This window comes from Streptomyces sp. NPDC026062, assembly GCF_055568375.1.
In genome coordinates, this window is record NZ_JBVHOQ010000019.1 from 1 (window position 1) to 56,538 (window position 56,538).

50 protein-coding genes and 2 pseudogenes are annotated in these 56,538 nt (G+C 71.6%); 30 read left to right on the top strand and 22 right to left on the bottom strand.

The window, feature by feature from the left end; genetic code table 11:
* Positions 1–313 precede the first annotated feature (313 nt).
* From ACZ4LX_RS18825 to ACZ4LX_RS18840, 4 genes are all read right to left on the bottom strand, one after another.
* Positions 314–1,168 carry a dienelactone hydrolase family protein gene (locus ACZ4LX_RS18825; protein WP_467645688.1) on the bottom strand — a complete coding sequence of 285 codons (855 nt, stop codon included), beginning with the start codon at positions 1,166–1,168 and terminating at the stop codon, positions 314–316.
* Positions 1,169–1,441: 273 nt separating this feature from the next.
* On the bottom strand, positions 1,442–1,915 hold the full coding sequence (locus ACZ4LX_RS18830; RefSeq protein ID WP_467646165.1) for a hypothetical protein: 474 nt from the start codon (positions 1,913–1,915) through the stop codon (positions 1,442–1,444).
* Positions 1,916–2,066: 151 nt separating this feature from the next.
* A complete protein-coding gene (locus tag ACZ4LX_RS18835; RefSeq protein WP_467645692.1) occupies positions 2,067–2,681 on the bottom strand; it encodes a hypothetical protein in 615 nt (204 codons plus the stop codon).
* 4 nt (positions 2,682–2,685) lie between these two features.
* Entirely contained in the window at positions 2,686–2,949 is a 264-nt protein-coding gene (locus tag ACZ4LX_RS18840) for a DUF397 domain-containing protein (RefSeq protein ID WP_467645695.1), read from the bottom strand.
* A gap of 347 nt (positions 2,950–3,296) precedes the next feature.
* Between ACZ4LX_RS18840 and ACZ4LX_RS18845 the strand changes: the two genes are divergently transcribed.
* The 4 genes from ACZ4LX_RS18845 to ACZ4LX_RS18860 all read left to right on the top strand — a co-directional run bounded on the left by ACZ4LX_RS18845 (position 3,297) and on the right by ACZ4LX_RS18860 (position 5,794).
* A complete protein-coding gene (locus ACZ4LX_RS18845; protein ID WP_467645699.1) occupies positions 3,297–3,425 on the top strand; it encodes a hypothetical protein in 129 nt (42 codons plus the stop codon).
* 591 nt (positions 3,426–4,016) lie between these two features.
* Entirely contained in the window at positions 4,017–4,370 is a 354-nt protein-coding gene (locus ACZ4LX_RS18850; protein ID WP_467645702.1) for a hypothetical protein, read from the top strand.
* 93 nt (positions 4,371–4,463) lie between these two features.
* Positions 4,464–5,123, top strand: a complete 660-nt coding sequence (locus ACZ4LX_RS18855; RefSeq protein WP_467645709.1) for a TetR/AcrR family transcriptional regulator — start codon at positions 4,464–4,466, stop codon at positions 5,121–5,123.
* Between the two features lie 68 nt (positions 5,124–5,191).
* The gene (locus tag ACZ4LX_RS18860) at positions 5,192–5,794 is read left to right on the top strand and encodes a helix-turn-helix domain-containing protein (RefSeq protein ID WP_467646169.1); all 603 of its coding nucleotides are present in this window, start codon (positions 5,192–5,194) and stop codon (positions 5,792–5,794) included.
* A 480-nt stretch (positions 5,795–6,274) separates the two neighbouring features.
* On the opposite strand, the pseudogene ACZ4LX_RS18865 reads toward ACZ4LX_RS18860, so the two are convergent.
* Positions 6,275–7,241: pseudogene (locus ACZ4LX_RS18865) on the bottom strand (DUF5996 family protein).
* 198 nt (positions 7,242–7,439) lie between these two features.
* Between ACZ4LX_RS18865 and ACZ4LX_RS18870 the strand changes: the two are divergent.
* Complete coding sequence (locus ACZ4LX_RS18870) at positions 7,440–8,162, top strand: flavodoxin family protein (protein WP_467645712.1); 723 nt, start codon at positions 7,440–7,442, stop codon at positions 8,160–8,162.
* Between the two features lie 20 nt (positions 8,163–8,182).
* On the opposite strand, the gene ACZ4LX_RS18875 is transcribed toward ACZ4LX_RS18870, so the two are convergent.
* Positions 8,183–8,914, bottom strand: a complete 732-nt coding sequence (locus tag ACZ4LX_RS18875) for a GDSL-type esterase/lipase family protein (RefSeq protein ID WP_467645715.1) — start codon at positions 8,912–8,914, stop codon at positions 8,183–8,185.
* 59 nt (positions 8,915–8,973) lie between these two features.
* Between ACZ4LX_RS18875 and ACZ4LX_RS18880 the strand changes: the two genes are divergently transcribed.
* From ACZ4LX_RS18880 to ACZ4LX_RS18890, 3 genes are all read left to right on the top strand, one after another.
* Positions 8,974–9,987, top strand: coding sequence for a YncE family protein (locus ACZ4LX_RS18880; RefSeq protein ID WP_467645718.1), 1,014 nt, complete (start codon positions 8,974–8,976; stop codon positions 9,985–9,987).
* Positions 9,988–10,257: 270 nt separating this feature from the next.
* On the top strand, positions 10,258–10,911 hold the full coding sequence (locus tag ACZ4LX_RS18885) for a DUF6338 family protein (RefSeq protein WP_467645720.1): 654 nt from the start codon (positions 10,258–10,260) through the stop codon (positions 10,909–10,911).
* Positions 10,908–11,144: a hypothetical protein gene (locus ACZ4LX_RS18890; RefSeq protein WP_467645722.1), complete on the top strand. Its 237-nt coding sequence runs from the start codon at positions 10,908–10,910 to the stop codon at positions 11,142–11,144. The genes ACZ4LX_RS18885 and ACZ4LX_RS18890 overlap by 4 nt, the downstream gene beginning before the upstream one ends.
* 175 nt (positions 11,145–11,319) lie before the next feature.
* Here ACZ4LX_RS18890 and ACZ4LX_RS18895 read toward each other — a convergent pair whose 3' ends face one another.
* Together ACZ4LX_RS18895 and ACZ4LX_RS18900 are read right to left on the bottom strand one after the other, a co-directional pair.
* A complete protein-coding gene (locus ACZ4LX_RS18895) occupies positions 11,320–16,098 on the bottom strand; it encodes a CHAT domain-containing tetratricopeptide repeat protein (protein ID WP_467645725.1) in 4,779 nt (1,592 codons plus the stop codon).
* A 193-nt stretch (positions 16,099–16,291) separates the two neighbouring features.
* A complete protein-coding gene (locus tag ACZ4LX_RS18900; protein ID WP_467645729.1) occupies positions 16,292–16,687 on the bottom strand; it encodes a PPOX class F420-dependent oxidoreductase in 396 nt (131 codons plus the stop codon).
* 167 nt (positions 16,688–16,854) lie between these two features.
* On the opposite strand from ACZ4LX_RS18900, the gene ACZ4LX_RS18905 reads away from it, so the two are divergent.
* On the top strand, positions 16,855–17,364 hold the full coding sequence (locus ACZ4LX_RS18905; RefSeq protein WP_467645732.1) for a GNAT family N-acetyltransferase: 510 nt from the start codon (positions 16,855–16,857) through the stop codon (positions 17,362–17,364).
* Positions 17,365–17,598: 234 nt separating this feature from the next.
* Here the strand turns inward: ACZ4LX_RS18905 and serC are convergent, their stop codons facing one another.
* From serC to ACZ4LX_RS18940, 7 genes are all read right to left on the bottom strand, one after another.
* Positions 17,599–18,717 (bottom strand): phosphoserine transaminase, encoded by a 1,119-nt coding sequence (gene serC, locus ACZ4LX_RS18910; RefSeq protein ID WP_467645736.1) that lies wholly within the window; start codon positions 18,715–18,717, stop codon positions 17,599–17,601.
* 114 nt (positions 18,718–18,831) lie between these two features.
* Positions 18,832–20,079 carry a cytochrome P450 family protein gene (locus ACZ4LX_RS18915; protein WP_467645739.1) on the bottom strand — a complete coding sequence of 416 codons (1,248 nt, stop codon included), beginning with the start codon at positions 20,077–20,079 and terminating at the stop codon, positions 18,832–18,834.
* Positions 20,076–21,323: a cytochrome P450 gene (locus tag ACZ4LX_RS18920; RefSeq protein ID WP_467645742.1), complete on the bottom strand. Its 1,248-nt coding sequence runs from the start codon at positions 21,321–21,323 to the stop codon at positions 20,076–20,078. The genes ACZ4LX_RS18915 and ACZ4LX_RS18920 overlap by 4 nt, the downstream gene beginning before the upstream one ends.
* Positions 21,320–21,985, bottom strand: coding sequence for a GTP-binding protein (locus ACZ4LX_RS18925; protein ID WP_467645744.1), 666 nt, complete (start codon positions 21,983–21,985; stop codon positions 21,320–21,322). The genes ACZ4LX_RS18920 and ACZ4LX_RS18925 overlap by 4 nt, the downstream gene beginning before the upstream one ends.
* Positions 21,966–22,331 carry a DUF742 domain-containing protein gene (locus ACZ4LX_RS18930; protein WP_467645749.1) on the bottom strand — a complete coding sequence of 122 codons (366 nt, stop codon included), beginning with the start codon at positions 22,329–22,331 and terminating at the stop codon, positions 21,966–21,968. Before ACZ4LX_RS18930 ends, ACZ4LX_RS18925 begins: the two co-directional genes overlap by 20 nt.
* Positions 22,328–22,756, bottom strand: coding sequence for a roadblock/LC7 domain-containing protein (locus ACZ4LX_RS18935; RefSeq protein ID WP_467645754.1), 429 nt, complete (start codon positions 22,754–22,756; stop codon positions 22,328–22,330). The genes ACZ4LX_RS18930 and ACZ4LX_RS18935 overlap by 4 nt, the downstream gene beginning before the upstream one ends.
* Positions 22,753–24,318, bottom strand: coding sequence for a sensor histidine kinase (locus ACZ4LX_RS18940; protein WP_467645757.1), 1,566 nt, complete (start codon positions 24,316–24,318; stop codon positions 22,753–22,755). Before ACZ4LX_RS18940 ends, ACZ4LX_RS18935 begins: the two co-directional genes overlap by 4 nt.
* Before the next feature lie 324 nt (positions 24,319–24,642).
* On the opposite strand from ACZ4LX_RS18940, the gene ACZ4LX_RS18945 reads away from it, so the two are divergent.
* Positions 24,643–27,537, top strand: coding sequence for an FAD-binding and (Fe-S)-binding domain-containing protein (locus ACZ4LX_RS18945; protein WP_467645761.1), 2,895 nt, complete (start codon positions 24,643–24,645; stop codon positions 27,535–27,537).
* Between the two features lie 108 nt (positions 27,538–27,645).
* On the opposite strand, the gene ACZ4LX_RS18950 is transcribed toward ACZ4LX_RS18945, so the two are convergent.
* On the bottom strand, positions 27,646–28,572 hold the full coding sequence (locus ACZ4LX_RS18950; protein WP_467645764.1) for a LysR family transcriptional regulator: 927 nt from the start codon (positions 28,570–28,572) through the stop codon (positions 27,646–27,648).
* 206 nt (positions 28,573–28,778) lie between these two features.
* On the opposite strand from ACZ4LX_RS18950, the gene ACZ4LX_RS18955 reads away from it, so the two are divergent.
* The 13 genes from ACZ4LX_RS18955 (at position 28,779) to ACZ4LX_RS19015 (ending at position 43,648) form a co-directional block, all read left to right on the top strand.
* Entirely contained in the window at positions 28,779–29,723 is a 945-nt protein-coding gene (locus ACZ4LX_RS18955) for an EamA family transporter (RefSeq protein WP_467645771.1), read from the top strand.
* Between the two features lie 219 nt (positions 29,724–29,942).
* Complete coding sequence (locus tag ACZ4LX_RS18960; RefSeq protein WP_467645776.1) at positions 29,943–31,124, top strand: DUF3103 family protein; 1,182 nt, start codon at positions 29,943–29,945, stop codon at positions 31,122–31,124.
* Between the two features lie 308 nt (positions 31,125–31,432).
* Complete coding sequence (locus ACZ4LX_RS18965; protein ID WP_467645782.1) at positions 31,433–31,951, top strand: mycothiol transferase; 519 nt, start codon at positions 31,433–31,435, stop codon at positions 31,949–31,951.
* Between the two features lie 165 nt (positions 31,952–32,116).
* A complete protein-coding gene (locus ACZ4LX_RS18970; RefSeq protein WP_467645788.1) occupies positions 32,117–32,911 on the top strand; it encodes a TIGR03084 family metal-binding protein in 795 nt (264 codons plus the stop codon).
* Positions 32,908–34,614, top strand: coding sequence for an acyclic terpene utilization AtuA family protein (locus tag ACZ4LX_RS18975; protein WP_467645795.1), 1,707 nt, complete (start codon positions 32,908–32,910; stop codon positions 34,612–34,614). The genes ACZ4LX_RS18970 and ACZ4LX_RS18975 overlap by 4 nt, the downstream gene beginning before the upstream one ends.
* Positions 34,611–36,218, top strand: coding sequence for an acyl-CoA carboxylase subunit beta (locus ACZ4LX_RS18980; protein ID WP_467645799.1), 1,608 nt, complete (start codon positions 34,611–34,613; stop codon positions 36,216–36,218). Before ACZ4LX_RS18975 ends, ACZ4LX_RS18980 begins: the two co-directional genes overlap by 4 nt.
* A gap of 7 nt (positions 36,219–36,225) precedes the next feature.
* Complete coding sequence (locus tag ACZ4LX_RS18985; RefSeq protein ID WP_467645803.1) at positions 36,226–38,235, top strand: acetyl/propionyl/methylcrotonyl-CoA carboxylase subunit alpha; 2,010 nt, start codon at positions 36,226–36,228, stop codon at positions 38,233–38,235.
* A complete protein-coding gene (locus ACZ4LX_RS18990; RefSeq protein WP_467645808.1) occupies positions 38,232–39,392 on the top strand; it encodes an acyl-CoA dehydrogenase family protein in 1,161 nt (386 codons plus the stop codon). Before ACZ4LX_RS18985 ends, ACZ4LX_RS18990 begins: the two co-directional genes overlap by 4 nt.
* A gap of 228 nt (positions 39,393–39,620) precedes the next feature.
* Positions 39,621–41,195, top strand: a complete 1,575-nt coding sequence (locus ACZ4LX_RS18995) for a 4-coumarate--CoA ligase family protein (protein WP_467645812.1) — start codon at positions 39,621–39,623, stop codon at positions 41,193–41,195.
* A gap of 78 nt (positions 41,196–41,273) precedes the next feature.
* Positions 41,274–42,008, top strand: coding sequence for an enoyl-CoA hydratase family protein (locus tag ACZ4LX_RS19000; RefSeq protein WP_467645817.1), 735 nt, complete (start codon positions 41,274–41,276; stop codon positions 42,006–42,008).
* Entirely contained in the window at positions 41,996–42,574 is a 579-nt protein-coding gene (locus ACZ4LX_RS19005; RefSeq protein WP_467645823.1) for a TetR/AcrR family transcriptional regulator, read from the top strand. The genes ACZ4LX_RS19000 and ACZ4LX_RS19005 overlap by 13 nt, the downstream gene beginning before the upstream one ends.
* Positions 42,575–42,747: 173 nt before the next feature.
* Positions 42,748–43,002 (top strand): hypothetical protein, encoded by a 255-nt coding sequence (locus tag ACZ4LX_RS19010; protein ID WP_467645827.1) that lies wholly within the window; start codon positions 42,748–42,750, stop codon positions 43,000–43,002.
* A 103-nt stretch (positions 43,003–43,105) separates the two neighbouring features.
* Positions 43,106–43,648, top strand: a complete 543-nt coding sequence (locus tag ACZ4LX_RS19015) for a GNAT family N-acetyltransferase (protein WP_467645830.1) — start codon at positions 43,106–43,108, stop codon at positions 43,646–43,648.
* Positions 43,649–43,693: 45 nt separating this feature from the next.
* Here ACZ4LX_RS19015 and ACZ4LX_RS19020 read toward each other — a convergent pair.
* The 3 genes and pseudogenes from ACZ4LX_RS19020 to ACZ4LX_RS19030 form a co-directional block, all read right to left on the bottom strand.
* Positions 43,694–44,313, bottom strand: a pseudogene (locus tag ACZ4LX_RS19020) (RloB family protein).
* Positions 44,297–45,583, bottom strand: coding sequence for an AAA family ATPase (locus ACZ4LX_RS19025; protein WP_467645833.1), 1,287 nt, complete (start codon positions 45,581–45,583; stop codon positions 44,297–44,299). Before ACZ4LX_RS19025 ends, ACZ4LX_RS19020 begins: the two are co-directional and overlap by 17 nt.
* 118 nt (positions 45,584–45,701) lie before the next feature.
* Positions 45,702–46,685 carry a MarR family transcriptional regulator gene (locus ACZ4LX_RS19030; protein ID WP_467645836.1) on the bottom strand — a complete coding sequence of 328 codons (984 nt, stop codon included), beginning with the start codon at positions 46,683–46,685 and terminating at the stop codon, positions 45,702–45,704.
* 641 nt (positions 46,686–47,326) lie between these two features.
* On the opposite strand from ACZ4LX_RS19030, the gene ACZ4LX_RS19035 reads away from it, so the two are divergent.
* The 4 genes from ACZ4LX_RS19035 (at position 47,327) to ACZ4LX_RS19050 (ending at position 48,962) form a co-directional block, all read left to right on the top strand.
* Positions 47,327–47,434, top strand: coding sequence for a DUF397 domain-containing protein (locus tag ACZ4LX_RS19035; RefSeq protein WP_467645840.1), 108 nt, complete (start codon positions 47,327–47,329; stop codon positions 47,432–47,434).
* A 15-nt stretch (positions 47,435–47,449) separates the two neighbouring features.
* Positions 47,450–48,037 (top strand): hypothetical protein, encoded by a 588-nt coding sequence (locus tag ACZ4LX_RS19040; RefSeq protein ID WP_467645842.1) that lies wholly within the window; start codon positions 47,450–47,452, stop codon positions 48,035–48,037.
* A gap of 332 nt (positions 48,038–48,369) precedes the next feature.
* Positions 48,370–48,612 (top strand): hypothetical protein, encoded by a 243-nt coding sequence (locus tag ACZ4LX_RS19045; RefSeq protein WP_467645845.1) that lies wholly within the window; start codon positions 48,370–48,372, stop codon positions 48,610–48,612.
* Positions 48,609–48,962, top strand: coding sequence for a beta/gamma crystallin domain-containing protein (locus ACZ4LX_RS19050; RefSeq protein WP_467645847.1), 354 nt, complete (start codon positions 48,609–48,611; stop codon positions 48,960–48,962). Before ACZ4LX_RS19045 ends, ACZ4LX_RS19050 begins: the two co-directional genes overlap by 4 nt.
* Before the next feature lie 117 nt (positions 48,963–49,079).
* Here the strand turns inward: ACZ4LX_RS19050 and ACZ4LX_RS19055 are convergent, their stop codons facing one another.
* Complete coding sequence (locus ACZ4LX_RS19055) at positions 49,080–49,739, bottom strand: hypothetical protein (protein ID WP_467645850.1); 660 nt, start codon at positions 49,737–49,739, stop codon at positions 49,080–49,082.
* A gap of 514 nt (positions 49,740–50,253) precedes the next feature.
* Positions 50,254–51,363 carry a citrate synthase 2 gene (locus tag ACZ4LX_RS19060; RefSeq protein ID WP_467645854.1) on the bottom strand — a complete coding sequence of 370 codons (1,110 nt, stop codon included), beginning with the start codon at positions 51,361–51,363 and terminating at the stop codon, positions 50,254–50,256.
* A gap of 222 nt (positions 51,364–51,585) precedes the next feature.
* On the opposite strand from ACZ4LX_RS19060, the gene pdxH reads away from it, so the two are divergent.
* Both pdxH and ACZ4LX_RS19070 read left to right on the top strand, forming a co-directional pair.
* Positions 51,586–52,218 (top strand): pyridoxamine 5'-phosphate oxidase, encoded by a 633-nt coding sequence (gene pdxH / locus ACZ4LX_RS19065; protein ID WP_467646173.1) that lies wholly within the window; start codon positions 51,586–51,588, stop codon positions 52,216–52,218.
* A 486-nt stretch (positions 52,219–52,704) separates the two neighbouring features.
* Entirely contained in the window at positions 52,705–54,066 is a 1,362-nt protein-coding gene (locus tag ACZ4LX_RS19070) for a PAS domain-containing protein (protein ID WP_467645858.1), read from the top strand.
* A gap of 107 nt (positions 54,067–54,173) precedes the next feature.
* On the opposite strand, the gene ACZ4LX_RS19075 is transcribed toward ACZ4LX_RS19070, so the two are convergent.
* A complete protein-coding gene (locus ACZ4LX_RS19075) occupies positions 54,174–54,929 on the bottom strand; it encodes an SIS domain-containing protein (RefSeq protein WP_467645861.1) in 756 nt (251 codons plus the stop codon).
* Between the two features lie 206 nt (positions 54,930–55,135).
* Here ACZ4LX_RS19075 and ACZ4LX_RS19080 point away from each other — a divergent pair, with 206 nt between their 5' ends.
* Positions 55,136–55,828, top strand: coding sequence for a metal-dependent transcriptional regulator (locus ACZ4LX_RS19080; protein ID WP_467645864.1), 693 nt, complete (start codon positions 55,136–55,138; stop codon positions 55,826–55,828).
* Positions 55,829–56,538 lie beyond the last annotated feature (710 nt).

The following is a 56,538-nucleotide window of genomic DNA, read 5'->3' on the forward strand; positions in this document are numbered from 1 at the left end:
ATCTCCAGGCTCGAAAGAGGACTCAGCAGAGACGACGACCTCGCCCTTGCCTACCGCGACTGGCTCCAGACCGCTTGACAGCAATAGGAGCTTCAAGGGGGATCTGACAAGGGGGTCTCCAAAAGGGAGACCCAAGGGGGCCTCCAAGTGAGGCCTGGGGGCCGCTTCACGAGTCCCCACGACATGACCCGCGGCCGGGAAACGGTGTTGCCCGACGCCCGCTCATCGAGGAGACCGGTGCCTGTCGTACTCCTCAATGAGCGGTATCAGGCCGGCAGCACCTACCGATCCCTGCCGGCCCAACGGCCCGGTCTCACTTCAGGTGCCGGGTGAAGAACTGCGCCGCGGCGTCCCCGGCGAACTGCGGGACGCCGGTGTGCCCGCCCATGTTGGCGTTCAGCGTCTTCTCCTCGGAGCCGAAGGCGTCGAACAGGTCCAGGGCCGCCTGCCGGTCGTTTCCTTCGTCGTCCCACTGCAACAGGACGTGCAGGGGAACGCTGACCTGCCGGGCCTCAGCGAACATGATGCGCGGCACAAAACTGCCCGCGAACAGCACGGCGGCCTTGAGGCGGGGCTCGACCGCCGCCAGCCGTATGCCGATGGACATCACGCCCCCGGAGTACCCGACCGGGCCGCCGATCCCGGGCAGTGCGAGGAGAGCGTCCAGGGCGGCCTGCCATTCCGGGACCGCCGTGTCGACCAGCGGGAGAACAAGGGCATCGACGATCGCGTCGCTGACCGGCTCACCGGCCTCGATCACCCGGCGCATGTCGGCGCGGGCCTGCTCGACGGCGGGCAGGCGAGGCCGGTCGCCGCTCCCGGGGAGCTCGATCGTGGCTGCGGCGAAGCCATCCGCCACTGCCTGCCGGGCCCGGCCCACCAGCCGGGGGTACATCCTGCGCAGCCCGAGGGGAGGGTGGCCGAGCAGGATCAACGGCACCGAAGCGGAGACGGGTGCCGAATCCGGTGTGGACGTCGACGTGGACGCGGACGTCGACATGGACGCGGACGTGGACGTGGATGTGGATGTGGAGGCGAGCGCCGACGCCTGTTCGGATGGGGAGGACGACGCGGACGCAGGCGTCCACAGGATGCCGGGGATCTCGCCGAGGGTGAATTCGCATTCCAGGACGCCGCCGTCGAGGCGTTGTTCGGAAGTGACGTGCATGGCCGTGCCTTTCGGGAGTGCTCACAGACGGCGCTCCCGGGCGGTCTATCGCCCGACCATGGCTCCAGAGGGGAGCACCCATGTCGATACTGCGTTCACGGGTACCACCTCCTCGTTCTCCTGCACGGCCTCCAGGAGGCTAGCAGCGGCGGCCGCGGGGAACCAACGAGGTTTCTCGGCGGCTACGCAGCCGACCGGCCGACCCTTTCAGCCGGAGGTCAACCGGAGGTCAGCCGGAGGTCAGCCGGAGTTCGGCCGGAGATCAGCCGGAAGTCAGCCGGAGTTCAGACTGCCGTGCGCTGCGGCCATGAACGCGGCCTTGTGCGTTTCGAGGTGCTCATTCACCTCGGTGTCACCGATCTCGCGCCATACCGCCTGGTTGAGTGCGTGCCCGTAGGCCCGTACGAGTTCGTGCAGCCGCTGGTCGCACATCAGCATCACATTGCCCGACGCGGTCCACAGCGCGGTCATGACGGGCCCGGCGCCGGTCATCCAGCCGTTCTCGTCGTCACCCCACGGATCAGGGCGGCGGTACGCGACCTGCTCGGCCTGCTGCGCCCTCGCGACGAACTCCTTGAGCACGACGAGCTGTTCGGCCCGGCGGCTCTCCGTCGTCGCAGCCGCCTGCCTGTGCCGCTCGGTACGCTCGGCGGACCGCTGCGCGGCACGCTGGGCAACGGCCGTCAGCCCGCCGCCGAGCAGAACACCGGCGAGCGAAAGAACGGGCGCCCAGATCTCACCGGCCATCGCGGTGCCCCTCCAAGATCGCAAGCATGGCGTGTGTATGAGCATGAGCATGCTACGCAGCGCGTGGGCAGCCCGGAGGGAATTCGCTCACGCACCCCGACGCGACGGCCCGGCAGGGGCGAAGCCGGGCGGGCACGGGTGTGGGCGCCGGTCACTTCCGGGAAGGGAAGGCCTCGTCGAGCGTCGGGACCGTGAGATGGCCGGACGTCATCGCGTCCAGGATGTCGTCCACCCGCAGGTAGCGCCCCTGCTGGATGGCCGGCGTGATCTTTCCGATCTTGCCGGCCTCGCTGAGGTGGAACACGGTCCAGCGGTGCGCGAACGTGTCGAGGGGCTGCCCGTCACGCTGGATCTGCCGGGTCTGCGCGCTCGGGCTGCGGGTCCCGTCGATCTCCTGGTTGATGGTCTCCACCGCGTCGACTCCGAAGACCATGCCGCCGCCGCCCCGTTGATACATCACGAGCATTCGGGGGCGGGCAAGGGCCACATGTTTGCTGTCGAGCGGGCAGATGTAGGCGCGGTGCGTGGCGAGGTCGAGCATCGCCTGTTCGTTCGCCGGCACGATCACCGCGTGGCTGTGCAGGGAGCGGAACCAGTCGATCGCGGCTTCCTCGTTCCACACGAGCTTGTTGCGATTGCGGAATACGGGATCTGCGACCAGGCCTCTGTACGCCATCAGCTCGATGCTGCGCGGCGGTCGCCCCACCAGGGAGCCGAAGTCGGCCCTGGTCAGGACCTCGGGCAGTTCGTCGAACCAGGTCGTCATGGAGCTAAACCACCGTGTACTTGGGGAAGGCCGCCCAGGCGGCCGGGGAAAGGGTGAGCGCGGGAACGGTGAGGTCCTTGGAGCTGCGGACGTGGATGGCGCGGCGGCGGGGGACGATCTCGATACGGCCGTTGCTTCGGCCCCAGCCCTTCCCGGGAGAGCCCGGCCCGTTCGCGGTAGTGCCGCAACAACGCACCGAACACGTCGGCGTTGCCGCCCCCACGATCACTGATGCGCACCGCACTACCCCCAATGCACAACAGTGCACAGACGCCTTGTGTCCCTGGTCACGGTACGTGCGAGTGCCGACGCTTTCCTTGTGGAACAGGAAAATTCACCGGACCTGATGCCCTCCTGGATCCCCGCGACGGGCCACGCCCTCCGTCACACGGGCATCCACTTCGACGCCGTACGCGTCATCGGCATCCTGCGCAAGTAAGTCGCTTACGGGACCACGCAGTTCACGGACTTCCAGACAGATCCCATCGCCCGGTCACGGATCGGTGAGCGGAGCATGTGCTTTCCGCTGCCGCCCGGGAGCGCTCGCGGGTGCCGATGGCCGGTCGGGGCCGAGGTGTTGGTCCGGGAGGGGCGGCCTTCGTCGGGGCGCCCGCAATGGAGGGGCTGACGTGTCCGCTGGACTGGCGTTCGCTGCCCATCGTCCAAGTCCCGTTCGCAGGTGCGGAACTGATGTTCGATCTGCTGCTGAAGGTGGTCGACGACGAGATTCGTGCGGTACGGTGATTGCGTCATTACGCTCCGTGCGCCTCAGCGCATGGGGCGGCCCCCGGCGGTGCTACCAACACCGGACCGAGGGCCTTCACCCTGCGATGGATCAGAGGTCCACCGAGAATGCCTTGCCATGCTATCTCGCCGTCCTGTGGCTACGTAAAAGCGCCGCACGACATCGTGCGGCATCCGCGCCTCGCCAGTGACGCGAAGAGTCTGATCACCTACGTGCAGGGCCTGCCCGAGAAGTGGGCAGGTGAGCCCCTCAGTGCACATGCCAAGAGGCTCGGCATCAAGGGGCGTGCCTGCCAGAAGGCCAAGGGGCAGCTGAAGGAAAACGGTTTCGTTCACGAGTGGCGGCGGCAGAGTGATGGCGGGTTGCGGGTGACCGATCAGCTTCTTTCCGACGTGCCGCTGACGGACGGCGAGGCCCGGCGCATCCGGGGGAACAGGGCGGAATCGCCGCAGGTGGGACTGAGTGAACACGCTCCGACGGTCGGTCATCCGAGGGCTTGGTCCGCCGGTGGTCAACTACCGGTGGATGAAGGACATGAGAAGAACTCACCCCACCCGCCCTCCGAAGGGACCGCTCGGGCGGCGGAGTCCGTGGAACCGGCCTCGGTCAACTCCGGCCCTCAACTCGTCGAGACCGAAAGGGTCCTGCTCTCGCTCCGGCGCACACACCCCGGGCAGCGCGTCGCGGGCCGCGAGGTCCGTGCTCTGGCCGAGGCCGGCGCCGAGTGGCTGCGGCACGGCGTGAAGGCCTCCGACCTGTGGCCGGCGCTCGTCGGTGAGTTGCCCGCCGGAGGGGTGCGGTCCGCGGCCGGATTCCTGCGGTACCGGCTCGTACAGCAGAGGCCGGCGCGGCTGCCCGCCGAGGAACCGGCCGCCCCGTTCGCGGTGTCCTGGCGGGAGCGGTTCGTGGCGGTGCGGGCGGCGGAGGGAGCAGCGGCTGAGTGAGGCGTACGGCTGTTCGCCGTGTGGCGGTAGCACCGTGCACACGTAGGAGCGAGGACAGTGGGCCCGGGGGCCTGGACGGACCGAGGAGGACCGATGACGGATGCCGTGATGGAACTGTGGAACGGGTCGAAGGCGACGCGGGACCCCGCGAGGGCGCGTGCGCACATCATGACGGCCGGGCGGACCTTGTTCGCCGTGTACGGCTACGCCCGTACCACCGTGGAGGAGCTGTGCGCCGCCGCGCACGTGGAAGTGCGGGACTTCTACCGCGAGTTCGAATCGCGCGAGGCCCTGCTCACCGAGCTGTACGACGAGGTGGCGACCCGGGGCATGCGGGCGTCGGAGGCCGAGCTGGCGGGCGAGGGCATGGAGACCTGCCCGACCGAGGAGCGGGTCCGCAGGCTCTTCGACGCCTACGTTCGGGCCGTCACGCGTGACCCGGGCGAGGCGAGGGTGGCGTTCGTCGAGGTGCTCGGGGTGAGCCGTGAGATGGATGCCCACCTCACGATGTGGCGGTCGGTGTGGATCGCGTTCCTCACCCAGGAGTCCGAGCGCGCCAGGGGGAGGGGGCACGGAGTCGACGGCGACCTCGCCGTGGTGGTGAAGGTGCTGACCCGCTCCGTCGACGAACTCCTCGCACATCACGGCCGCCGACCGCGTCAGGTGCCGCCCTCCTTGCTGACCAGCGAGTTCACCCGGCTGACCATGGCGATGATCGGTCCGGTGGGCGGGGGAGACGACGTCTCCGGTTGACAACACCGCTTGCCGGGTCAGCAAATGGAGGTATGGCAGAAGACAAGGCGGGAGCAGAGGGCGGCGCGATGGGGGACGACGAGCTGTCGTCCGTCCTGACGGGCGTCGGCCCGCGATTGCGCGCGTTGCGGACCGAGCGGGGGACGACGCTGGCGCAGCTGAGCGAGACAACGGGGATCTCGCTGAGCACGCTGTCCCGGCTGGAGTCCGGCGGCCGCAAACCGACCCTTGAGCTGCTGCTCCCGCTGGCGAAGGCGTACGGGGTGCAGCTGGACGAGCTGGTGGGCGCTCCGGACACGGGGGACCCGCGTGTCACCTTCCGCCCGTTCAAGCGGCACGGCATGACGTTCGTGCCGCTGACCCGGCATCTCAGCGGGGTGAACGCGTACAAGCAGGTCATGCCGGGGGCGACGGGCACGGAGGGGCCGGTCGAGCAGCGGGTGCACGAGGGGTACGAGTGGTTGTACGTGCTCTCGGGGCGGCTGCGGCTGGTGCTGGGCGACCATGACCTGGTGCTGACGGCGGGGGAGGTGGCCGAGTTCGACACGCACACCCCGCACTGGTGGGGGGCGGCCGGGCCGGAGCCGGTGGAGTTCCTCAGCCTGTTCGGGCCGCAGGGGGAGCGGATGCATGTACGGGCGAAGCCGACGCGGGGTTCGGCCGACGCGTGAACGACGAGGGCCGGGCGTCGGATCGCGTCTCGGTGGTCTGCGGACTGCGTCGGCCCGTTGTTTCCTGCCGGGAGGTGTCACATTGGCGCACTCTCGTTCGCGGGGGAGGAGGGACCGCTCCGCCGGACGAGGGGCCGTGTTCACTGCGGCGGTGACGTGCTGACCAGTGGGTGGTGCTGGCAGCATCTGCCGGAGACGTTCGGGGGGTCGCCCGCGACGGCGCACCGCCGGTTCACAGCTTGGGCCGAGGCCGGCCTGCGGTGATGCTGGAAGTCAGGTCCTCGCGAGTCCGGTAGGTGTTCAGCACGACGGAGATCCCGGCCAACGCGAAGACCCTGGCCTGTGCCGGGCCTGGCTTGTGCCGGCGCCTCTGCCTGACCTGGCCTGTGCCGGGCCGGCTTGTGCCTGCCCTGGCCTCGGCGTGTGAGCGCTCCGGTGCCGGACCGTGCGCATGGCGTCCGGGGCGGGCCGACCGCCGGGTCAGGTTCCGGGCCGCCGATGTGCCGTGGCGGAGGCCTGGGGGTCGGTCACTCCTCCCGGGCAGAGCCGGTCGCTGTCCCAGCCCGCCAGGCGTGCACCGGCCGCATACGCGGAGTCGTAGAACCGGAGGATCTGGGCCCACGCGTCGGGTGCGGTGCGCACGTCGTCGTAGGGCAGCAGGGCGAGGTGCGAGCCGTTGCTCTCCGTCCACCGCGCGGCCGGCGGTTCCAGCGGCTGCCGCTGCAGTCCGTCGGGTTCGGGCGCCGTGTACGAGTGGAAGGCAGGTTCGGGGTAGGACCGTTCGTCACCGAACCAGAAACCGCTGCTGATCACCTCACGCGAGTACGCCTCACGGGTCACGGGTCACGGGATCAACGGACAGCCCCTGTGGCACGTGCCGGTCGGAGAACCGAGTGACGACAAGGTCAAAGGTGTGCCAGAAGTGGTGGACAGGGCTGGTCTTCCCGGAGTAGCCGGCCGCGTACTTCTCCAGAACCAGCATGACCTGGGTGAGGATCGTCCAGTAGCGGTTCACGGCCGCCGGATCGTACGTGGCGTGTTCGTCGTCTTCGGCGAACGGCCGGGCCGCGTCGGGCAGGTCGAAGGGGTACGGGTGCTCCGGAAGCACACTGATACCCAGGTGGCCCAGCGCGCCGGTGAACTCCCGGAAGAAGTCGCCGACCGACAGGCCCATCAGGGGGAACGACACCCGGCGCCCGTCGAGGGTCAGAACGCGGAGACGGTGGGCCGTGAAATCGAAGTCGACGGTGAACACGGTGCCGTCGTCGAGCGGGCCGCTGGGCCGGGTGGTGATGCCGCTCCCGGTCAGGTGGAAGGGAACGTTCCACCAGTGGTTGCGCCGGACGCCGGCTGCCAGCCGCACCTTCCCGACGATCTGGAGGAACCGGTGCAGCGTCTCCTTCGTCGGGGCCCAGGACTCCCTGGGCAGCGGGGGAAACAAATCCATCGGAGGCGCCTCCCAGAGTGCCGCCCCCGGCTCGGACGGCCGAGGACACGTGGTTCCACTCTCACGCCCAGTGCCTCGGGGTGCATCCGCTGGGCGGTGGGTGCCGGGGTGCGTACCGCGTTCGCCGCGTTGCGATGGCCCTTCACCGCCCGGCCTTCCAAGCTCATATCATCAGCCACCGCGAAGGGACCCCCACCCGTGCCGTCCACCATTCCGCCCCGTTACGACGACCTCAGCGCCCTCTACCTCAACTGCACCCTCAAACCGTCACCGGAGACGAGCAATACCGAGGGAGTGATCGACCGCAGCGCCGCGGTGATGCGCGCGGCCGGCGTGCGTACGCAGGTGATCCGCCCCGTCGACCGGGACCTCGCGGTCGGCGTCCAGCCCGACATGACCCAGCACGGTGCCGCCACCGACGCCTGGCCGGAGCTGCACGCCGAAGTGATGAACGCTGACATCCTGGTGCTCTGCGGACCGATCTGGCTCGGTGACAACAGCTCCGTGATGAAGCACGTCATCGAACGGCTCTACTCCAACTCGGCCGAACTCAACGACGCGGGCCAGTCCGCGTACTACGGGCGGGTCGGCGGCTGTCTGATCACCGGCAACGAGGACGGCCTCAAGCACTGCGCCATGAACATCCTCTACAGCCTCCAGCACATCGGCTACGCCATCCCCCCGCAGGCCGACGCGGGCTGGATCGGCGAGGCGGGCCCAGGACCCAGCTACCTCGACCCCGGCTCCGGCGGCCCCGAGAACGACTTCACCAACCGGAACACCACCTTCGCGGCCTGGAACCTCATGCACCTCGCCGCTCTCCTGAAACACGGCGGAGGCATTCCCGCGTACGGCAACCAGCGCCCCGAGTGGAACGCCGGCTGCCGCTTCGACGCACCCAACCCAGAGCACCGCAGCTGATCAGCACCGGCTCTGGGCGATCAAGCTGCCGTGCTCTCTCCGCCGGCCCCCCTCGCCTCGTGTGCCTGCCGTCCGCTGCGGTACGGGTGGCCGATGCCCCACGCCTGGTGCATCGCGTCGGCGTAGGCCGCCGCGAGTCTGTGTTCGCCCGAGGGGCCCGGGTGTGTGCCGTCGTACGTGTCCGTGTGGATGTCGTAGCCGGTCGGGTGCGAGGCCAGGAGGAGGGGGGAGGCCGGGGCGTCGAGGTCGGCCACCGTCTTGGCGAGGAGTTCGTTGAAGCGGGCGCACTCGGCGGCGAAGGGGGCGTCGGACTCGGCCCGGATGTTCGGTATGACGGGGAGCAGCACGCACTTGATGTGCGGGTTCGCCGTGCGGGCGGCGGTGAGGAAGGCGCGGGCGTTCAGCGCGGTCTGCTCGCTGTCCGTGTAGAAGCCGAGGTCTATCAGGCCGAGGGAGACGAGCAGGACGTCCGCCCGGTGCTCGGTGACCGTGTCCGCTATCACCGGCGCCATGTGCAGCCAGCCCTCGCCCCAGCCGGCCAGGTGGCGGCGGGCCTCGGCGGGGAAGCCGGGGGCGGCGTACGCGGTCGAGGCGGGCGTGCCCGTGTCGGTGTCGTACAGCTCGGTGCGCGGGCCGACGAGCGTGTGCGGGCCGTCGAAGGCCGCTTCGAGGTGCTGCCACATGCGGTAGCGCCATGTGAAGTCACCGGCGCGTCCGATGGTCATGGAATCGCCGACACACATGAAACGCATGGCGCCATCATGGCGGATCATGGCTCCGGCCTGCGACGTGACGATGGACACTTGTCCCCATGCGTTCGTATCGACTGACTGCCCTCGGGGTCGCCGCCGTGCTGCTGTCCCTCGCCGGGGCGGGGCCCGCCCTGGCCGACGACGGGGATGCCGACCGGAGCTTCACGATCGAGGATCCCCGGATCACCGAGTCCAGCGGCCTCGCCGCCAGCCGCGCCCATCCCGGGATCTACTGGACGCACAACGACAGCGACGACGGGCCGTACGTCTTCGCCGTCGACTCCCGCACCGGGAAGACCGTCGCGCGGATCACCATGCAGGGGGTGGGCGCGCCCCGGGACCTGGAGGCGATCTCGCTGGGGCCGGACGGGAATCTGTACGTCGGTGACATCGGCGACAACCTGAACGGCAGCTGGGACCACGTCTGGATCTACCGCTTCCCCGAGCCGAAGGAGCTCCGGGACGCGACCGTCCGGGCCACGCAGTTCGACGTGAAGTACGCCGACGGCCCGCGCAACGCGGAGGCGCTGATGGTCCACCCGAGGACCGGCCGCGTGTACATCGCGTCGAAGAACGAGAACGGCGGCGGGCTGTACGAAGGCCCCGCGAAGCTCACGACCGGCGGGGACAACGTGTTCCGGCGGGTCGGGGAGGTGCCGTGGGTGACGGACGGCGCGTTCTCGCCGGACGGCAAGGAGCTGGTGCTGCGTTCGTACTTCAGCGCGCGTGGTTACGCCTTCGCGAACGGGCGGCTCGGCAAGGACTACCCCGTCGAGTCGCCGCTGCTCGGGCAGTCCGAGTCGGTGACGTACACGGCGGACGGTTCGGCGCTCATGTACGGCTCCGAGGGGGAGCAGAGCGATGTGGTGCGGGTGGACCTGAAGAAGGCCGGGGGAGACGGGCCCGCTCGGGCGGGTGGCACGGCGCCGTCGTCCGCCGGTGCGGGCAGTGCCGGGAACGGGGACGGGAGCGGTGACGGGGTGCCGGTGAAGGGCAGCACGGTGACCGGGGGCATCGTGCTCGCGGCGTTCGCGCTGATCCTGTTCCTGGGCAGGCGGCGCCGGAAGGGGTGACCGGGAGGGGCGAGCGGAGGGGGCGTCCGGGAGGGGCGACCGGGCGGGGCGAGGGGCGCGGTGGCGCGCGGTCCTTGGTGCTGTCCGCCGGGCGGCGCACGGTCCCGGCTCCCGGTGCCGTTCCGCACGGCGGCGCACGCCCGGCGCGGGGCAAGGTCCTGTGAGCGCCGGTTTTCCACAGGCCGGGACATGGATCGGCCCGTTGCGTCATCCTGAGGCGGCAAGGTCACGGCCGGCGTACGGAGCAGAGCACGGGGGTGCGGTACAGCGATGGTTCCTGGAACAGTGCAGCAGTTGACCGTCCTGCTGATCCTCGTGCTGCCCGGTGTCTTCTATCAGGCCGTGCGGGAGCGACTGCGCGGCCCGCTCGCCGCCGAGCAGGAGCCGCAGAACCGCCTCGTGCGTGCCATTGCCGCAGGGGCCCTGCTCGACACCCTCTACGCGGTGGTCGCGGGGCCGTGGCTGGTGCGGCTGCTGTCCGGGGGCGGAGAGGGGCCCCTGGCCGGGGTGGTGCGGGAGCCCCGCCGGGCGGGGATCGCCGCGCTGCTCCTGATCGTCGCCGTGCCGTCCGCGCTGGCCTGGGCGGAGGCGGCGTGGCGAAGACGCCACGTCCGGGCGCAGTACGAGCCGACGCCGACCGCCTGGGACGCCATGTTCCACGACCGGGGATCGTGCTTCGTGCGCGTACGCCTCAAAAGCGGTCTGTGGGTGGGAGGTTGGCTGGGGTCGCGGTCGGCCGTCTCCGCGTATCCGCAGAGCGGGGACCTCTATCTGCAGGCTCAGTACCGGGTGGGATCCGACGGCAGGTTCCTGGGGAAGGTGCCCGGCACCGCGGGTGTGTACGTGCGGGCGGGCGACATAGAGGTACTGGAGATGCTGCACCCGCCGTCCGCGGGAGCGGCCGGAGAGGGTGGTGGTCGATGACGGGCGGTCAGGAGACGGGCGGTCAGGGGACGGGCGATCTTGAGGCGGGAGATCAGCGGACGGGTGACGATGCCGAACTGGCGGGCTTGGTAGCCGAGTTCGCCTTCCAGCGGATCTATCGGCCCACCGATGGCATGGCTGAGCCGGAGGAGATGCCGCAGGGGCCGTCGGGCTCGGCGATGGGGGATGCCGCGCCGCCTGCCCAGGCGCCCGGTGATCCCGAGGCCCCCTGAGTGGATTCGGGGGCGTTCCGGGGGCGCCTTGATCAACTCCGGCGTACGAGTGGTGGGCTCCGGCGTATGAGTGGTGCGGGTCCCGGCGTACGAGCGGTGCGGCTCCGGCGTGCGAGCGGTGCGGGTCCCGGCGTGCGAGCGGTGCCGGGTCGGCGTATGAGCGGTGCGGGTCCTTTCACGGGCCGGTGTGGATGTGTGCCGCCCAGAGGTGCGGGGCCTGTGCGTAGCGGTCGCGCAGGGCCCTGACCGGGTGGTGCAGGGCGGCGGCCGGGTCGATGGGGCGGCCCAGGGCGACGTCCTCGGCAAGCGCGGTGTAGACGGCCTCGGTGAGGTGGGTCGCCAGCTTGTCGGCGATGGGCCACAAGGTTCCGATCACATGCGGGTACCCGGCCAGTTGGAAGGACGAGGCCAGCTGGACCGCCTCGTCGGACAGCTTGATGCCGCCCCGGGACGCGGAGCAGGCGGACAGCATGGCGAGCTCCGGGGCGGCCGGTCGCCGGCCGGCGACATCGGACACGGTGAGCCGCCCGTCGTACAGGACGAGACCGCTCTGCGAGGGGTCGAGCAGCTCGCTGACCCCATGGCAGCTGAAGTGGACCCACGGGTGGGCTTCGAGCGCCCCGCCGACCGCTTCCACCGTGGCATCGGGCCCGGCCAGCAGCCGCCCCGCGGGGAAGAGCTCCGCGAGCAGTTCCGCCTCCCGTGCGACACCGGGCAGGGGCGTGGCCCCCGGTGTTTCGGGGAGGGCCACGACCAGCGGCGCCGGCCGGGAGGGGACACCGGGGACGAGGCCGGAGCGGGCCCTGACCAGGGCGCGCAGGGTCGGGGTGTACGAGGAGACGGCACGGTCCATGACCCAGGTGCCGGAATCCGGCCCGCCGCGCCCGGCCGCGTGCAGCGGCAGGAACGACAGCCAGCCGGTCGGGCACCACCACAGCCGGGTCCAGGCGGCCCCTTCCGCGGGTCCGGCGTCCAGCCCGAGGTGGGCCAGGACGGGCGCGGTGACCGTGTCCCAGAGCCAGCCGAGGGTTCCGGACAGGGTGCGCATCATGGCGACGGCTTCGTCGACACCGTTCTTCCCGTACACCGTCTCCATGCCGTCGATGAACTCCGCGGCCCGGGTCATGGTGGCGTCCAGGGTGAGGCCGGGCAGCGGGACCACGTCGATCCCGGCATCGGCCGTCACGATCAAGGCGTCGCAGCGGTAGTGGCTGATGTTGACGACCACGACGGGGCCCTCGGCGGCGGCCGTGACCAGTTCCGGTACGGACGGCGGGTGCAGGAAGTGCTCCAGGCCGGGCATTTCCCGTACCTCTGCGAGGAGTTGGTTCCAGCGGTGGGCCAGGGCGTGGCGGTCCTCGGCGGTCGCGGCCGTGTCGTAACCGTCCCGGGCCGGGGAGAGGGGGAGCGGGGCGCTCAACCGGTCGCGGATCTGCTCGAACTCGGCCGCGCGGGCGGGGTCGAGATCGCGCAGCCGTGACACGTCGGCCCGGTTCTCCAGGCCCTGGGCCAGCAGCACGCCCCGCCCCTGTTCGAGGAGGGCGAGGGCGCGGTCCGCGTCTCCCGCGTCGAGCGCCAGCGCGGCGGCGTCGCTCGCCAGGCCGTCGCTGCCGCGCAGCCGCGCTTCCTGGTCGGCACGGGCGAGGCTGCGCGGGGCTATTCCGGGCAGCAGGCCGACGCCGTACGCGTACCCTTCCAGGGCCTCTTGGCGGTCACCGGACCGCACCGACGCCAGCCCCCAGGCGCGGGCGGCCTGGAGCCGGGACGCGCTGTGGGCGACCGGATTCCGCGCGCAGCTGCGGGCGAGGCGGACCACCTCCGCGAGATCGACCTGTTCTCCCGCGGTCTCGCGGTCCAACTGCACCATGGCCAGCAGAAGCTGGGACAGATAGTGGTTCGGGTTGCCTTCGGGTGCGCAGGCGAGGGATTCCGCGGCGGCATCGGCCGCCCGGTTCAGTGCCTGCCGGGCCGTCGCCCCGGTGCGGTCCTCGGCCAGGCGGGCGACCGTGTGACAGGCCATCGTCAGTTTCTGCAGGGCGAAGGAGCGTGAGGGGTGCTGCCTGCCGAGCCGGCCCACCACCTCTTCGAGGACCTGCCTGGCCTCTTCGGCCGTGCGGGGGTCCTTGTCCGCGTCGGCCCTGGCGGCCAGCACGGTGCCCAGATTGACGGCGGCCAGCTCGCTGGCCACGACATCGCCACGCTCCACCGCCATCGCCGCGCGCAGGAGCGTGATCACCTCGTCGGTGGAGGACGTGTCGTCGGTGTACTCGTCCCAGCTGCGCAGTGCTTCGGCGAGGTTGTTCAGGTGCAGGGGGCGGTCCATGGCCGACGGCAGGCTCTCTCGCACCGCGCGGCGCAGCGCCGTCACCGCTTCGGCCATCCAGGCGCGGTTTCCCATGCGCCGGCCGCGGTCCATGAGCGCGCCGCCCAGGTTGGTGAGTGCCATGCTGACGCGCGCCCGGGAGGCGTGCGTCACGGCCTGGCGCAGCGTCTCGACCGCGGTGTCCATGAGCTGTTCGTCGCCGGTGTTACGTGCTTGGTTCCACTGCGTGTGGCCCAGGCTGCTGAGGATGACGGACCGGATTTCGGACGGTTCGGGCGGCTGGGTGGCCAGGGCGGCGCGGTACTGCCACATGGCCTCGTCGCTGTGGTGTGCGTCGCGGGTGTAGAGGTAGAGGGCCCCCAGGCTGTTCGCGAGGCCGAGCAGCGCCACGGTCGAAGGGGGCCCCGGCGCCATCACGAGCGCCTCCCGGTGCCATCGGACGGACTCCTCCAGCGGGGCGGGATCGGAGGCCAGCCGTGCGTGGTTGCGCAGGGCTTCGCCGAGGGCCGAGCGGCATTCGGGCCCGCCGTAGGTGTCCTCGTCGGAGGAGGCGACGGCTGTGCGCAGCACCTCGACGCCCTCCCGTAACGCCTCGGCGTCCGAGCAGAATTCGGCGACGGCCAGCAGGGCTTCGCCGAGGCACATGAGCAGGTACACATGGAGGAGGTCCTCCGCCGACGACAGGGCGACGGCTTCCCGGTGGGCGGCCACCGCTGCGGTGAACTGCCCGGGCTGACCGGTGCGCATGGCGATGCCGTGCAACGCGTGACCGGTGTTCGACCGGCACTGGGCCCTTTCGGCGCGGGAGAGCGGGGCATGCTCCGCCTCCTCCAGCAGGAGGCGCACCGCTTCCTCGTACAGATCGACGCCGCTCGTCGCGTCGGCCCGCCTCATGAGGACGTTCGCGTACTCCGCGTGGCAGTCCCAGTACATCGAGTCGTGCACGGGGAACAGGCCGAGTGCCTGGCGCATCTCGTCGGCGCCCTGACGCCAGGCGGCCTCGTCCGCGCCGGCGCGGTCGGTCAGTACTCCCCCGAGTCCGAAGCGGGTGACGGCTTCGAAGCCGTCGTCGGGGGACGGCAGGGCGAGGCACTCGCGGAAGCAGGCGACGGCCTCGTCGACGCTGCCGTCGCCGCCCGACACCTGGAGGCAGCGTCCCAGGTGCAGCAGGGTCTTGGCGCGTTCGGCCGAGCGGGCCGGAAGCTCCGCCACGAGGGCCCGAAGCATGGTGATCGCGTACGGGAGTTCTCCGGGATCCCCGGTTTCCCCGGTGGCCAGCACGTGCCGGATGGCGCGCTTGAACAGCAGGGCGGCGAATCCGTTGGCGTGGAGCACCCGTCGGGCGAGGTCGTCGGCCGGCACGCACTCCATGCCCCGGCGGGCCTGGGCGACGGCCTCCGTGAGGTCGTCCGCCCCGCCCGTCGTCGCGTGTCGCGCGTCCAGGACCTTGGACAGGGCCAAGTGGGCCTGGGCGCGCACGGGATGCCCGGCCGGTGCGCCTTCGAGGGCGTCGCGGGCGGCCTCGTAGGCCTCGTCCAGGGCGGCCGGGTCGGCGTTCTCCATGGCGTGTCCGGCGAGCAGCAGGCCGAGGTTGGTGAGGTACACGGTGCGTTCGAAGGAGTTGGGGGCCGTTTCCGCGGCCGAGCGGCAGGCGGCGATGCCCTCCTCGTACGGTCCGGCGTCGCCACCGTCCCCCGTGGCTCCCTGGAGGAGGGCGACGCCCAGGTCGGAGAGGACCGCTGCCCGGCTGGACAGTACGACGTCCGGCTCCGCGAGGGTGGTGCGCAGCAGCGCGATGCCCTCGGAGCGCAGCGCCGGATCGTCCAGGAGTTTGGCGGCGCCGCACAGCGCGGAACCGAGGGTGGCGCTGTGCTGGGGGCGATGGGGGTTGTTCCAGGTGGTGAGCTCCACCGCCTTGCGCAGTTCGGCGACTGCTTCCCGCATCCGGTCCTTGTCCGCGTTCGCCTCGGACCAGTGCCGGAGGGCGTACCCCAGGTTGCCGTGCCTGCGGGCCTGTTCGTCGCGGGCGCCGGGGGCGCAGACCACGGCGGCGCGGTGCGTGCGGACGGCTTCGGCGAGCACCGGCAGGCCCGCGCCGTCCTGGAATCCGTAGAAGAGGACGAGTCCCAGATCCGACAGACAGACGCCCTGCTCAAGGCTTCCCTCGCCGAAGGCGGTGGCGGCGTGCCGCAGCAGGGTCTCGGCGAGGGGCAGTGCCGCGGGATGGCGGCTCTGCTGGAACAGCAGTGTCAGCCCGAGGGCGGCGTAGTAGGCGAAGCCGGGCTCGGTCGCGGCGCCGGCCGGATCGCCGGACAGGGTGGCGAACAGCGGGTGCATCCCCTCGGGCGCCTGGCCCGGGTGGTGCTCCTCCAGTGCGAGGAACCGGAGGAGAGCGGAGCCGAGCGCCCCGGGGTCCTCCTCGTTGGCCGCGAGGTAGCGGCACCAGTCGGCGTAGCCGAGAGCCGTGGCCCCGAGGTCCCAGGCGTCGCCGTCGGGCAGGGCGAGTCCGTCACGCACCTCGGCGGCCGCCGCCGCGGCCTCCGCCCCGAGGAACCATTCCAGGGCGGCGGGATCGCTCTCCGTGCGCCGGGCCTGCTGGAGGATGCGGTGTGCGGCGCTCTCGGGCGTCATGCGGAGAGCCGCCGGTCCCGGACGGTCGTGCGGCGCCGACGGCCGCGCCGAACCGGGGCGGCCGGTGCCGTATCCCTGTCACATCGGGTCGTGTTCCCCTGCTGTGCCATCGCTCCCCCGTTGGCCGGTCTCGGTCTCAACCTACCGATTGACGGCCCGACTTGAGCCGGTTCGCAGGCCGGACCTCCGGCCATCAGGGTTCGAGTGGCCGGATCTCGTAGTGCAGGGTCCGGTCCCGCTTGATCCGGTGCGCGAGCGGGACGAGTACGCCCTGCACGACCGGGTGTTTGCGGGAGAGCATCCGGGCGGCGTGCGTGTTCTCCTTCGACCCGGCCTGGAGGAGGCGGGCGTGCGCGGTGATCTGCGGCCCCGTCGGCCGGCCGCGCAGGGTGCACGGTCCGACCTTCACGAGGGGGTGGTTGCGCATCCGCTCCACCTTCCACGCCGAGGAGAACGTACGGATGTAGGCGTGGTCGCCCTCGACGGCGATGTTCACGGGGGTGTCGGCATGCGTCCCGTCCTGCCGCCGCGTGCTGAGCAGGACGGCGTACTGCTTCACGAACGGCTTCAGCTCGGGGATCGTCTCCATGCCTTCCATGGTCCGCCGCCCCGGCGCCGTGTCATCCGCGCGGGCGGTGCGGAACGGGCGTTTCGAGGGCGGTGACGCATTCGGTACGGGCCGGGTGGCGGTTCCGGAACAAAGCGCGTCCTCCGGTACAGGCCGGGCAGCGGGTTCCAATATAGAATCCGTGTTCGATGACGACGAACCATGGGCCTCGGCCCTTCTCCACCGCCCGTCTCGACGCCGTGCCCCTGCGGGTGGCCCACGCGGACGAGATGGCGGCACTGCTGGACGATCCCGGCCTCCACACCTTCACCGGCGGCGCCCCGGAGACGGCCGGGGAACTGCGCGCCCGGTACGAACGGCAGACAGCCGGTTCACCGGACCCGGACGAGCTCTGGTGGAACTGGGTGCTGAGCGTCCGGGGCCAGGACTGCCTGGCGGGCTATGTACAGGCCACGGTCCGCGGGCCCCGGGCCGAGATCGCCTGGGTGATCGGGACGCCGTGGCAGGGGCGTTCGTACGCCAAGGAGGCGGCGCGGGGCCTCGTCGCGCACCTGGGGGACGGGGGAGCGGTCCGTACCGTCATCGCCCACATCCACCCCGATCACGCGGCGTCGGCCGCGGTGGCCGCGTCGGCCGGGCTGGTGCGGACCGGCGAATGGGAGGACGGGGAGGAGCGGTGGCGGCTCGGGGAGCGGTGAGCGCCGTGCCCTCGGACGCCGGACGGGACTGACCGATTCCGGCCGGCCCGCGGTGAGGAACGGGATCATGGGTGTGGCCGGTGCGTCGGCGTGCGGGCCGTCCGGGAGCGGGGCCGCGGTGATGACGCCTCCGGTGATCTCGGCGCGATGACCCGGAAGCTGTTCCGTGAGCGGAAAACGGCCCCGCGTACACACGGACGTGTGTACGCGGGGCCGTTTTCCGGGCTGTGGGCGTTACAGCTTCTCGATCACGTAGTCGATGCACGCCGTCAGCGCCTGGACGTCCGACGGGTCGATCGCCGGGAACATCGCCACGCGCAGCTGGTTGCGGCCCAGCTTGCGGTACGGCTCCGTGTCGACGATGCCGTTGGCGCGCAGCACCTTGGCGACCGCGGCGGCGTCGATCTCGTCCGCGAAGTCGATCGTGCCGATGACCTGCGAGCGCTTGGCCGCGTCCGTGACGAACGGGGTCGCGTACTTCGACTCCTCGGCCCAGCCGTACAGGTGGCCGGCGGAGGCGGCCGTGCGGCCGGTGGTGAAGTCCAGGCCGCCCTGGGAGTTCATCCAGTTCAGCTGCTCGTTCAGCAGGAACAGCGTGGCGAGCGCCGGGGTGTTGTACGTCTGGTTCTTCAGGGAGTTGTCGATCGCGGTGGGCAGCGAGAAGAACTCCGGGATGTGCCGGCCGGAGGCGTGGACGCGTGCGGCGCGCTCCAGGGCCGCCGGGGAGAAGACACCGATCCACAGGCCGCCGTCGGAGGCGAAGGACTTCTGCGGGGCGAAGTAGTAGACGTCCGTCTCGGCGATGTCGACGGGCAGGCCGCCCGCGCCGGAGGTGGCGTCCACCAGGACCAGGGAGCCCTCGTCGGCGCCCGCGACGCGCTTGACGGGCGCGGCGACACCGGTCGAGGTCTCGTTGTGGGTGAAGGCGTAGACGTCGACGCCCGCCTCGGCCTTCGGGTCCGGGTGGGTGCCCGGGTCGGAGGCGATGACGGTCGGGTCGGCCAGCCACGGGGCGAGCTTGGCGGCCTTCGCGAACTTCGAGGAGAACTCACCGAAGTTGAGGTGCTGGGACTTCGTCTCGATCAGACCGTGCGTCGCGACGTCCCAGAAGGCGGTGGAGCCGCCGTTGCCCAGGATCACCTCGTAGCCCTCGGGGAGCGAGAAGAGGTCGCGCACGCCGTCACGTACCGCGCCGACCAGGTTCTTCACGGGGGCCTGGCGGTGGGACGTACCGAGCAGAGACGTACCGGTGGCGGCCAGCGCGTCGAGCGCCTCCGTCCGCACCTTGGAAGGACCGGCGCCGAAGCGTCCGTCGGCGGGCTTGATGTCAGCGGGAATCTGGATGTCGGCCACGAGTCGGAGCGTAGCCGCTCGGTGCGGCGGCCACCGCCACCGTCCGTCGGGTGAGACGCGCGATCCGGTCCGTGGACCGGACCGCGCGGCGGGCCGCGGCTGCGGGGCGGCCGGTCAGCCCAGGGTCACCGGGAGTTCGAACAGGTCGTTCTGGGTCACGATCGGCTTGTTGCGCAGCTCGCTCACCGGGACGGCCAGGGCCAGGCCGGGGAAGCGTGCGTAGAGCGCGGGCAGGGCGACAGCCGCCTCCAGACGGGAGAGCGCGGCGCCGGGGCAGACGTGCGGGCCGTGGCCGAAGGAGATGTGGCGGTTGGGGGAGCGGGTGACGTCGAACTCCGTCGCCGTCGCGCCCCACTGCTGCTCGTCGCGGCTGAGCGCGGCGAACGAGGTCATGACGCCCTCGCCCTTGGGCAGGATCCGGTCGCCGACCTCGATGTCCTCGGTGGCGAACCGGATCAGGATGTGCGAGGTCGGCGGGGACCAGCGCAGCGTCTCCTCGATCACGCCGTCCCAGGTCGCCTCGCCCGCCAGCACCGCCCGGCGCTGCTCGGGGTGGCTCTGGAGCGCCACGACGGCGTTCACGATCAGGCTGATCGTGGTCTCGTGCCCGGCCGCGATGATCAGCTTCAGGGTGTTGAGGATCTCCCCGTCGGTGAGGTGGTCGCCGTCCTCGGACGCGGTGATCAGCGCGCCCGTCAGGTCGTCGGCGGGGGACTCCTTCTTCTCGTCGAGGATCCGTGAGAACAGGGTGTGGATGTCCGCCATCATCTGCGGCACCTCGGCGGGCGGCGTCAGGTTGGAGAAGAACTTGTCGAAGAGTTCCTTCATCCTGGGCAGATCGGCCGAGTCGATGCCCATGAGCTCGCTGATCACGTTCATCGGCAGCGGGTAGGCGAACTCGGCCTTCAGGTCGACCGTTTCGCCGGCCGGGCGCTCCGCCAGCCGGTCCAGCAGCTGTTCGGTGCGTGCCTCGATGCCGGCGCGCAGCCGCTCCACCCGGCGCACGGTGAGCGCCTGGGCGACCAGTCCGCGCAGCCGCCGGTGTTCGGCACCGTCCGCGGTGAGCATGGTGCGGCCCGGGTTGACGAGCCCGATCAGCGGCCAGTCCGGCGGGATCTCGCCGCGCTGCCAGGCGCCCCAGACGTTGATGTCCTTGACCAGGCGGCTGTCGGTGAGCAGCGCCTTCGCCTCGGCGTGGTGGGTGACGGTGTAGACGGGTACCCCGCCCGGCAGTTCGACGCGGACGAGGGGGCCCTGCGCGTACAGCCGGGCGCTCTCGCCCGCGAGGTCGGAGACGAGCGGGTCCAGGACGATGCGGTCCCCGGCGTCGGTTCCGGTCGGTTCGGTGGTGGGCGCGGTCATCTTTGGCCTCCAAGGGCGGGGGTGGGCGTGAAGCGCACCGGCAGGTCCGTCAGTCCGCGGAGCCACGGGGAGGGGCGCCGGGTCAGCCGGTCCTCGGGGACGGCCAGGTCGACGTCGGGGAGCCGGTCGAGGATGACCTCGATCGCGGTACGAGCGATGACCTCGGCGGTCTCCTGGGCCGGGAACGGGCAGCGGTGGTCGCCGTGGCTGAAGGAGAAGAAGGCGTTGTTGCCGCCCGTGAGCGTGGACCCGTCGGTACGGACCTGGGGGTCGGAGTTGGCGCCCGCCAGGCTGAGGACCAGCAGATCACCGGCCTTGATGTGACGGCCGCCGAGGTGCGTGTCGCGGCTCGCCCAGCGGCCCGCGATGTTCTGGCTGGGGGTGTCCTCCCAGAGCACCTCGTTCATGGCTTCGCCGACGCTGTGCCGGCCGCCGGAGAGCGAGGCGGCGAACCGGTCGTCGGTGAGCATCAGCCGCAGCGAGTTGCCGATCCAGTCCGCGGTCGGCTGGTGTCCGGCGGCCATCATCACCATCAGGTCCCGGGCGACGTCCTCTTCGGTGAAACCGCCGGTGTTGGCGAGCATCCGGGTGGCGACGTCGTCACCGGGTTCGGCGCGGCGCGCGGCCAGCAGTTCGTACATGGACGTGGCGATGTGCCGCTGGCCGGCCAGCGCGGTCGCCCCGCCGTTGATCATGTCGTTCATCGCGGTGACGAGGGCGGGGCCCTTGTCGTCGGGGAATCCGTAGAGCTTCGCCAGCACCCGTACGGGCAGCAGCATCGCGTACTCGGCGATCAGGTCGGTGGTGCCGACCGGGCTGAAGGCGTCGATGAGGTCGTCGGCGAACTCCTCGGTGCTCTTCTTGAGGTCGAACGGGCTGCCGGCCTCCAGCGCCTCGCTGATCATGGCCGCCCGCCGGCTGTGGCGTTCGCCGACGGTGTAGAGGATGGACGGCTGGTCCCGGCTGATCATCGGCATCAGCGGCCAGTCGTCCGGGATCGCGGACCACTGGTTCCACAGCTGGGAGTCACGGGTGAAGAGCACCGGATCCCCGGTGAGCTGGTGCAGTTCGCGGTAGCCGATGACGAGCCAGGCGGGGATGTCACCGGGCAGGACGATCGGGGCGACCGGACCGTGCTCGCGCCTGATCCTCCGGTACAGCTCGGCGGGGTCGCCCTGGAACCCGGGACCGTACAGGGGTATGGCACCGGAATCGGCGCCGGCCGCGTGGGGGCACTGGTTCACGTGGTGTGCTCCGGGGTGAGGGCGGGAAGGGCCTGGTCACCGTCGGCCGGGACGGCGGGCTCGCCGGTGTTCCCGGCGCGGGCGGCCGACAGCGCGTGCAGATGCTCGACCAGCGTGATCAGGACGTACTTGCTGGAGGACCGGTCCCGGGCGTCGCACTCCACGAGCGGTACGTCGTCCGAGAGGGCGAGCGCCTCGCGGATCTGCTGCTCGGTGTGGAGCGGGCCGCCGAAGTCGTTGCACGCCACGATGAACGGCGTGCCGTGGTGCTCCAGCCGGTCGATGGCGTACCAGGAGTCGGCCAGACGCCGGGTGTCGACGAGCACGACCGCGCCGAGCGTCCCGGAGAACAGCCGGTCCCACAGGAACCAGAAGCGCTCCTGTCCGGGTGCGCCGAAGAGGTACAGCACGGAGCGGGCGTCGAGGGAGATCCGGCCGAAGTCGAAGGCGACGGTGGTGGACGTCTTCGACCGCACCCCGTCGAGGTGGTCGACGGCCTCGCCCGCGCGGGTCATCGTCTCCTCCGTGTTGAGCGGACGGATCTCGCTCACGGATCGGACCATGGTGGTCTTGCCGACCCCGAAGCCGCCGACGACGACTATCTTCAGTCCGTTGTCGGCCGTGGCCTGCAGGGCGGCACGGTCAGAGGTTGCGGAGTCCAACGAGCACCTGTTCCAGGATGTCGGGGTCGGGGAGCCGGTCCGCGACACGTGCGGTACGGGGGTGGCGGGCGCTGATCCGGCCGGTGTCGAGCAGATCGCACAGCAGGATGCGCACGATGCTGACGGGCAGGTTCAGTCCGGCGGCGAGTTCGACGACCGCGGTGGGCCGTTCGCACATCCGCAGGATCGTGACGTGCTCCGACTGCATGCCGGGGGACGGCTCGCATTCGGAGACGACCAGCGTCACCAGGTCGAAGGCGGCCGAATCGGAGCGGCTGCGGCCACCGGTGAGGGTGTACAGCCGGTCCGGATCCTCGTCCCGGCCGGGGCGGGGGCGGGGCGTCATACGCTCGCGGTTTCGGAGGCCTCCGCGGACTCGCGCGGCGGGGCGACCAGATGCTCGCCCAGCTGCTCGACGAGTTCGCTCATGTTGTGGCCGACGAGGCCGACGTCGGCGCTCTCGGCGGCGACGACCGCGAGGTGGGCCCCCGCTCCCGCCTCCACGATGAACAGCACCCCGCCGTAGAACTCGGCCATCGCCGACCGTACGCCGCCGGTGCCGTCACCGAACTCGACGGACGCGCCGTGCGACAGGCTCTGGATCCCGGCCGAGATCGCGGCCAGCTGGTCCGCCTGGTCGACGGAGAGCTCGGGGGTACGGCACAGCTTGAGGCCGTCCCTGGACAGCACGAGGGCGTGGCGGGCGCCGGGGGTGCGCTCCAGGAGCCCCTCCAGCAGCCAGTTGAGCTTCTCGTCGGTGGTCGCGGTCATGGGGTGTTGCCTTCCGGGTGCGGGGAGTTGGGCCGTACGGCCTGGCGGAAGCTGCTGAAGCGGGCTGCCTGGGTCTTGGGGTCGGCGGTACGGGGCCGGGAGGCGGCGTCGTCGGCCGCCCCGGAGTCCGAGGGGTCGGGGGCGGCCGCCGCACGGGCACGGGACTCGGCCGCGGCCAGGGTGCGGCCGCGCGAGCGCTTGGGCAGACCGCTCTCACCGAACCGGGGGAGGCCGCCGGTGGTGTCCGAGCCGGAGTCGGAGCGCAGCGGATCCTGGGCGCGGGCGGCCTCGGAGGAGGTACTGGTGCGGTCGGCGCGGGAGGTCTCGGAGGAGGCGCCGGTGCGGTCGGCGCCGGAGGCGTGGACCGGCTCGGGCTCGCTCGCGCGAGGCGCGGGGATCGCGAGGGTCGCCGTGGCCGCGGCGGTCGAGGTGGCCGCGGAGGCCACCGAACCGGCGACGGGCTCGGGGGCCGGGGTGCGGGTGATGATCTCCTGCGGGAGCATCATCAGCGCGCCCGTGCCGCCGCGCGCGGAGGGGCGGAACGAGACGGTCAGTCCGTGCTTGCGGGCGAGGCGGCCGACGACGGCGAGGCCCAGGCGGGTGCCCGCGAGGCCGGTCAGGTCCTGGTCGACCGCGGATACGGCACGCTCGGCGCGGCGCAGCTGCACATCGCTCATGACCAGACCGCTGTCCTCGACGGTCAGCACGAGACCGGCCGGGACCTCCTCCACGTACACATGGACCTCGGCCGTGGGGGGCGAGAAGTTCGCGGCGTTGTCGAGGAGTTCGGCCAGGGCGTGCATGACGCCCTCGGCGGCGTGACCGGCGACGGCGACATCGCTGGTCGAGTGGAGGCGGACGCGCTGGTATCCGCTGATCCGGCCCATCGCGCCGCGCAGGATGGACTCCATCACGATCGGCTTCGCCCAGCGCCGCCCGGAGCGGGCGCCGGTCAGTACGGCGATGGAGTCGGCCAGCCGGCCGGCCTGGGCGGTGCGGTGGTCCAGGTGGAGCAGGTCGCCCAGGACGTCCTCGGCGGAGTGCCGGTGTTCCATGTCGCGCAGGTCGGCGAGCATGCTGGTGGCCAGGGCCTGCATCCGGCCCGCCGCGTTGGCGCAGGCGGCGACGGCGGCGGCGCGCTCGGTGTCACTGCGGGAGGCGCGGGCCTTGAGCCGGGCGTTGTCGGCGGTGAGCTGTTCGGCTCCGGCCGCCGCCTCCTTGACGACCCGGGCCGTCTCGGCAGCTGCCGCGGCCTTGATCCGGGCGGTCTCGGCGGTGAATCGCTGGGCGTCGGCGGCGGAGGCCGACACCATCCGTGAGGTTTCGGCGGTGAACCGGCCGCTCTCGGCCGCGAGCAACGCGCGCAGCCGCTGTGCGGTGCAGCGGGCGTGCACGGTGGTGGCGACGGCGACGGAGAGCAGCACGGCGGCGGCGCTCGCCCCCCAGGCCACTGCGGTTCTGGCTGATTCGGGAGCGACGGCGGTCGCCCACACGCACAGGGATCCGGTGAGGGCCACGGTGACCAGCAAGGCCAGTGCGGTCGGCCGGGTTGAGGGGCGCAAGCGGAGTCCTTGGGGGGCGGACGGTGACGGATGGGATGGTTCGGGCGGGTCGGGCAGGTCGTGACCGGGGTACTCAAAAGCGACAACTGGAGCAGATGATTCCCGGACAAGTCTGAGTCACTATATGAGAATTGACGATCTGTTTGGGAAGAACTTGTGGTGTTCTCTGTTCCGTTTGTGTTCGCGTGCCCGGCATATTCCGACGTATTGACGTAATCGGCTTGACGCGGCCCGCAGAAACGAGCGCCTGCGGACGAGCGGTTGAGCGGAGCCGCCGGGCGGGGCGGCCTGCCGGGGCGGCCGGAGCGGCGGCATCCTGGCCGGATGGCATCAGGCAACGTTCACCCGGGCGGCACCCCCACCGCCCCCGCCGCGCTCACCGCCCCCGCCGCGCTCACCGCCCCCGCCGCGCGGGCCGCGCTCGCCCGCGAACTGCGCGCGTCCGTACGGGGCGAGGTCGCGTTCGACACCACCTCACGGGCCCTGACGACGATGGACGCCTCCAACTACCGGCGGGTGCCCCTGGGCGTCGTCGCCCCGCGCGACGCCGACGACATCGCCGCCGCGCTCGCCGTCTGCCGCCTGCACGGGGTGCCCGTCGTGCCGCGCGGCGGCGGCACCTCCATCGCCGGGCAGGCCACCGGCACCGGAATCGTCCTCGACCTCACCCGCCACCTCCGGTCGGTCGTCGAACTCGACCCCGGCTCCCGAACCGCCGTCGTCCAGCCGGGCGTCGTCCTGGACGACCTGCGGGCCGCCGCCGCCCCGCACGGGCTCACCTTCGGCCCGGACCCCTCCACGCACAGCCGCTGCACCATCGGCGGCATGATCGGCAACAACTCCTGCGGCTCCCACTCCGTCGCCTGGGGCACCACCGCCGACAACGTCCACGGCCTCACCGTCGCCCGCTACGGCGGCGACACCCTCCGCCTGGAACGGGGCGCCGAAGGGCCCGCCGGGCTCCGCGAACTGGTCGCCGCCCACCTCGCCCTCCTGCGCACCGGATACCCCGAACTCCCGCGCCGCATCTCCGGATACGCCCTCGACGCCCTGCTGCCCGAGCGCGGACCCGACCCGGCCCGCGCGTTCTGCGGCAGCGAGGGCACGCTCGGCGTGGTGACGGAGGCGACGCTGCGCCTGGTCGAGGCCCCGGCCGCCCGCGCGCTCGCCGTCCTCGGCCACGCCGACGAGTCGGCCGCCGCCGAGGCAGCCCCCGGCCTTCTCCCGTACCACCCGCTGACCGTCGAGGGCATGGCCGCCGACCTCGTACGCGAACCGGCCGGACTGCCGCGCGGCGCCGCCTGGCTCTTCGTCGAGACGGGCGGCGCCACCCCGGCCGAGGCCCGGTCCCGGGCCGAGCGGATCGTGCGGGCGGCGGGCGGGGACGCCGTGGACGCCGCCGTCGTCACCGACCCGGCCGGACAGCGGGCCCTGTGGCGGATCCGGGAGGACGCGGCGGGGACCGCCACCCGGATGCCGGACGGAAGCGAGGCCTGGCCCGGCTGGGAGGACTGCGCGGTGCCGCCCGCCCGGCTCGGCCCCTACCTCCGCGACTTCCGCGCCCTGCTCGCCGAACACGGCCTGCGCGGCACCCCGTACGGCCACTTCGGCGACGGCTGCATCCATGTCCGTATCGACTTCGACCTGCTGACCGCCGACGGCGTGGCCCGGTTCCGCCGCTTCTCCGGCGACCTGGCCTCGCTCGTCGTCGCCCACGGCGGCTCGCTGTCCGGCGAACACGGTGACGGCCAGGCGCGCGCCGAGCTGCTGCCCCGCATGTACGGGGACGAACTCGTCTCCCTCTTCACCCGGTTCAAGGACCTGTGGGACCCCGACGGCGGCATGAACCCGGGCATCCTCGCCAGGCCCGCCCGCCTGGACGAGAACCTCCGCTTCGACGTCCTGCCGAGGAAGCCGGTCGACGTCGCCTTCGGATACCCGCACGACGGCGGCGACTTCACCGCGGCCGTCCGCCGGTGCGTCGGGGTCGCCAAGTGCCGTACGGAGCGGAGCTCCGGCCCGTCCGTGATGTGCCCCTCGTTCCGTGCGACCGGGGAGGAGGCCCACTCGACGCGCGGCCGGGCCCGGCTGCTCCACGAGATGCTGGCCGGCACCCCGGGCGGAGTGATCACGGACGGCTGGCGCTCGACGGAGGTACGGGACGCGCTCGACCTGTGCCTGTCCTGCAAGGGCTGCCGCACCGACTGCCCGGCGGGCGTCGACATGGCCACGTACAAGGCGGAGTTCCTGCACCACCACTACCGCCGACGGCCGCGCCCCGCCGCGCACTACACGATGGGACGGCTGCCGGAGTGGCTGCGCCTGGCAGCACCCTTCGCGGGCCCGCTCAACGCGCTGGCCCGGGTCCGGCCGCTCGCCGCCCTGGCCAGGCGTCTCGCGGGCATCGCGCCGGAACGCGGCATCCCGGTCCTGGCACGGGAGACGTTCACCCGCTGGCTCGGACGGCGCCCGGGTGCGGGGGAGCCTGTTCCCGCCGACGAGCCGACGGCCGTCCTGTGGCCCGACACGTTCACCGAACACCTCTCGCCCGAGGTGGGCCGGGCCGCGGTGAAGGTCCTGGAGGACGCCGGCCGACGGGTGGTACCGGCCGGACGCGGGGTGTGCTGCGGCCTCACCTACGTCTCCACGGGCCAGCTGGACCAGGCCCGTTCGGTGATGCGCCGCACTCTGGACCGCCTCGGTGCCCGGCTGGGCGAACCCGTCGTCGTCCTTGAACCCAGCTGTGCGGCCACCCTCCGCACGGATCTGCCCGAACTCCTCCCCGACGACCCGCGCGCGGCCCGCCTGGCCGCCTCCGTCCACACCTTGGCCCAGTATCTGGAGGCGCACGCCCCCGACTGGGAACCCCCGCGCCTGGACCGCCGGGTCACCGGCCAGACCCACTGCCACCAGCACGCGGTCCTGGGCGACATGGCGGACCGTCGGCTGCGTGAACGTGCCGGATTGAAGGGAGAGTTGGCGGGCGGCTGCTGCGGTCTGGCCGGAAACTTCGGCTTCGAGCGCGGCCACTGGGAGGTGTCGGTGGCCTGTGCGGAGGACCAGCTGCTTCCGGCGGTACGGGGGGCGGCGCCCGGCGCGGAGATCCTGGCGGACGGGTTCTCGTGCCGGACGCAGCTGGACCAGGTGGGCGGGGTGCGGGCGCGGCACCTGGCCGAGGTGCTGGCCGAGCGGCTGGAGCGGGGGCCACAGGAGTTGTAGGCGCCGCCACAGGAGCTGTAGGAGCCGCGGGGTCCGCAGGGGCCGTCTGCCCGCTCACCTTCGTCCCCTCCCGCACCTTCGTTGGCCGCTCGCCTGCGCCGTCCCGGTTCAGTCCCCGGCGTCCCGCGCCACGATCTCGCGGGCCAGCGCGACCAGGTCGGCGAGGGCGGGATGGCCGGGGGCGTCACGGCGGGCGAGCAGCACCGGAAGGGCCGGGGCGTCCACGAGCGGGCGGAAGGCGACCCCGGCGTGCGGGTGCATGCCGGCCGTGGAGGCGGCCGAGACCCCGGTGCCCCGGCCGGCCGCGATGGCGGTCAGCCAGTCGTCGGTGTTGGCCACGGTCAGGGTCGCGGCGGGCCGGGCGGACGGCGGCCACAGGGCGGGGGTGGTGGTGCCGGAGACGGTGTTCAGGACGACGGTGCCGGTCGCCAGGTCGGCGAGCCGGAGCGTGTCCCGGCCGGCGAGCGGGCCGTCGGCCGCCACCGCGGCCACCCGTTCCTCCTCGTACAGCACCTCGGTGATGAGGCCGGGCGCCTCGACGGGGCCGCGCAGCAGGGCGGCGTCGACCTCGCCCCGGGTCAGCCCGGCGGTGCGGTCGTCGATCCGGCGCAGCTCCAGCGGGGTCCGCGGATAGCGCTGCTGCCACTCGCGGAGCAGCGGGGTGGTGTGGCGGCCGAACGCGGACCAGGCGTGCCCGAGCCGCAGCGGCCGTCCGCGCAGTCCGCCGGGATCCACGGCCGCGTCGAACGCGGCGACCGCCTCGGCGGCCCGGTCGCGGAAGGCGACGCCCTCGGCGGTGAGGGCCAGATGGTGGGTGGAGCGGTCGACGAGCCGGGTGCCGAGATGGTGTTCGAGGGCGGCCAGGGTGCGGGACACGGCGGGCTGGGTGAGGCCGAGCCGGGAGGCGGCCCTGGTGATGCCCGACTCGTCCGCGATGGCGAGGAAGGTCCGCAGATGGCGGATCTCGACGGCGCGACCGGTGCTCCGGCCTGCGCTGTTGTCCCCGGCGGTCGCCATGCTCGGTCCGGTGCTCATGCGCGGGAAGCATAACGGGAGCGCAGTAGGCATTTCACGTGCCGCGCGCGGGTCCCTACGGTGAAGAGGAGCACCCGGAAGGGTGGGTGCAATATTGTCGATTCGACAGTTCATTGTGTTGTACTGTCGAGCGATTGAGCCCCCGCGACTCGCATGCATCGAACCCACACGACTCGCATGAGTGGAACCGGAAGGACAGGTCACAGGTGAACGACCAGGGCACGGCCGCGGAACCGGCAGCGGCAGTCGCCGTCCCCGAGGCGGTGACCGCGCTCGGTGACCGGCCCCGCGCCGGAGGGCGCCGGGCGGCGCTCGCACCGGTCGCGCTGGTGGTCGCGGGCGGGCTCTCCGTCCAGTTCGGCTCGGCGGTCGCCGTGCTGCTGATGCCGAAGGCCGGCGCGCTCGGCGTCGTCACGCTGCGGCTCGCCGCCGCCGCGCTCGTCCTCCTCGTCGTCTGCCGCCCGAAGCTGCGCGGCCACTCGCGCGCCGACTGGGGCACGGTGGTGGCCTTCGGCGTCGCCATGGGCGGGATGAACACGCTCTTCTACCAGGCCGCCGACCGCATCCCGCTGGGTGCCGCCGTGACCCTGGAAGTGCTGGGTCCGCTCGCCCTCTCCGTGTTCGCCTCGCGCCGCCTGGTCAACACGGTCTGGGCCGCACTCGCGCTGGGCGGTGTGCTGTTGCTGAGCGGCGGGGGCTTCGACCGGCTCGATCCGGCGGGTGCGGCGTACGCGCTGGGGGCCGGTGCCATGTGGGCGGCGTACATCATCTTCAGCGCCCGCACCGGCCGCCGCTTCCCGCAGGCGGACGGGCTGGCCCTGGCGATGGTCGTGGCGGCCGTCCTCTCGCTGCCGCTCGGCATCATCGAATCGGGCTCCAGGCTCCTGGTCCCGTCCACGATCGGGCTGGGCGCCGCCGTCGCGCTGCTGAGCTCGGTCCTCCCGTACACCCTCGAACTCATCGCCCTGCGGCGGCTGCCCGCGCCCACCTTCGCGATCCTGATGAGCCTGGAACCCGCGATCGCCGCCACGGCCGGCTTCCTCATCCTCGACCAGGCCCTCTCCACGACGGACGCCCTGGCCATCGCGCTGGTCATCGGGGCGAGCATGGGGGCGGTACGCAGTCAGGTGCGGGGCGCCGGGAAGCGGTGACGCCGTCCGGCGGGCGGGCCGGGAAGCGGTGACGCCGCTTCGGTGACGGGCCGGGCGCGAGCGAACGAACGGGGGCGTGCCGGCAGGGCAGTTGCCGCGAAAAGATCTTCTGCCGAGTGTTTGGGGATGCGTTGTCGTGTACATCCATTCAGATGGGTCTACCCGCATAGACAACGCCGTTCACCCCTGTAGTACTTCACTCATCAGCAGGAGATCGCCTTGGGTGCAACAACGCCGCTGCGCACCGCCCTCATCGGGGCCGTGCTGTCCGCGACTGCCCTGATACCCCTCCAGAGCAGCGCCTTCGCAGCGCAGAACGACGCCTCCCGCCCGGCCGTTCCCCCGGCCGCGTCGGTCGCCGGCATCGAGGACGCGACCGCGCGCGCTCTCGCCGGCTCCCTCACCGACTTCGGATGGCAGAGACAGGTCCGCGGCGCGGTGCTCTCCGCGGACTCGGTCGACCTGCCCGCACTGGCCGGCGCGTCGGCCACCTCCAGCGGCAGGCGCCTCGCGCCGGAGGTCGCCGCGGCCGACCGGGGCGTGGCCGCCGCCAAGGGGCTGGGCGGTGACATCGGTTCGCTGCTGCGGCTGAGCCTGGCGGACCCGTCCATGGAGGCCGCGCTCACCGGGGGCGCCGCGCCTTGGGTGGCCGCGGCCCCGTCCGACGACGCCGCGACGTTCACCGCGTACGACAGCCGGGGCACCGCCCATGAGCTTCCGGTCGACACGATCCCCGGCCGGCCCCTCTATCTGGTCGACATCGACGGTGCCAAGGCCGTCGCGGAGGGCCTGAAGGTCGTCGACGAGGCGCTGGCCGCGCGGGGGCTCGACGTCCCCGCCCCCGCCGCCGGGCTGAGCGCCGCCGGATCCGCCACCGGGGCACCGGCCGCCGCGACCGCCGCGGCGGCGACGGGCATCGACACCACGCTGATCAACTCGGTGCGGATCTCCGACGTGAAGGAGCCGGGGATCAAGGGTGACGCCGAGATCTTCACCCTGGTGACCGGCTTCGGCCAGGACGGAAAGCCGCGCGTCGACACCGTCGAGATGCCGTACCTGAACAAGGCGGCCACCACGTACTACCCGAACCAGGTCCTCGTGAACTGGTCGAACTACAAGTACGACATGGCCGACGCGGTCATGATGGAGGACGACGGCGACACCAACTACCAGTCGCTCGCCAAGGCCATCGTGACCGTGCTGCTGACGATCACCGACCAGGGCGTGTACATCCCGCTCGCCGACGCGGTCCTGGACGCCGTCCCCACCTCCTGGTGGACCGACGACCCCGACTACGTCGACTCCTGGTACACCCTGGCCAAGGCCACCAAGGGCACCCGCAACGGCGCGGCGGCCAACGGGTGGATGAACGTCTCGCCGTACCACGTGGCGGCGCTCTGACAACCCTCCCCGTGCCGTCGTCCTGACCTGACCGGCACCCACCGAGCCCACCCCCCACCCTGCCCGGGGCCGGCCCTTCCGGGTCCCGGCCCCGGGCACGGCCGTTCCCGAACGCTGTCCGCGGCGCCATCCGGCCGCGAGCGCAGAGGCGCACTCGGGGTGCCCGTGCCCCGCCGGCCGCGATCCCGGCCGCACATGCGGGGCGCCGACGCCCCGAACGTCCGAACCCGTGCGCAATGCGCGTGATGTGCCGTTCTCCCCGGGCGCCCGAACCTACGCTGGTGGCGACATCAGACCTGGAGGGAAACATGTCCGAACGCGACGATCTGCTGGCGCTCGCGGCCGACCAGCGCACGAATTTCCTCTACACCGTCGCGCGGCTCGACGATACGCGGGCCCGTGCCCGCACGACCGTCAGCGAGCTGACGCTCGGCGGCCTGCTGAAGCACCTCGGGCTCGTGCAGCGCAGCTGGCTGGACGTGGTCGACGGCACCGCCCCGGCCGAGGTGGACTGGGCGGATCTCGACCCCGACGGCAACCGCATGACCGCCAACGAGACGCTGCCCGAACTGCTGGAGGCCTTTCACACCGCGGCCGACGCGTACGACCGTACGGTGCGTGAGGAGGCCGACCTCGACCGTGAGGTCACCCTGCCGGCGTACCCGTGGTCACCGCCGGAACCCGTCGTCTGGACGGTCCGCCACGTCCTGTGGCACATCTTCCGCGAGATTGCCCACCACAGCGGCCACGCCGACATCATCCGCGAGGAGCTGGACGGCTCCAGCACCACGGCGAAGATGGCCGAGGCGGCGTCGAAGGGGCGGTAGCCCGGTAGCCGAAGGGTCGGTAGCCCAAGACGCGGGAGCCGCCCCGGAGCCGCATGATCGGAGGCCGGAAACGTACGTTCAGAAAATCATGCAAGCGCGCTTGCTTGTTTTCTGTCCCCCTGGCAGGCTCCGGGGCACACCGCCACGCCCCGAGGGGAGCGCACCGTGTCCGATGCCTCAGCCGTGCTCGACGATCTGCACAGTGAGAGCGCGGAACTCGACCTGATCGTCGCCGGGTTGAACGCCGGGCAATGGGCGGGGGCGACCCCCGCCGACGGCTGGACCATCGCCCATCAGGTGGCCCATCTCAGCTGGACCGACGAGGTCGCCCTGCTCTCCGTCACGGAGCCCGAGCGCTTCGGTGACGAGGTCGCCAGGGCGATGGAGGACCCCGAGGGCTTCGTGGACCGGGCGGCCGGCGAGGTCGTCGCGGCGTTTGCCCCGGACGCGCTGCTCGTCCGCTGGCGCACCGGCCGCGAGCGGCTCCAGGAGGCGTTGCGCGCGGCGCCCGCGGGGACCCGGTTCCCCTGGTACGGGCCGCCGATGAGCGTGGCCTCCATGGCGACCGGGCGGCTCATGGAGACGTGGGCCCACGGCCAGGACGTCGCCGACGCCCTCGGGGTCACCCGCACCCCCACCGCCCGGCTCCGGCACGTCGCGCGGATCGGGGTCCGGGCCCGCGACTACGCCTTCCTCGTACGGGGGATCCAGGCGCCCGAAGAGGAGTTCCGCGTCGAACTGGAAAGCCCGGACGGTGAGTTGATCGCCTACGGCCCCGAGGGCGCCGCTCAGCGCGTCACCGGCCCGCTGCACGACTTCTGCCTGCTCGTCACCCAGCGTGCCCACCGCGACGACCTCGCCGTCCGGGCCGAGGGCGCCGACGCCGGCACCTGGCTGGACATCGCGCAGTCCTTCGCCGGACCCGCGGGGGCGGGACGCGCCCCGAAGGCGGGCCGATGACCGCGCCCCTGCGGATCGGCAACGCCTCCGGCTTCTACGGCGACCGCTTCGACGCCATGCGCGAGATGCTCACCGGCGGCCCCCTCGACGTCCTCACCGGCGACTACCTCGCCGAGCTGACCATGCTCATCCTCGGCCGCAGCCGGCTCAAGGACCCGGCGCGCGGCTACGCCACCACCTTCCTGCGCCAGCTGGAGGAGGGGCTAGGGCTCGCCCACGAGCGCGGGGTGAAGATCGTCACCAATGCGGGCGGCCTCAATCCGGCCGGACTGGCGGACGCCGTAAGGGAGTTGGCCGCGAAGACCGGAGTGCCGGTGCGCGTCGCCCATGTCGAGGGTGACGGCCTCCCGGTGCCCGACGGCTTCCTCACGGCCAACGCCTACCTCGGCGGCGCGGGCATCGCCGCCTGTCTGCGGGCCGGTGCCGATGTCGTCGTCACGGGCCGGGTCACCGACGCCGCCCTCGTCACCGGGCCCGCCGCCGCCCACTTCGGCTGGGGGCCCGAGGACCACGACGCGCTCGCCGGAGCCGTCGTCGCCGGGCATGTGCTGGAGTGCGGCACCCAGGCCACCGGCGGGAACTACTCGTTCTTCCGGGGTCACGACATCCGCCGCCCCGGCTTCCCCGTCGCCGAGATCCACGCCGACGGGACGAGCGTCATCACCAAGCACGACGGTACGGGCGGCGTCGTCGACATCGGTACGGTCACCGCCCAGCTGCTGTACGAGACCGGCGGCGCCCGATACGCGGGCCCCGATGTCACCGCCCGGCTCGACACCGTACGACTGGCGCAGGACGGACCCGACCGGGTCCGTCTCTCCGGGGTGCGCGGCGAGGCCCCGCCGCCCACGCTCAAGGCCGGACTCACCCGGCTCGGCGGCTGGCGGAACGAGGTCGTCCTCGTGCTCACCGGTCTCGACATCGAGGAAAAGGCGCAGCTCGTCCGCGACCAGATCGCCGACGCCTTCGACCGCGCCGGACGGCAGCCGGACGAGGTGCGGTGGGAGCTCGTCCGTACCGACCGGGCCGATGCGGCCACGGAGGAGACCGCGAGCGCGCTGCTGCGGCTCGTCGTCCGCGACCAGGACCCCGAGGCCGTGGGACGCGCCCTGTCCGGCGCCGCGATCGAGCTGGCGCTCGGCAGCTACCCGGGTTTCCACGTCACCGCCCCGCCCGGAAAGGGCGCGCCCTACGGGGTGTTCGAGGCGCGGCACCTGCCGGCGGGGGACGTGGAACAGGTGGCCGTGCTGCCCGGCGGACAGCGTGAGGCGCAGCGGCCCGCCGTCCGCACACAGGCCCTCGCGGAGGTCGAACAGCCGCCGCTGCCAACGCCGTTGGACGCGGGGCCGACCCGGAGGGTGCCCCTCGGGCTGGTCGCGGGCGCCCGCAGCGGCGACAAGGGCGGCGACGCGAACATCGGGGTGTGGGTCCGCGACGACGAGGCCTGGCGGTGGCTGGCCCACGAGCTGACCGCCGAGCGGCTGCGGGAACTCCTCCCGGAGACCGCCGGCCTCACCGTCGTACGCCATGTCCTGCCGAACCTGCGCGCCCTGAACTTCACCGTCCACGGGCTCCTCGGTGAAGGTGTCGCCGCCCAGCACCGCTTCGATCCGCAGGCCAAGGCCGTGGGGGAGTGGCTGCGCTCGCGGCGGCTGGAGATACCCGTGGCCCTGCTGGACAGCTCACCGGAGGTGCACGCATGACCGTCCTGCCCACCGGGCTCGACACCGCGAGCCCCGAGTACGCGGAGAACCGCGCCGCCATGCTCGACAGGCTCGCCGAGCTGGACGCCGCTCACACCGGGGCGCTGGGAGGCGGCGGCGAGAAGTACGTCGAGCGGCACCGCTCGCGCGGCAAGCTCCTGGCCCGTGAGCGGATCGAGCTGCTGATCGACCGGGACACCCCGTTCCTGGAGCTGTCACCGCTCGCCGCCTGGGGCAGCGAGGCCGCCGGGTACACGGTCGGCGCCTCGCTCGTCACCGGGATCGGGGTGGTGGAAGGAGTCGAGTGCCTGATCACCGCCAACGACCCGACCGTACGCGGCGGCGCCTCCAACCCCTGGACGCTGAAGAAGGCCCTGCGCGCCAACGAGATCGCCTTCGCCAACCGGCTGCCCTGCATCAGCCTGGTGGAGTCCGGAGGGGCCGATCTGCCCTCCCAGAAGGAGATCTTCATCCCTGGCGGGGCACTGTTCCGTGACCTCACCCGGCTCTCCGCCGCCGGCATCCCGACCGTGGCCGTCGTCTTCGGCAACTCCACCGCCGGAGGCGCGTACGTCCCCGGGATGTCCGACCACACCGTCATGATCAAGGAGCGCTCCAAGGTCTTCCTCGGCGGCCCGCCCCTGGTGAAGATGGCCACCGGCGAGGAGAGCGACGACGAGTCGCTGGGCGGTGCCGAGATGCACGCCCGCACGTCCGGCCTCGCCGATCACTTCGCCCTCGACGAACAGGACGCCCTGCGCCGGGCCCGCCGTATCGTCGCCCGCCTCAACTGGCGCAAGGCGCACGCCGATCCGGGCCCGGCCGAGCCGCCGAAGTACGACGAGGACGAGCTGATCGGCATCGTCCCCGGCGACCTGAAGATCCCCTTCGACCCGCGCGAGGTCATCGCCCGGCTGGTCGACGGCTCGGACTTCGACGCGTTCAAACCGCTGTACGGGACGAGCCTGGTCACCGGCTGGGCGCGGCTGCACGGCTACCCCGTCGGCATCCTCGCCAACGCGCAGGGCGTGCTGTTCAGCGAGGAGTCGCAGAAGGCCGCCCAGTTCATCCAGCTCGCCAACCAGCGCGACATCCCGCTCCTCTTCCTGCACAACACCACCGGCTACATGGTCGGCAGGGAGTACGAGCAGGGCGGCATCATCAAGCACGGCGCGATGATGATCAACGCGGTCTCGAACTCGAAGGTCCCGCACCTGTCCGTACTGATGGGCGCCTCCTACGGCGCCGGTCACTACGGCATGTGCGGACGGGCCTACGATCCGCGTTTCCTGTTCGCCTGGCCCGGCAGCAAGTCCGCCGTCATGGGGCCGCAGCAGCTGGCCGGAGTGCTCTCCATCGTCGCCCGCGCATCGGCCGCCGCCAAGGGCCGGCCGTACGACGACGAGGCGGACGCCGGGCTGCGCGCCCTGGTCGAGCAGCAGATCGAGGCCGAGTCCCTGCCGATGTTCCTGTCCGGCCGGCTGTACGACGACGGGGTCATCGACCCGCGCGACACCAGGACCGTCCTCGGGATGTGTCTGTCCGCCATCCACACCGCACCGGTCGAGGGCGCCCGGGGCGGCTTCGGCGTCTTCCGGATGTGAGCTGAAAATGATCACTACTCTGCTGGTCGCCAACCGGGGCGAGATCGCCTGCCGGATCTTCCGCACCTGCCGCGCGCTCGGCATCGCGACCGTCGCCGTGTACTCCGACGCGGACGCCGACGCCCTGCACGTACGGGAGGCCGACACCGCCGTACGGCTGCCGGGGTCCGCACCCTCCGACACGTATCTGCGCGGCGGTCTCGTCGTCGCCGCCGCTCTCGCGGCGGGCGCCGACGCCGTCCATCCCGGGTACGGCTTCCTCTCCGAGAACGCCGGATTCGCCGCCGCGGTGCAGGACGCCGGACTCGTCTGGGTCGGCCCGCCGGTCAAGGCCATCGAGCTGATGGCGTCCAAGACCCGCGCCAAGGAGCTGATGGCCGCCGCCGGGGTTCCGCTGCTCGCCCCCGTCGACCCGGCGGCGGCCCGGACCGAGGACCTGCCGTTGCTGCTCAAGGCCGCGGCGGGCGGCGGCGGGCGCGGTATGCGGATCGTACGAGAACTGAGTGCGCTTCCCGGCGAGTTGACGGCAGCGGCTGCGGAGGCGCTGTCCGCCTTCGGGGACGGTGAGGTCTTCGCCGAACCGTACGTGGAGCGCGGCCGGCACGTCGAGGTGCAGATCATGGCCGACGAGCACGACGGTGTCTGGGCGCTCGGCACCCGCGACTGTTCGCTCCAGCGCCGCCACCAGAAGGTCATCGAGGAGGCCCCCGCGCCCGGCCTCGACGACGGACTGCGGGAGGGGCTGCACGCCGCCGCCACGGCCGCCGCGCGCGCCGTCGGCTACCGGGGCGCCGGCACCGTCGAATTCCTGGTCGCCGCCGACGGACGTCCGTACTTCCTGGAGATGAACACCCGTCTCCAGGTCGAACACCCGGTCACCGAGGCCGTGTTCGGGCTCGACCTCGTCGCCCTGCAACTGCGGATCGCGGAGGGCGAGCCCCTGCCCTCCTCCGTACCGCCGCAGCCCACCGGGCATGCCGTCGAGGCCCGGCTCTACGCCGAGGACCCGGCCCGCGACTGGCAGCCGCAGACCGGAGCACTGCTCGCGCTCGATGTGCCGGACGAGCCCGGACTGCGCCTGGACACCGGATACGCCGGTGGTGACACCATCGGCGTGCACTACGACCCGATGCTCGCCAAGGTCATCGCGCACGCCCCCACCCGCACCGAGGCCGTACGCCTGCTCGCCCGCGCCCTGGAACGCGCCCGCGTCCACGGCCCCGTCACCAACCGCGACCTCCTCGTACGCTCCCTGCGCCACCCGGACTTCGCCGCCGCCCGCCTCGACACCGGCTTCTACGACCGCCATCTGCCCGCCCTGACCGCCGCCCCCGACGAGACCGGCCAACGGCGGGCGGCCACCGCCGCCGCCCTCGCCGAAGCCACCCGGCACACCACGGCCGGCGGCGTCTCCCGCTTCGGCGCCTGGCGCAACATCCCCTCGCAGCCCCAGCTCAGGCGCTACCGCGGCGAACCGGACGGCCGCGAACACGACATCACCTACCGCAACACGCGCGAAGGCCTCTCCCTCGGACCGGGCACGGGAGCCCCTGAACCGGTCACCCGTGTCGTGGCGGCCCGCCCCGACCGCGTCACCCTCGAAACGGGCGGTGTCACCCGGCACTTCACGGTCGCCGCCCACGGCGACCGGGTGTACGTGGACACCGCCACCGGCTCGTACACGTTCACCGCGCTGCCCCGCTTCACCGATCCCGCCGCACGCACCGAACCCGGCTCCCTGCTCGCCCCGATGCCCGGCACCGTCGTGCGCGTCGCGGACGGCCTCGCGGCCGGGGCCACCGTCGAGGCCGGGCAGCCGCTGATCTGGCTGGAGGCGATGAAGATGGAGCACCGCATCCTCGCCCCCGCCTCCGGCACCCTCACCGCCCTGCACGCCGCACCCGGCCTCCAGGTCGAGGTCGGCGCACTGCTCGCCGTCGTACAGGACGCGGCCGCACACGACGCCGTCGTACAGGAAGCCGTCGCGCAAGACGCACAGGAGGAACCGACCGCATGAGCACCGTCCTCGAAACCGAAGAGCACCAGGCACTGCGCGCCGCCGTCGCCGCACTCGGGAAGCGGTACGGCAGGGAGTACTCCACCGCCTGCGCCCACAACGGCGAACACCCGAAGGAGCTGTGGTCCGAGGCCGGCAAGCTCGGCTACCTCGGCGTGAACCTGCCCGAGGAGTACGGCGGCGGAGGCGCGGGCATGGCCGAACTCTCCATCGTGCTGGAGGAACTGGGGGCCGCGGGCTCCCCGCTCCTCATGATGGTCGTCTCGCCCGCCATCTGCGGCACCGTGATAGCCCGCTTCGGCACCGACGACCAGAAGCGGCAGTGGCTCCCCGGCCTCGCCGACGGCAGCCTCACCATGGCCTTCGGCATCACCGAGCCCGACGCCGGTTCCAACTCCCACCGCATCACCACCACCGCCCGCCAGGACGGCGAGGAGTGGGTCCTCACCGGGCGCAAGGTCTTCGTCTCCGGCGTCGACATCGCCGACGCGACGCTCATCGTCGGACGCACCGAGGACGCCAGGACCGGCAAGCTGAAGCCCTGCCTGTTCATCGTGCCGCGCGAGGCCCCCGGCTTCCGGCGCTCCCACATCGAGATGGAACTCCAGGCGGCGGAGAAGCAGTTCGAACTCGTCCTCGACGACGTACGCCTGCCCGCCGACGCACTCGTCGGCGACCAGGACGCCGGACTCCTCCAGCTCTTCGCCGGGCTCAACCCCGAACGCATCATGACCGCCGCCTTCGGTATCGGCATGGGCCGCTACGCCCTGGCGCGCGCCGTCGAGTACGCGAAGACCCGCCAGGTGTGGAAGGAGCCCATCGGCGCCCACCAGGCCATCGCGCACCCGCTCGCCCAGGCCCACATCGAGCTCGAACTGGCCCGCCTGATGATGCAGAAGGCCGCCCGGCTCTACGACGACGGCGACGACACCGGCGCGGGCGAGGCCGCCAACATGGCGAAGTACGCGGCGGGAGAGGCCTGCGTCAAGGCCGTCGACCAGGCCGTGCACACCCTCGGCGGCAACGGACTCACCCGCGAGTACGGCCTCGGGTCGCTGATCACGGCGTCCCGGGTGGCACGGATCGCGCCGGTCAGCCGGGAAATGATCCTCAACTACGTCTCCCACCAGTCCCTGGGACTCCCCAAGTCGTACTGACGGATCCGAGAATCGGCGCAGATTCTGTCCGGGCCCTTCCCGTCCCCGCGCAGATTCCGTCCGGGACCCTGCGGTCCCCGCGCAGAGTCCGGCCGGGACCTTCCCGGCCCGGCGCCCAGCGGCGATGCTGACCCTCTCCACCACCGAACGGCCCCTCGGCACCCCGCCCCTCCCGCTGTTCCGGCGCGGGGTGCCGGACAGGCCGTACCCGCGTCGAAGGGAACCGCCATGGTGTTCCACAGCGAGTACGAAGACGTCCCGGCCCTCGAAGCACCGATCCATGAAACGGTCCTCGGCGGCGCCGCGGCCTTCGGTGACACCGTCGCCCTGGTCGACGGCACCAACGGCATGAGCGTCACCTACGCCCAGCTCGACACCTTCCACCGCCGCATCGCCGCCCACCTCGCCGAGGCGGGGGTACGCAAGGGCGATGTCCTCGCCCTGCACAGCCCCAACACGATCGCCTACCCGGCCGTCTTCTACGGGGCCACGCGTGCCGGAGCCTGTGTCACCACCGTGCACCCGCTGGCCACGGCCGAGGAGTTCGCCAAACAGCTGGCGGACAGCGGCGCCCGCTGGATCGTCACCCTCTCCCTCTTCCTGGACGTGGCCCGGGAGGCGGCCGAGCGCGTCGGCTCCATCCGGGAGATCTTCGTCTGCGACCAGGCCGAGGGCCACACCTCGGTGCTCGACATGCTGGGCTCCACCGCCCCGGAACCCGAGATCGCATGCGGTCCCGAGGACGTCGCCGCCCTCCCGTACTCCTCGGGGACCACCGGCGCCCCCAAGGGCGTCATGCTCACCCACCGCTCCATCGGGACCAATCTGGAGCAGCTGCGCCCCTTCATCCCCATGAAGACCGGCCACAGCATCCTGGCCGTGCTCCCCTTCTTCCACATCTACGGGCTGACCGCCCTGATGAACGCCCCACTGCGCTTCGGGGCCACCGTCGTCGTGCTGCCCCGCTTCGACCTGGACCAGTTCCTCGGAGTGATCCAGGAACACCGCATCGCCGGGCTGTACGTGGCCCCGCCGATCGTCCTGGCCCTCGCCAAGCACCCGGCGGTCGGCGACTACGACCTGTCCTCGCTGGAGTACGTCGTCAGCGCCGCCGCCCCCCTGGACGCCGAACTCGCCGCCGCCTGCTCCGCCCGCATCGGCGTACCGCCCGTCCGGCAGGCGTACGGCATGACGGAACTCTCGCCCGGCACCCATGTCGTGCCCCTCGACGCCGAGAACCCGCCGCCCGGGTCCGTGGGGAAGCTGCTGCCCAGCACCGAGATGCGGATCGTGTCCATCGAGGACCCCGGGCGGGACCTCGGCATCGACACGGACGGCGAGATCCTCATCCGCGGCCCGCAGACGATGAAGGGCTACCTCGGCCGCCCCGAGGAAACCGAGGCCATGATCGACAGCGAGGGCTGGGTCCACACCGGCGACATCGGACGTGTCGACGCGGACGGCTGGCTGTTCGTCGTCGACCGGGTGAAGGAACTCATCAAGTACAAGGGCTACCAGGTCGCCCCCGCCGAACTCGAAGCGCTCCTCCTCACCCACGTGTCGATCGCCGACGCCGCCGTCATCGGGGTGTACGACGCCGACGGCAACGAGATCCCGAAGGCGTTCCTCGTACGGCAGCCGGCCGCCCAGGACCTCACCGCGGACGACGTCCTGGCGTTCGTCGCCGGACATGTCGCCCCGTACAAGAAGATCCGCCGCGTCGAATTCGTCGACGCCGTACCGCGCGCCGCGTCCGGCAAGATTCTGCGCCGCGAACTGCGGGACAGGGAGAAGCAGTCATGACTCCTGTCCCGCCCGTCCACGTCCGGGAAAAGCAGCCATGACCCTTGCCGCGCCCGCCTACGACAGGGAGAAGCAGCCATGACCCTCGCTCCGCCTGTCCACGACCGGGGCGTCACCACCCTGACGCTCGACTCCCCGGCCAACCGCAACGCCCTGAGCGCACCGCTGGTGGCGGGGCTGACCGAGGCCCTGGACGCCTGCGCGGCGGACGGTGCCGTACGGGCGGTGGTCCTCACCCACACCGGGAACACGTTCTGCGCGGGCGCCGACCTCAGGGCACCGGCCGACCCGCACGCCTTCGTCGCGCTCATGCGGCAGATCATCACGCTGCCCAAACCGGTCGTCGCCCGGGTCACGGGCCACGTCCGGGCCGGCGGTCTCGGGCTGCTCGGCGCCTGTGACATCTCGGTGGCGGGCCCCGAGTCCTCCTTCGCCCTCACCGAATCGCGGCTCGGCCTCGCCCCCGCCGTGATCTCCCTGCCCCTGCTGCCCCGCCTGGACCCCCGCGCGGCGGCGCGCTACTACCTCACCGGCGAACGCTTCGACGCGACGGAGGCAGCCAGGACCGGCCTGGTCACGGTTGCGGCCGAGGACGTGGACAAGGCGCTCGTGCCGGTACTCGACGGGCTGCGCAGGGCCTCGCCCCAGGGGCTGGCGGCATCGAAGGAGCTGGTCACGGCTAGGGTGCGGGAGACTTTCGACCAGTACGCCGAAGACCTCATCGCCCGCTCTGCGGAACTCTTCGCCTCCGACGAGGCACGGGAGGGGATGACGGCCTTCCTGGAACGACGGGATCCCGCATGGCGGCTCTGACCCCACCCAAGCAGGACCGCAGCCGCGCCACCCGGCAGAGGCTCCTCGAAGCGGCGGTCTCCTGCCTCGCCGAACACGGCTGGGCGGGCTCCACCGTCTCCGTCGTCGCGATGCGCGCCGGCGTCTCGCGCGGCGCCGCCCAGCACCACTTCCCCACCCGCGAGGACCTGTTCACCGGAGCCGTCGAATACGTCGCCGAGGAACGCTCCGCCGCCCTGCGCGCCCTCCCCGGCGAGGACCGCGCCGTCGTCGTCGCCGCCCTGGTCGACCTCTACACGGGCCCGCTGTTCCGCGCCGCCCTGCAACTCTGGGTCGCCGCCTCCAACGAGGAACAGCTCCGCCCCCGCGTCACCGAACTCGAAGCCCGGGTGGGCCGCGAGACCCACCGCATCGCGGTCGCCCTCCTGAACGCCGACGAATCCCGCCCCGGTGTGAGGGAAACGGTCCAGGGCCTCCTCGACATGGCCCGCGGCCTGGGCCTCGCCAACGTCCTCACCGACGACACCGCGCGCCGCCGGAGGGTCGTCGCGCAGTGGGCGGTCCTGCTGGACGAGGCGCTGGGGTGAGGAGGCGGGGTGAGGCGCGGGGACGGATCCGGTCCTGCGTCGTCCCGGCTTCGTCCCGTGTCCTGGTGGCTGATTGGCGGGGGTGACGTCGCTCGCGATGCGTGGCACTGTCGTCTCCTCCGCTTCGCCGTCGGTTCAGGGGGTCAACGATGAGCGTCATCTACTTAGTTGCCGTGATCTTCGCGTTCGTGTGGTGGCTGGTCGCACGGGTGCCCCGTCCCACACCCGCAGCCGGCAAGTCATGGGGGTTGGGCGTTCTGGCCGTTTCCGCCCTCATCGTTTTCGTCACCTACATGCTCAGTGCCGACATCGAGGTGTCGGACAGCTACAGCGGCCCGTCGCCCCAGAAGGCTCTGACGCTCATCGCGCTGATCGCTGTCGCACCCGGTGCCGTCGCGGCCTTCGTGCGGTACGGGAAGACCGGGTAGACCCCGGCCGGGAGGGCCCAGAAGCGCCGAGGGGGCGTTCGCGGGCCGTTGAGGACCGTGGATATCCTTCCTCGTCCTGAACCGGCCCAGGAGGTCCCGCGCCATGAGTACCACCGCATCGCCCTTCCCCGAACGCATCGAGCTCACGGGCGAGGGCCTCGTCCTGCGCGACTGGACGGAGGCGGACCTGGCCGCGATGCCGGAGCTCTTCGACCACCCCGATGTCGCGCACTGGACGCCGATCGTCTCCCCGTTCGACGACGCTGCCGCCCGCACCCGGCTGGACAGGGCCCGTCAGCTGCGCGTGGAGGGCACGACCATCCTGCTCGCCATCACCACCGACGGCGGCGCGGCCCTGGGCGAGGTGATGCTGCGGCGCGCCCCCGAGGGCACGGAGATCGGTTACGCGGTCGGCCCCGCACACCGGGGCCAGGGCCTGGCCGCGCGGGCGGTGCGGGTGATGGCCGCGTACGCCTTCGAGGAACTGGGCGTCGAGCGGGTGATCCTGGAGCTGGAGGCCGAGAACACGTCCAGCGTCGCGGTGGCGAGGAAGACGGGCTTCAGCCTCCTCGACGTACCCCTGATCGAGGGCGAGGAGAAGGGACGGCCGTTCGTCCTCCAGACGTGGGGGCTGAACCGTCCCTGACGCGAGGATGCCGGACGGGTGACTCCGGGCGGCGGGTGGGGGCGCCTACTCGGGCCCTCCGATGGCACGAGCGAGTCTCCACATGCCTGTGGAGGGATTGACCCCCTGTTCCTTGCCCTCCGGGGCAAGCTTCTTCGCCCGGCGGACCGCCTCGCGCCAGCCGCTTGCGTAGTGACGGAAGTCCAGACCGGTCTTGGAGTAGCTGCCCGGAGCGTGCTTGTTCAGCAGGGGAACCAGCTGGTTGTACGAGGGTGCGTGCTTGCGGTGATCCGTGAAGTGCAGGAGCAGCCACACTTCGAAGCAAGGGTTGGACAGAGCGACGCCGATGCCGCTGCGGTCGGCCTCACGCAGGGCCTGGTCGATGTCGGTGAAACATCGACATCCAGGACGCACCACGCCTCGTCGTAGGCGTCGCCGGCCTCCTGGAGCAGCCTCGTCGTGTGCGCGACGACTTGAGAGGGGGCCCGGGGATGCTTCACGATCCTGACCGATACGGCAGGGTTCCGGACAGCGCTCTTGAGGCCCTGGACGTAGTCGTGTTCGGTCACCTCGGCGCCGCAGACGACCAATAAGCGCAGGCGCGGGGAACGAAGTCCGGTCTTCCTTCCGAGCTGTGACTCACGGGACGGACGCTTGCGTCCGTCCGGCTTAGCTTGCCGTGCCATGCCGTACTCCCCGTGTCGCCAGGGCCTTGGCGAAACTCTCGTCGATGAAGGGCACTCCGCCGTAGCTGCCGCCCAGATAGCGGCGCTCGTGGTTCTCTCCGGTGCGTGGTTTGAACTCGGACAGGGAGAACAGCCTCGTCTCGCCGTGCTGGTCCTTCTCCACGAACCACACCTGATCCCGCTTGAGGATGTCCTCGCCGTCGGCACGGCCGAGCAAGCTGGCGTCGTGGGAGGTGAAGACGAGTTGTGCGCCGCGAGGGTTGGTGGCCGGTTCCTGGAAGAGCTTGATGAGCTGGGTGGTGAGCAGCGGGTGCAGGCTGGAGTCGATCTCATCGACGATGAAGGTGCCGCCCCGACTCAGCACGGACAGGAATCGCGGGGCCTGTTCCAGCAGCGCCCGGGTGCCTGCGGACTCCTCGTGGAGCTCCATGCGGACGACGCCGGTCCGCCCTCGATGGCCGATCCACGGGCGCACGGCCTCGCGGGGTCCGGATTCCTCCAGCCTGGCGAGCTCACGCCGGGGCACCCGACCGTCGTACAGACGGCGCAGCGCCTCCTCGTCCATGACCTGCACCTCCGTCCCGTACTCCTCGATCCCGAGGTCGGCCGAGCGCAGGAGGGCCAGGAGGCCGGGAGTGTCCCAGGCCGACCCCGGCTCTCCGGGAGCAGCCCCCCGTGAGGACCCGCCGCCCCCGCTGAATCTCAGGCTTGTGGCGAACCAGTCGTAGACAGGACGGAAGTCCTTCTGCCTGGAGCGCGCGGCCATTGTCAGGAAGAGGACATTCGGTTCGGTGATGTTCTCGACCAGTTCCAGCTCACGTCTGGCCTGCGAGTCGCCCGGACTCACTTCTCCCTCGGCACGCTCGAAGATCTTGCGCTTCTTGCCGTGCGGGTAGCTGTACAGCCATTCGTCGAGCACGCGCTCGTCGTCGACGCTGAAGCCGTAGGTGTGGCGAACCCCGTCCAACACCAGATCCACCACGTACCAGGACGGCTCCTCGGCTGCGGCGGCGTCCAGACGGAACACGCTGCGGGTGATGCCGTCGCCGGGCTCCGCGTCACGATGCGAGTTCAGGACCATCCCCGCCATGTACTCCAGCGCGCCGATGAGGTTCGACTTGCCGGCCGCGTTGGCTCCGAACAGTCCGGCCACGGGGACGGCGGCCCAGTCCGTGCCCGGAGGGCGGTCCGCATCATAGGCGGGATAGAGCTGGAGCTCCTGTTCCTCGCGGACGGAGCGATGATTCGACACTCTGAAGTTCAGCAGCATGCGTGTGCCCTCCGCCCCGCGATTTTCTGGGTATGTGCGCAAGTGAATCGTGCAATACGGGCACTGGCAACCTTGCCTCAGGATCATGGGGCGCCGTGGCCGCTCGGAGGTATCCGGCTCAGGGGGTTTTGAGGAGGTCGCGGAGTCCGGCGACGAGTGTGGTGACGTCGCGTTCGGCGGGGGGTGCCACCGTGGTCTCCGTGTGGGTCTTGGGCTGGCGGCAGGGGCGGCAGAGGCCGTCGGGGAGTGCTGCGGCGGGGCCGGGGGCGCCGCAGTCGGTGCATTCCATCATCACGCGCGGGGTGGGGGTTCCGGCCGGGGGCGGGGTGGGTGTGGTGGGCAGGGCGGGCGGGAGTTTGTCGATGAGGCGTCGGCGGACGAAGCCGATGGGTGAGTCGACGTGGGCGGGCAGTCCGGCGGTGAGGGCGCTGGTGAGGTAGTCGGCGTTCACGCCGTGGGCGAACCAGCGTTCGGCGAGTTCCTGGAGGGCCGTGCAGTCGTCGGCGGAGAGCGTGAGCCGTGTGTCGAGGTGGCCGAGCCGGGCGAGCGCCAGATACGCGGGCGAGGAAGCCTCCGGCACCGGCACCGGCACCGGTTCGGGGGCGGCACGCGGTACGGGGACCGCCACGGGGATCGGCTTGGGCTCGGGGACCACGGGCCCGGATACGGGCGCGGGCATCGAGGTGGGTACCGGCTGGGGTGTTCCCAGCGTGAGATGGGCGGCCCACCACTCGCTGTCCTGGGCGGTGCGGGACCAGAAGGTGCGGAACACCCATCGCGTCTCGTCGCCGACACCGATCGCGCATCGCACGCGGCGCAGGTGCCCGGCCACCGACAGGGCGGTCAGGGCGGAGGCGATGGCCTGCTGGCCGTAGAGCGGGATCTGTTTGGCGAGGCATTTCACGCTCATCGACGCGCCCTCGGGAAGGTGGTCGATGAACCCCGCGATGTACCGCTCGCGCACGGGCAGCAGAGCGAAGTCATCAGGATGAGGAGGGAGTTGGTCCGGGGTGGAGCGCTTGCCGTAGCCGGGCTGGGCCATCGGGTACGGGGCCGCCACTGCGGGCGCGGGCAGGGCGGGACTAAAATCCTGGGAAGCCACGGGATCGCCTTTTCGATCTTGGGGTCAGACCCCGGCTCGGTGCTGATTACACCGGTCGGGGTCGCTTTGTTCTCGCACCGTAGACAGTCGCGACGCTCTGTCGCAAGCCGTCACCATTAGTCATACTTGCTCGCCGTTACGGGCAGGGAGGTAGGGGAGGTTTCCCCAACCCCCCTGTATTCAGTGGCCGGTTAAAAGAAGGCGCTCGAATCTCGCGGCTCGCATCTCGAAGCTCGTATCTCGGGTCTCAAGCTCCGGGCCCGACCCGCCCCACCGCCCCTCGAACGGGTGAACAGCCCCTCCCGTCAGTCGAAGCTTGGGGCTCGCGTCTCGCGTCTCGAAGCTCGAAGCTCGGGACCCGAGATGCGAGCTTCGGGCTTCGAGCCGCGGGAGCTCGTACATATCTTCTGTACGGGTCGCCGAGGCGTGAAGTCCGGTTCCGCGTCGCGGCCGGCCTCACCCAGGCTCAACTGGCCGATGCGGTAGGCATCCAGGTGGAGACGGTCGCGTCCTCGCATGCTCGTCTCCGACCCTGATGAGATCAGCATCCTGTCCCAGAAATATGCGATGCTGCGAGCTCAGGCCCTCAGGCCGGAAGCCACCCCGGGCCTGCTGGACCGTCTGCTGGGAGGCCGAGACCGATGAGCACTGCACGCGCGTGGTTCAAGTCCAGTTACAGCGGTGACGAGGGCGGCCGGTGCGTCGAGGTCGCCGCTTGGGCCGCTTTCACCGCACACGTGGGCCGCTGAGGAGCTGGGGGAATCGTGGGGGACTACTTCCAGACGGTCGTCGACCTCGACGCCACCGAGCGGGATGCCCAGGAGCTCGGGGCCCGGGTCCTGGACTGGCTGATCGCCGAAGGCATCGTGGCCGCCGAGCGCACCGACTGCGTCCTGGGCGGTGACGGATACGGGCACGCACCCGGCCCGCACTTCACCAAGGCCGTCGACGACCCGGACCCGGTCGACCTGTGGTCCAACGGGCTGCACGTCCAGACCGGCCGCACGGTCTTCGACAGCGGCCAGGGAGACGCGGGCGCGGCCGTCTGCCCGCTCTGCCGGACCGAGATCCGGCTGGTCGACGAGGTGTGGGAGCCCATCGAGTCCGCCTGGGAACCCTTCAGAGGGCGGTTCCACGACTGGGCCGAACGCGGCGGCGAAGGGATCGTGCACTGTCCGTCCTGTGAAGGCGCCTCCGGGATCGACCGGTGGAGCTGGGAGGACGACTACTACGCGTGCGGGAACCTCGGGTTCACGTTCTGGGGCTGGGCGGAGCTGACGTCCGGCTTCACCCGGGAGATCGGCCGCAGACTGGGCGGCCACCGCACCGCGCTCCTCGCCGGAAAGCTGTAGCCGGAAGGCTGTAGCGGGAGAGTTCTGGCCGGGAGTTGTAGCCGGAGGCTTTGTACAGACCCTGACGCGGCGGGGCTCGGGGCGCCCTGGAGCGCCCCGGGCCGCCCCGACACGGCCCGGCCGCCCGGACACGGCCCGGCCGCCCGGAACCGTACGCGTGCCGGCCGGTCCCACCAGGCCCCGCAGTCCCCCGGCCTCGCCATCCCCACTCGACCTCGCCGCCCCTACGCGTCCTGCCCTGCCCCGCCTTTCTGTCAGGAGGCAGAAAAACGGCAAAGCTCCCTGATGTCTCGATCTGGACATTTAGGGGTCTATTTCCGGACCGGGGAGTCGTGGGTGATTGCTATATGCAGCCGCCCTGCGCGATCTTCGTAAAGCAGGAAAAAGGGCGGCAATGGCGACAATGTGCGACGGGCGAATGGATTTTCGATGCCTTTTCGTTCCCCGCGCCGACGCTTGGCCTTTCCGTTCGAAAGTCGAAGGTTGAATGCTGGCGGCTCAATGTCGAAGGTCGAGGACTGATGACCGGAGGCGTGGTGCCGGATGGCGAAATTCGGATGAAGGGGATCTTGTGATTTCGAAGACGAAGAGGGCTGCCCGTTCCCTGGGTGTGGCGATCGCCGCCACCGCAGCGGTCACGATGATGATGCCCACGAGCAACGCCGTCGCCATCGACCACATCGAGTGCCGTGGCGGGGAGAACTTCCTGAAGATCTGGTCCCACCTGAACGGCGCCACCAGTGTGGACTGCTATGCGAACAAGGGCCGGACCGGTTTCGGGAGTTGGTGGATCGACCGCATTTCCACGGGCAACAACGACCTCATCTACTACGACGTGAACGGTGACTCGATCCGCATCGACCGGTGGACCGACATCACGTTCCCGAACAACCCGCCGCGGGTCAAGGACATCGAAATCCTCTGACTCCTTCCGCGGAATTCCCTTCGGGCCCGTACACCGGCGCCCCGAAGGCGAGTGGCCGCCGGCCGGGCATGTCGTCAAGGACGAGATGCCCGGCGCCGCGGCCACGGGAAAAGAAGGTCAGCTGGTCCAGAGGACCGGGCTGTCGCTGTACGCGTCACCCTCGTCGAACTCGGCGGCCGCGATGGGATCGGTCTTCGAGGCGCTGAGCGAGCAGGTCTCGTACGACGCGCCCTTGGTGGTGAAGTCGCGGGGGGCCGTCTCGTTGTCGCACTTGCCCGGCAGGTCGCCGATCAGGATGACGCCCGTGGGGGCGCCGCCCGCCAGCTTGCCGCGCAGCCTCAGCGACGCGTACGACAGGTCGGTGCCGCCGACGTTCTCCACCTTCAGCCGGATGTAATAGGGCGTCATGCCCTTCGCCTTCGCGCCGAACGGGGCCATGTCGGCCTCGGCGCCCTTCTCGATCGCCTTGACCGTCACGGCGATGGTGCCCTTCTTCTCCGTCCCGTACTTGAACGGCAGGACCGCCCGGTCACCGACCTTGAGCTTCGTGCCCGGTGCGGTGACATCGCCACCGGCCGGAGCGGCGTCGTCGCCGCTCGGGTCCGCGGACGGGCTCTCGCTGCCCGGGTCCGACGATGCCGGGTCGGGCGATGCCGGGGCGGAGGCCGACGGCGACTCCTGCGCCGATGACGAGTCGTCGCCGTCATTGCAGGCCGTGAGCCCGAGCGCCACGGTGGTGAGAGCGACTGCGGAGAAGATGCGTCCCGTGCGTGTCATTTTGACCTAACTGGCAGTGAGGGCCGCCCCCGTAGGACAGCCGGAGCGTTCAACGACCGGACGACACCTCCGGCCCTGTGACCGGATGTGCGTGAGCGGCGCGCCTCGGTGGCGGTTGTCACCGGGGCGCGCCGTGACGCATCTCAGAATGGGGTGGAAATGACACAGGCGCGCCACAGGTTTGCGACGGGTGCGGCACGGCTCGGCGTGCCGATGCCCCCACCGCCGTCACGTCGCTGGACGGGCCCTCCGCGCCGTACGTCGGTCGTCGCGTCGCACTGTGTCAGTCGTCGCGCAGGTTTGCACCGCGCGATGGGGGGGCGGGGGTCTGCGTGAACGTGCGGTCAACCGTGACGAGTTCGGCGCCCAGCGTCTCGGCGAGAGCGACCCAAGGGCTGTCCCGCAATTCCTGGCGGGCGCACGACCAGGAAATGCGGGACAGCCCTTGGGTGGCGTCGTGGGGCCGCATGGTGTGTCACAGCGGTCCCGTCGCCCGCACTTTGGCCCCGGCCGGTCAGTTCCCCAGGTCGGCCAGCTGATCGAACCCCGGGATCTCCCGAGGGCTACGTGTTCCCGGCCCGATGTACGTGGCCGACGGCCGCACCAGGCGCCCCGTCCGCTTCTGTTCCAGGATGTGCGCCGACCAGCCCGCCGTGCGCGCGCACGTGAACATCGATGTGAACATGGGTGCCGGAATCTCCGCGAAGTCCAGCATGATCGCCGCCCAGAACTCCACGTTCGTCGCCAGCACCCGGTCCGGGCGCCGGGCGTGCAGCTCCTCCAGCGCGGCCTTCTCCAGCGCCAGCGCCACCTCGAACCTCGGCGCGCCGAGCTCTTCGGCGGTACGGCGCAGGACCCGTGCGCGGGGGTCCTCGGCGCGGTAGACGCGGTGGCCGAAGCCCATCAGGCGTTCGCCCCTGTCCAGGGCCCGCTTCACGTACGCGGTGGCGTCCCCGGTCCGTTCGATCTCCTCGATCATGCCGAGGACGCGGGACGGGGCGCCGCCGTGCAGCGGGCCCGACATCGCGCCCACCGCGCCGGACAGCGCGGCGGCCACATCGGCGCCGGTGGAGGCGATGACGCGGGCGGTGAACGTCGAGGCGTTCATGCCGTGCTCGGCGGCCGACGTCCAGTACGCGTCGACGGCCTTCACATGCAGGGGATCCGGCTCACCGCGCCAGCGGATCATGAACCGCTCCACAACGGATCCGGCCTTGTCGATCTCGCTCTGCGGGACCATCGGCCGGCCCTGTCCCCGCGCGGACTGCGCGACGTACGACAGCGCCATGACGGCGGCCCGCGCCAGGTCGTTGCGGGCGGTCTCCTCGTCGATGTCCAGCAGTGGCTTCAGGCCCCACACGGGCGCCAGCATCGCCAGGGCGGACTGGACGTCCACGCGGATGTCGCCGGAGTGCACCGGGATCGGGAACGGCTCGGCGGGCGGCAGACCGGGACTGAACGCCCCGTCGACCAGCAGCCCCCACACATGGCCGAACGACACATGGCCGACGAGATCCTCGATGTCGACGCCTCGGTAACGCAGCGAACCGCCTTCCTTGTCGGGTTCGGCGATTTCCGTTTCGAACGCGACGACTCCTTCGAGTCCGGGTACGAAGTCGGACATCAGACGGCTCCCTCGGTCGGCGGCTGCGGGCGGGCTCCGGGGCCCACCCAAGATACTGGCGGGTTCCGACGTGACCGGGAAGCGTGACAACCGGCACAGCTTCCCCGTCGCACCCGGAACGGCGGTGGCGGACCTCCTTGCCGGTGGACGCGGCCGCTGCGGCAGGATGACACCGTGCCCACCGCAGACTCCTCCTCCGATTCCACCACCGATCCGGCCGCGATGCGCGAGCAGTACCGTTCCGAGGCCTTCACCGAGGACGGTCTCGCCGCCGATCCGATGCGGCAGTTCGCCCACTGGTTCCGGCAGGTCGCCGCAGGCGGCATGCTCCACGAGCCGAACGCCATGGTGGTCTCCACGGCGACCCCCGAAGGCCTGCCGTCCTCCCGCACGGTGCTGCTGAAGATGTACGACGAGCGCGGCTTCGTCTTCTTCACCAACTACGGGTCCCGCAAGGGCCGCGAGCTGACCGCCAACCCGCATGTGGCGCTCCTCTTCCCCTGGCACCCGCTGGCCCGCCAGGTCATCGTCACCGGCACCGCGGCCCGGGTCCCCCGCGAGGAGACCGTCGCCTACTTCCGTACCCGGCCCCACGGCTCCCAGCTCGGCGCCTGGGCCAGCGACCAGTCCACGGTGATCGCCTCCCGCGAGGAGCTGCTCCACCGCTACGAGGACCTCGCGGCCCGCTACCCGGAGGGCGAGAAGGTCCCGGCGCCCCCGCACTGGGGCGGCTTCCGCGTCGTTCCCGACACGATCGAGTTCTGGCAGGGCCATGAGAACCGGCTCCACGACCGGCTGCGGTACGTGCGGGAGGCGGGGGACGCCGGGTGGCGCGTCGAGAGGCTGTGCCCGTAGGACGGTGCCGCAGCCCGTGTCGCGGGTGGCGCCTCCCGTGTCGGGGCGGCGCCACCCATGTCGGGGAGAGTCACGCGTCGGCCCCATGCCAGGGAGGGGCGCCGCCCGTGCCGGGGAGGGCGCCGGCCCCGACATGCAGAAACCCGCAGGCTCTGGTCCCTCCTTGCGGAGGAGCCGGCCGGACATACCGGCGAGCCTGCGGGTCGGTGACTGCTTGGGATTGGCCGATGACCGGCCTGCACTGCAAAGAGCGCGACAACGGGCGTCAGCCCGCAGTCACCTCACGAGTCCGAGAAGAAATCACTTCCGGAACACCTCCTTTCTGCGTGTGGCAGCAGCCTAGGAAGCTCTCCCGCTCCGGACAACCGAATTATCGGAGCCATGGATTTCCGGCGATTTCCGGGAAGTCGATGTGTGCTGCGTCACGTTCGAGTTCAATGGTCTGACGTGCGGCAATGACGGACGCGGCCTGCAGGGGGTCCGGGGATGAGTGCTTCCACGAGCAGCGGAACGACCGATGCTCTCGGTCCCGAACCGATTCCCGGGGCGGAGCTGCTGGCGGCCCTCCTCGACGGCATGGACGCCGCCCTGTGTGCCTTCGACGCCGACGGCACCGTCACCCACTGGAACCGCGAGGCCGAGCGGATCCTCGGCTGGTCGGCCGAGGAGGCCGTGGGCCGGCCGGGGTTCGCCGGGTGGGCCGTGCGGCGGGCGGACGCGGGCGAGGTGCAGGGGCGGCTGATGGCCGTCATGGACGGGGCCGGGCGCCGGGTGCACGAGTTCGCGCTGCTGCGCAAGGACGGCGGGCGGGTGCTGGTGCGGACCCAGTCGGCCGGGGTGCGGGGCGCGGACGGGAAGCCCGCCGGGGTGTACTGCGCGTTCAGCGAGGTCCATGCGCAGATCGATCTGGAGCGGTCCATCGCGCTGAGCGAGGCGCTGTTCGAGGACGCGTCATGGGGTGTGGTCCTCGTCGACGTGGACCTGCGGCCCACCGTCGTCAACCGACACGCGGCCCGTGCGCTGGGCGGTGGCCGTACGGCGCTGCTCGGCCGGCCCCTCGGCGAGCTGATCGTGCAGGGTGTCGAGGACCTGGAGGGCGCCCTCCAGCACGTGCTGGCCGAGGGCGCCCCACCCTCCCCCGCCGAGTTGTGGGTGACGCTGCGCACGGGCGAGGGCGACCGGCGGCGCTGCTGGCGCAGCGGCTTCCTGCGGCTGGCCTCCCCGCTCGCGGAGGAGCCGGTGCCACTCGGTGTCGGCTGGCTGTTCCAGGACGTGACCGCGGCGAAGCTGGCGGCCCAGGAAGCGGACCGGGCGCGGTTCCGGTCGAACCAGCTGCACCGGGCGTCACGGTCGGCCGCCGAGTGCGAGGACCCGATGGAGGCGGCCACGTCGTCGCTGGACTACGCCCTCGCGGGCTTCGCCGACCATGCGCTGATCGACCTGGTGGCGGGCGAGCGGCTGGTGCGCGCCGCGCAGACCCCGTCCGACGAGCCGGGGCCGTGCCTGCCGGTGGCCGGGGGAGGCATCCCGCTGCGGTACGCGCCGGGGCACCCGGCCCTTCAGGCGGTGGACCGCACGGGGTCGGTACGGGCCTCGGCGGGGGCCGGTTCGGCGCAGGCGGCGGGGGAGTGGGCGGCGGAGCGCCGGTGGCCGGCCGGCTCGGTGCACGCGCTGTGCGTGGTGCTGCGGAGCCGGGGGCGGACGCTGGGCGTGGTGACGTTCCTGCGCTCGTCGCACCGCGCCGCGTTCGAGCGCCCGGACGCGGTGTACGCGGAGAGCGTGGCGGACCGGGTTGCGGCGTCGGTGGACCTGCACCGGGCGGTGAGCGCCGGCCCGCCCGGCGCCTGAGGACGGAAGCCGTGCCGGGGGCGGGCGCTCACCCCGTGTGCGGGCCCCGGCCGTACCGCGGCCCGCCCCCGGTCGCCCGTACCGCGGCCCGCCCCCCGGCCGGGCGCTCAGTGCCGGTAGAAGATCCGGTCCGCGTACTCCGTCATGACCCGGCCGTTCCACTCGTGGCCCCCGTCGACGTTGCCCGACCGCAGCAGCGGCGGCTCGACGCCCCGCTCCAGCAGCCGTTCCGAGGCGGCGGCCATCATCGCCTGCATGATCGCGCTGGTGACGACGGTCGACGCGGGGGCGAAGGGGGCCTCGATGCCGTCGACGTCCAGCTCCGCGTCGCCGATCGCGATCTTGCTGTCCAGGACGATGTCGCAGTGGTCCCGCAGGAAACCGCCCGAGCTGTGCCGGGACCGGGTGCCCTCCGCGTACGCGACCGAGGTGACTCCGATGACCTTCAGGCCCAGGGCGCGGGCGTTCATCGCCATCTCCACCGGCAGGGCGTTGCGTCCGGACAGCGAGATGATCACGAGGACGTCGCCCGGCTTCGCCGGGCTGGAGTCGAGCACCGCGCCCGCGAGGCCGTCGACCCGCTCCAGGGCCGAGCCGAGAGTCGCCGGCATGACGTCGACGCCTAGGGTGCCGGGGACGGCCAGCACGTTCATGAGCGCGAGCCCGCCCGCGCGGTAGACGACGTCCTGGGCGGCCAGCGAGGAGTGCCCGGCGCCGAAGGCGAAGAGCCTGCCGCCCGCGACGACGGTGTCGGCGATCGCGTCACCGGCTGCCGCGATGGAGCCGGACTCCTCGTCGCGCACGCGCTCCAGCAGGCCGATCGCTGCGTCGAGGAACTGACGGGCCAGCTTGCTTTCGCTCATCGAGTAGGGCCTTTCCGGCGGAGTGGGGTGTCCAGGGGGCGTCCGTACCGCCGATCACGTTGCGGTCTGGACCAGTGACATGTCAATACCGCGCGGGCCGTTCCCGGCCTTGCCGGAAGGGCTCCTTCGGACGGTGAGGCACGGTTGTCGGCGCGATGCGTCAGAATTGGACGAGGGCCAGCGCACGACTGCATCGAGGGGCACGAATGTCCGGACTGATCGACACGACGGAGATGTATCTCCGCACCATCCTCGAACTCGAAGAGGAAGGCGTGGTCCCCATGCGCGCCCGGATCGCTGAACGGCTGGACCAGAGCGGTCCGACCGTCAGCCAGACGGTGGCGCGGATGGAGCGCGACGGCCTGGTGCAGGTCGCGGGGGACCGGCACCTGGAGCTGACGGATGAGGGGCGCCGGCTGGCGACCCGCGTGATGCGCAAGCACCGGCTCGCCGAGTGCCTGCTCGTCGACGTGATCGGCCTGGAGTGGGAGCAGGTCCACGCCGAGGCATGTCGCTGGGAACACGTGATGAGCGAGGCGGTGGAGCGGCGGGTGCTGGAGCTGCTGCGTCACCCGACGGAGTCTCCTTACGGGAATCCCATTCCGGGCCTCGAGGAGTTGGGCGAGAAGGCCGAGGCCGATCCGTTCATCGACGAGGGCATGGTCAGCCTCTCGGAGCTCGACCCGGGCGCGGACGGCAAGACGGTGGTGGTCCGCCGGATCGGAGAGCCGATCCAGACGGACGCCCAGCTGATGTACACGCTGCGGCGGGCGGGCGTGCAGCCCGGTTCCGTGGTCAGCGTGACGCAGTCGGCCGGCGGGGTCCTGGTCGGCAGCAGTGGCGAGGCGGCGGAGCTCGACGCGGAAGTGGCTTCGCACGTGTTCGTGGCGAAGCGCTGAGCCCTGGGCGAGCGCTGGGCACTCCACCGCTCGGCCCGAGCGCCGGCCGGGTGGCGGGCGCCGAGCGCTGCGCCCCGGCCCGAGCACCGGGTGCTGGGCGCCGGGCGCCGGGTGCTGACGTGTGCGTCGGTGCGCCCCTGTGCACCGGCGCTGGACGCGGGCGAGTGGTGAACCGGGCGCATTTCCGGACGCGGCGATGCTCCGTATGTGAGTAGGCGCCGAGGCGCGGACAGCGGACGATCAGTGGTTGCTGACGTCCGTTTTCCGTTTTTCCGTCCGGAATTGCAGCGCCCGGACGGATCGCGTGCCAGGCTGTCGCGCAGGGATACCTGAGAGTGCCGGCCATCTGGCCGTGCGGTCGGGGAGGGGAGCAGGGAATGCGCCCGTCGTACTGGCATGTCCGGCCTGCACACCGGGAGAGGGCTGTCGTGGTTCCGCGGGCCCGTTCCGTGGACGCGGCCGAGGGGATGCCTCCACCGTGTCCGTACGCCCCGGCGCACGCGGTTGTCGCGCGCCCCTCGATGTCCGAGTCGCGCCCCCGGGCCGGTCGCTGCGGAACGACGGACGGCCCCGACGGCGGAGGGCTCCGGAACGGTGCAGGTCCCCGGAACGGCGCAGGTTCCCGGACCGACGGATGCCCCAGGACCGACGGATGGCCCGGGACCGACGGATGCCCCGGGACGACGGATGGCCCCGGCGCCGCAAGGCGC

What these genes read in the sequence shown, in the direction of transcription:
- ACZ4LX_RS18825 (WP_467645688.1), bottom strand. Translation starts at nt 1,168, where the DNA reads ATGCACGTCACTTCCGAACAACGCCTCGACGGCGGCGTCCTGGAATGC.
- ACZ4LX_RS18830 (WP_467646165.1), bottom strand. Translation starts at nt 1,915, where the DNA reads ATGGCCGGTGAGATCTGGGCGCCCGTTCTTTCGCTCGCCGGTGTTCTG.
- ACZ4LX_RS18835 (WP_467645692.1), bottom strand. Translation starts at nt 2,681, where the DNA reads ATGACGACCTGGTTCGACGAACTGCCCGAGGTCCTGACCAGGGCCGAC.
- ACZ4LX_RS18845 (WP_467645699.1), top strand. Translation starts at nt 3,297, where the DNA reads ATGGAGGGGCTGACGTGTCCGCTGGACTGGCGTTCGCTGCCCATCGTC.
- ACZ4LX_RS18855 (WP_467645709.1), top strand. Translation starts at nt 4,464, where the DNA reads ATGACGGATGCCGTGATGGAACTGTGGAACGGGTCGAAGGCGACGCGG.
- ACZ4LX_RS18860 (WP_467646169.1), top strand. Translation starts at nt 5,192, where the DNA reads ATGGGGGACGACGAGCTGTCGTCCGTCCTGACGGGCGTCGGCCCGCGA.
- ACZ4LX_RS18875 (WP_467645715.1), bottom strand. Translation starts at nt 8,914, where the DNA reads ATGCGTTTCATGTGTGTCGGCGATTCCATGACCATCGGACGCGCCGGT.
- ACZ4LX_RS18880 (WP_467645718.1), top strand. Translation starts at nt 8,974, where the DNA reads ATGCGTTCGTATCGACTGACTGCCCTCGGGGTCGCCGCCGTGCTGCTG.
- ACZ4LX_RS18885 (WP_467645720.1), top strand. Translation starts at nt 10,258, where the DNA reads ATGGTTCCTGGAACAGTGCAGCAGTTGACCGTCCTGCTGATCCTCGTG.
- ACZ4LX_RS18890 (WP_467645722.1), top strand. Translation starts at nt 10,908, where the DNA reads ATGACGGGCGGTCAGGAGACGGGCGGTCAGGGGACGGGCGATCTTGAG.
- ACZ4LX_RS18895 (WP_467645725.1), bottom strand. Translation starts at nt 16,098, where the DNA reads ATGACGCCCGAGAGCGCCGCACACCGCATCCTCCAGCAGGCCCGGCGC.
- ACZ4LX_RS18900 (WP_467645729.1), bottom strand. Translation starts at nt 16,687, where the DNA reads ATGGAGACGATCCCCGAGCTGAAGCCGTTCGTGAAGCAGTACGCCGTC.
- ACZ4LX_RS18905 (WP_467645732.1), top strand. Translation starts at nt 16,855, where the DNA reads ATGACGACGAACCATGGGCCTCGGCCCTTCTCCACCGCCCGTCTCGAC.
- ACZ4LX_RS18915 (WP_467645739.1), bottom strand. Translation starts at nt 20,079, where the DNA reads ATGACCGCGCCCACCACCGAACCGACCGGAACCGACGCCGGGGACCGC.
- ACZ4LX_RS18930 (WP_467645749.1), bottom strand. Translation starts at nt 22,331, where the DNA reads ATGACGCCCCGCCCCCGCCCCGGCCGGGACGAGGATCCGGACCGGCTG.
- ACZ4LX_RS18935 (WP_467645754.1), bottom strand. Translation starts at nt 22,756, where the DNA reads ATGACCGCGACCACCGACGAGAAGCTCAACTGGCTGCTGGAGGGGCTC.
- ACZ4LX_RS18945 (WP_467645761.1), top strand. Translation starts at nt 24,643, where the DNA reads ATGGCATCAGGCAACGTTCACCCGGGCGGCACCCCCACCGCCCCCGCC.
- ACZ4LX_RS18950 (WP_467645764.1), bottom strand. Translation starts at nt 28,572, where the DNA reads ATGAGCACCGGACCGAGCATGGCGACCGCCGGGGACAACAGCGCAGGC.
- ACZ4LX_RS18965 (WP_467645782.1), top strand. Translation starts at nt 31,433, where the DNA reads ATGTCCGAACGCGACGATCTGCTGGCGCTCGCGGCCGACCAGCGCACG.
- ACZ4LX_RS18975 (WP_467645795.1), top strand. Translation starts at nt 32,908, where the DNA reads ATGACCGCGCCCCTGCGGATCGGCAACGCCTCCGGCTTCTACGGCGAC.
- ACZ4LX_RS18980 (WP_467645799.1), top strand. Translation starts at nt 34,611, where the DNA reads ATGACCGTCCTGCCCACCGGGCTCGACACCGCGAGCCCCGAGTACGCG.
- ACZ4LX_RS18985 (WP_467645803.1), top strand. Translation starts at nt 36,226, where the DNA reads ATGATCACTACTCTGCTGGTCGCCAACCGGGGCGAGATCGCCTGCCGG.
- ACZ4LX_RS18990 (WP_467645808.1), top strand. Translation starts at nt 38,232, where the DNA reads ATGAGCACCGTCCTCGAAACCGAAGAGCACCAGGCACTGCGCGCCGCC.
- ACZ4LX_RS18995 (WP_467645812.1), top strand. Translation starts at nt 39,621, where the DNA reads ATGGTGTTCCACAGCGAGTACGAAGACGTCCCGGCCCTCGAAGCACCG.
- ACZ4LX_RS19000 (WP_467645817.1), top strand. Translation starts at nt 41,274, where the DNA reads ATGACCCTCGCTCCGCCTGTCCACGACCGGGGCGTCACCACCCTGACG.
- ACZ4LX_RS19005 (WP_467645823.1), top strand. Translation starts at nt 41,996, where the DNA reads ATGGCGGCTCTGACCCCACCCAAGCAGGACCGCAGCCGCGCCACCCGG.
- ACZ4LX_RS19015 (WP_467645830.1), top strand. Translation starts at nt 43,106, where the DNA reads ATGAGTACCACCGCATCGCCCTTCCCCGAACGCATCGAGCTCACGGGC.
- ACZ4LX_RS19025 (WP_467645833.1), bottom strand. Translation starts at nt 45,583, where the DNA reads ATGCTGCTGAACTTCAGAGTGTCGAATCATCGCTCCGTCCGCGAGGAA.
- ACZ4LX_RS19035 (WP_467645840.1), top strand. Translation starts at nt 47,327, where the DNA reads ATGAGCACTGCACGCGCGTGGTTCAAGTCCAGTTACAGCGGTGACGAG.
- ACZ4LX_RS19055 (WP_467645850.1), bottom strand. Translation starts at nt 49,739, where the DNA reads ATGACACGCACGGGACGCATCTTCTCCGCAGTCGCTCTCACCACCGTG.
- ACZ4LX_RS19060 (WP_467645854.1), bottom strand. Translation starts at nt 51,363, where the DNA reads ATGTCCGACTTCGTACCCGGACTCGAAGGAGTCGTCGCGTTCGAAACG.
- pdxH (WP_467646173.1), top strand. Translation starts at nt 51,586, where the DNA reads ATGCGCGAGCAGTACCGTTCCGAGGCCTTCACCGAGGACGGTCTCGCC.
- ACZ4LX_RS19070 (WP_467645858.1), top strand. Translation starts at nt 52,705, where the DNA reads ATGAGTGCTTCCACGAGCAGCGGAACGACCGATGCTCTCGGTCCCGAA.
- ACZ4LX_RS19075 (WP_467645861.1), bottom strand. Translation starts at nt 54,929, where the DNA reads ATGAGCGAAAGCAAGCTGGCCCGTCAGTTCCTCGACGCAGCGATCGGC.
- ACZ4LX_RS19080 (WP_467645864.1), top strand. Translation starts at nt 55,136, where the DNA reads ATGTCCGGACTGATCGACACGACGGAGATGTATCTCCGCACCATCCTC.